51 protein-coding genes (1 of these 51 running past the window's edge) are annotated in these 57,671 nt (G+C 53.8%); 33 read left to right on the top strand and 18 right to left on the bottom strand.

The features are described from left to right. Together AC3WK5_RS22885 and AC3WK5_RS22880 are read right to left on the bottom strand one after the other, a co-directional pair. Positions 1-1,057, bottom strand: partial view of a DUF1501 domain-containing protein gene (locus tag AC3WK5_RS22885; protein ID WP_103318819.1) — the 5' portion only. Its footprint begins 140 nt before the window's first position; only the first 1,057 of its 1,197 coding nucleotides appear in the window; its start codon is at positions 1,055-1,057; its stop codon lies off the left edge, out of view. Between the two features lie 21 nt (positions 1,058-1,078). Beyond that, positions 1,079-2,614 carry a DUF1800 domain-containing protein gene (locus AC3WK5_RS22880; protein ID WP_103318821.1) on the bottom strand — a complete coding sequence of 512 codons (1,536 nt, stop codon included), beginning with the start codon at positions 2,612-2,614 and terminating at the stop codon, positions 1,079-1,081. A 306-nt stretch (positions 2,615-2,920) separates the two neighbouring features. Here AC3WK5_RS22880 and AC3WK5_RS22875 point away from each other — a divergent pair, with 306 nt between their 5' ends. Both AC3WK5_RS22875 and tam read left to right on the top strand, forming a co-directional pair. Beyond that, a complete protein-coding gene (locus AC3WK5_RS22875; protein ID WP_019692252.1) occupies positions 2,921-3,250 on the top strand; it encodes a YXWGXW repeat-containing protein in 330 nt (109 codons plus the stop codon). Between the two features lie 352 nt (positions 3,251-3,602). After that, positions 3,603-4,373, top strand: coding sequence for a trans-aconitate 2-methyltransferase (gene tam / locus AC3WK5_RS22870; protein ID WP_103318824.1), 771 nt, complete (start codon positions 3,603-3,605; stop codon positions 4,371-4,373). 35 nt (positions 4,374-4,408) lie between these two features. Here the strand turns inward: tam and AC3WK5_RS22865 are convergent, their stop codons facing one another. From AC3WK5_RS22865 to AC3WK5_RS22855, 3 genes are all read right to left on the bottom strand, one after another. Then, positions 4,409-4,816, bottom strand: coding sequence for a type II toxin-antitoxin system HicB family antitoxin (locus AC3WK5_RS22865; protein ID WP_071551463.1), 408 nt, complete (start codon positions 4,814-4,816; stop codon positions 4,409-4,411). 31 nt (positions 4,817-4,847) lie between these two features. After that, the gene (locus AC3WK5_RS22860) at positions 4,848-5,030 is read right to left on the bottom strand and encodes a type II toxin-antitoxin system HicA family toxin (protein ID WP_095082823.1); all 183 of its coding nucleotides are present in this window, start codon (positions 5,028-5,030) and stop codon (positions 4,848-4,850) included. A 324-nt stretch (positions 5,031-5,354) separates the two neighbouring features. Continuing rightward, entirely contained in the window at positions 5,355-5,693 is a 339-nt protein-coding gene (locus AC3WK5_RS22855) for a hypothetical protein (protein WP_103318827.1), read from the bottom strand. A 448-nt stretch (positions 5,694-6,141) separates the two neighbouring features. On the opposite strand from AC3WK5_RS22855, the gene AC3WK5_RS22850 reads away from it, so the two are divergent. The 5 genes from AC3WK5_RS22850 to AC3WK5_RS22830 are packed head-to-tail and all read left to right on the top strand — an operon-like array spanning position 6,142 to position 11,183. Then, positions 6,142-7,599, top strand: coding sequence for a c-type cytochrome (locus tag AC3WK5_RS22850; protein WP_103318830.1), 1,458 nt, complete (start codon positions 6,142-6,144; stop codon positions 7,597-7,599). A 48-nt stretch (positions 7,600-7,647) separates the two neighbouring features. Next, positions 7,648-9,423: a cytochrome c oxidase subunit I gene (gene ctaD / locus AC3WK5_RS22845; protein ID WP_103318832.1), complete on the top strand. Its 1,776-nt coding sequence runs from the start codon at positions 7,648-7,650 to the stop codon at positions 9,421-9,423. Continuing rightward, a complete protein-coding gene (locus AC3WK5_RS22840) occupies positions 9,420-10,112 on the top strand; it encodes a cytochrome c oxidase subunit 3 (protein ID WP_103318834.1) in 693 nt (230 codons plus the stop codon). Before ctaD ends, AC3WK5_RS22840 begins: the two co-directional genes overlap by 4 nt. A 6-nt stretch (positions 10,113-10,118) precedes the next feature. Further along, complete coding sequence (locus tag AC3WK5_RS22835; protein ID WP_103318836.1) at positions 10,119-10,832, top strand: heme-copper oxidase subunit III family protein; 714 nt, start codon at positions 10,119-10,121, stop codon at positions 10,830-10,832. Between the two features lie 33 nt (positions 10,833-10,865). Beyond that, positions 10,866-11,183, top strand: coding sequence for a cytochrome C oxidase subunit IV family protein (locus AC3WK5_RS22830; RefSeq protein WP_054598259.1), 318 nt, complete (start codon positions 10,866-10,868; stop codon positions 11,181-11,183). 44 nt (positions 11,184-11,227) lie between these two features. Here the strand turns inward: AC3WK5_RS22830 and AC3WK5_RS22825 are convergent, their stop codons facing one another. Together AC3WK5_RS22825 and AC3WK5_RS22820 are read right to left on the bottom strand one after the other, a co-directional pair. Beyond that, complete coding sequence (locus AC3WK5_RS22825; RefSeq protein ID WP_103318838.1) at positions 11,228-11,788, bottom strand: hypothetical protein; 561 nt, start codon at positions 11,786-11,788, stop codon at positions 11,228-11,230. Between the two features lie 196 nt (positions 11,789-11,984). Continuing rightward, the gene (locus AC3WK5_RS22820) at positions 11,985-12,254 is read right to left on the bottom strand and encodes a hypothetical protein (RefSeq protein WP_054596089.1); all 270 of its coding nucleotides are present in this window, start codon (positions 12,252-12,254) and stop codon (positions 11,985-11,987) included. Positions 12,255-12,624: 370 nt separating this feature from the next. Here AC3WK5_RS22820 and AC3WK5_RS22815 point away from each other — a divergent pair, with 370 nt between their 5' ends. Next, a complete protein-coding gene (locus AC3WK5_RS22815; protein ID WP_371919153.1) occupies positions 12,625-13,482 on the top strand; it encodes a hypothetical protein in 858 nt (285 codons plus the stop codon). A gap of 61 nt (positions 13,483-13,543) precedes the next feature. On the opposite strand, the gene AC3WK5_RS22810 is transcribed toward AC3WK5_RS22815, so the two are convergent. Further along, a complete protein-coding gene (locus AC3WK5_RS22810; protein ID WP_177474931.1) occupies positions 13,544-14,380 on the bottom strand; it encodes a hypothetical protein in 837 nt (278 codons plus the stop codon). Positions 14,381-14,937: 557 nt separating this feature from the next. On the opposite strand from AC3WK5_RS22810, the gene AC3WK5_RS22805 reads away from it, so the two are divergent. The 9 genes from AC3WK5_RS22805 to AC3WK5_RS22765 all read left to right on the top strand — a co-directional run bounded on the left by AC3WK5_RS22805 (position 14,938) and on the right by AC3WK5_RS22765 (position 25,553). Further along, the gene (locus AC3WK5_RS22805; RefSeq protein WP_103318841.1) at positions 14,938-15,999 is read left to right on the top strand and encodes a glycosyltransferase family 2 protein; all 1,062 of its coding nucleotides are present in this window, start codon (positions 14,938-14,940) and stop codon (positions 15,997-15,999) included. Between the two features lie 53 nt (positions 16,000-16,052). Beyond that, positions 16,053-17,087: a hypothetical protein gene (locus tag AC3WK5_RS22800; protein WP_103318843.1), complete on the top strand. Its 1,035-nt coding sequence runs from the start codon at positions 16,053-16,055 to the stop codon at positions 17,085-17,087. Further along, a complete protein-coding gene (locus tag AC3WK5_RS22795) occupies positions 17,084-17,818 on the top strand; it encodes a diiron oxygenase (protein ID WP_103318845.1) in 735 nt (244 codons plus the stop codon). The genes AC3WK5_RS22800 and AC3WK5_RS22795 overlap by 4 nt, the downstream gene beginning before the upstream one ends. After that, complete coding sequence (locus AC3WK5_RS22790) at positions 17,815-18,909, top strand: glycosyltransferase family protein (RefSeq protein ID WP_103318848.1); 1,095 nt, start codon at positions 17,815-17,817, stop codon at positions 18,907-18,909. Before AC3WK5_RS22795 ends, AC3WK5_RS22790 begins: the two co-directional genes overlap by 4 nt. A gap of 51 nt (positions 18,910-18,960) precedes the next feature. Further along, complete coding sequence (locus tag AC3WK5_RS22785) at positions 18,961-19,584, top strand: phosphatase PAP2 family protein (RefSeq protein WP_103318850.1); 624 nt, start codon at positions 18,961-18,963, stop codon at positions 19,582-19,584. Further along, positions 19,571-20,536, top strand: coding sequence for a fatty acid desaturase family protein (locus AC3WK5_RS22780; protein WP_103318865.1), 966 nt, complete (start codon positions 19,571-19,573; stop codon positions 20,534-20,536). Before AC3WK5_RS22785 ends, AC3WK5_RS22780 begins: the two co-directional genes overlap by 14 nt. A 1,115-nt stretch (positions 20,537-21,651) precedes the next feature. Continuing rightward, positions 21,652-22,623, top strand: a complete 972-nt coding sequence (locus AC3WK5_RS22775; protein WP_103318852.1) for a hypothetical protein — start codon at positions 21,652-21,654, stop codon at positions 22,621-22,623. 47 nt (positions 22,624-22,670) lie between these two features. Next, positions 22,671-22,949 carry a hypothetical protein gene (locus AC3WK5_RS22770; protein WP_371919152.1) on the top strand — a complete coding sequence of 93 codons (279 nt, stop codon included), beginning with the start codon at positions 22,671-22,673 and terminating at the stop codon, positions 22,947-22,949. A 177-nt stretch (positions 22,950-23,126) separates the two neighbouring features. Then, complete coding sequence (locus AC3WK5_RS22765) at positions 23,127-25,553, top strand: DEAD/DEAH box helicase (protein ID WP_103318854.1); 2,427 nt, start codon at positions 23,127-23,129, stop codon at positions 25,551-25,553. Positions 25,554-26,092: 539 nt separating this feature from the next. Here the strand turns inward: AC3WK5_RS22765 and AC3WK5_RS22760 are convergent. The 4 genes from AC3WK5_RS22760 to AC3WK5_RS22745 form a co-directional block, all read right to left on the bottom strand. Further along, complete coding sequence (locus AC3WK5_RS22760; RefSeq protein WP_103318855.1) at positions 26,093-26,719, bottom strand: retron system putative HNH endonuclease; 627 nt, start codon at positions 26,717-26,719, stop codon at positions 26,093-26,095. Next, positions 26,716-28,236, bottom strand: coding sequence for an AAA family ATPase (locus AC3WK5_RS22755; protein ID WP_146039828.1), 1,521 nt, complete (start codon positions 28,234-28,236; stop codon positions 26,716-26,718). Before AC3WK5_RS22755 ends, AC3WK5_RS22760 begins: the two co-directional genes overlap by 4 nt. A 276-nt stretch (positions 28,237-28,512) precedes the next feature. Continuing rightward, a complete protein-coding gene (locus tag AC3WK5_RS22750; RefSeq protein ID WP_103318860.1) occupies positions 28,513-29,610 on the bottom strand; it encodes an ImmA/IrrE family metallo-endopeptidase in 1,098 nt (365 codons plus the stop codon). Next, positions 29,600-30,220, bottom strand: coding sequence for a hypothetical protein (locus tag AC3WK5_RS22745; RefSeq protein ID WP_103318862.1), 621 nt, complete (start codon positions 30,218-30,220; stop codon positions 29,600-29,602). The genes AC3WK5_RS22750 and AC3WK5_RS22745 overlap by 11 nt, the downstream gene beginning before the upstream one ends. 291 nt (positions 30,221-30,511) lie before the next feature. On the opposite strand from AC3WK5_RS22745, the gene AC3WK5_RS22740 reads away from it, so the two are divergent. Further along, positions 30,512-31,654, top strand: a complete 1,143-nt coding sequence (locus tag AC3WK5_RS22740; RefSeq protein WP_285378303.1) for a hypothetical protein — start codon at positions 30,512-30,514, stop codon at positions 31,652-31,654. A gap of 282 nt (positions 31,655-31,936) precedes the next feature. Further along, positions 31,937-33,028, top strand: coding sequence for a putative endonuclease domain-containing protein (locus AC3WK5_RS22735; RefSeq protein WP_103319303.1), 1,092 nt, complete (start codon positions 31,937-31,939; stop codon positions 33,026-33,028). A 191-nt stretch (positions 33,029-33,219) separates the two neighbouring features. On the opposite strand, the gene AC3WK5_RS22730 is transcribed toward AC3WK5_RS22735, so the two are convergent. The 5 genes from AC3WK5_RS22730 to AC3WK5_RS22710 form a co-directional block, all read right to left on the bottom strand. Further along, the gene (locus tag AC3WK5_RS22730) at positions 33,220-35,151 is read right to left on the bottom strand and encodes a hypothetical protein (RefSeq protein WP_103319305.1); all 1,932 of its coding nucleotides are present in this window, start codon (positions 35,149-35,151) and stop codon (positions 33,220-33,222) included. A gap of 113 nt (positions 35,152-35,264) precedes the next feature. Beyond that, positions 35,265-35,639, bottom strand: a complete 375-nt coding sequence (locus AC3WK5_RS22725; RefSeq protein WP_103319382.1) for a hypothetical protein — start codon at positions 35,637-35,639, stop codon at positions 35,265-35,267. Between the two features lie 40 nt (positions 35,640-35,679). Further along, positions 35,680-36,291 carry a hypothetical protein gene (locus tag AC3WK5_RS22720; RefSeq protein ID WP_103319384.1) on the bottom strand — a complete coding sequence of 204 codons (612 nt, stop codon included), beginning with the start codon at positions 36,289-36,291 and terminating at the stop codon, positions 35,680-35,682. Positions 36,292-36,310: 19 nt separating this feature from the next. Then, on the bottom strand, positions 36,311-39,682 hold the full coding sequence (locus tag AC3WK5_RS22715) for a site-specific integrase (RefSeq protein WP_103319386.1): 3,372 nt from the start codon (positions 39,680-39,682) through the stop codon (positions 36,311-36,313). Continuing rightward, on the bottom strand, positions 39,679-41,037 hold the full coding sequence (locus AC3WK5_RS22710) for a tyrosine-type recombinase/integrase (RefSeq protein WP_256585297.1): 1,359 nt from the start codon (positions 41,035-41,037) through the stop codon (positions 39,679-39,681). Before AC3WK5_RS22710 ends, AC3WK5_RS22715 begins: the two co-directional genes overlap by 4 nt. 624 nt (positions 41,038-41,661) lie before the next feature. Here AC3WK5_RS22710 and AC3WK5_RS22705 point away from each other — a divergent pair. From AC3WK5_RS22705 to AC3WK5_RS22695, 3 genes are read left to right on the top strand one after another with little or no spacing between them, the layout of a single operon-like run. Then, positions 41,662-42,708: a PD-(D/E)XK nuclease domain-containing protein gene (locus AC3WK5_RS22705; protein WP_103319312.1), complete on the top strand. Its 1,047-nt coding sequence runs from the start codon at positions 41,662-41,664 to the stop codon at positions 42,706-42,708. Between the two features lies 1 nt (position 42,709). Next, on the top strand, positions 42,710-43,882 hold the full coding sequence (locus AC3WK5_RS22700) for a hypothetical protein (protein ID WP_256585298.1): 1,173 nt from the start codon (positions 42,710-42,712) through the stop codon (positions 43,880-43,882). Then, positions 43,879-44,565 carry a hypothetical protein gene (locus AC3WK5_RS22695; protein ID WP_103319315.1) on the top strand — a complete coding sequence of 229 codons (687 nt, stop codon included), beginning with the start codon at positions 43,879-43,881 and terminating at the stop codon, positions 44,563-44,565. The genes AC3WK5_RS22700 and AC3WK5_RS22695 overlap by 4 nt, the downstream gene beginning before the upstream one ends. Before the next feature lie 379 nt (positions 44,566-44,944). On the opposite strand, the gene AC3WK5_RS22690 is transcribed toward AC3WK5_RS22695, so the two are convergent. Beyond that, on the bottom strand, positions 44,945-45,421 hold the full coding sequence (locus tag AC3WK5_RS22690) for a helix-turn-helix domain-containing protein (protein WP_256585299.1): 477 nt from the start codon (positions 45,419-45,421) through the stop codon (positions 44,945-44,947). Positions 45,422-45,560: 139 nt separating this feature from the next. Between AC3WK5_RS22690 and AC3WK5_RS22685 the strand changes: the two genes are divergently transcribed. From AC3WK5_RS22685 to AC3WK5_RS22635, 11 genes are all read left to right on the top strand, one after another. After that, positions 45,561-46,289 (top strand): metallophosphoesterase, encoded by a 729-nt coding sequence (locus AC3WK5_RS22685; protein WP_103319319.1) that lies wholly within the window; start codon positions 45,561-45,563, stop codon positions 46,287-46,289. Between the two features lie 24 nt (positions 46,290-46,313). Beyond that, a complete protein-coding gene (locus AC3WK5_RS22680; protein WP_256585300.1) occupies positions 46,314-46,649 on the top strand; it encodes a hypothetical protein in 336 nt (111 codons plus the stop codon). A gap of 53 nt (positions 46,650-46,702) precedes the next feature. Then, a complete protein-coding gene (locus tag AC3WK5_RS22675; RefSeq protein WP_103319323.1) occupies positions 46,703-46,990 on the top strand; it encodes a hypothetical protein in 288 nt (95 codons plus the stop codon). Positions 46,991-47,116: 126 nt separating this feature from the next. Then, a complete protein-coding gene (locus AC3WK5_RS22670; RefSeq protein WP_103319325.1) occupies positions 47,117-47,545 on the top strand; it encodes a DUF6957 family protein in 429 nt (142 codons plus the stop codon). Positions 47,546-47,765: 220 nt separating this feature from the next. Beyond that, positions 47,766-48,563, top strand: coding sequence for a HipA domain-containing protein (locus AC3WK5_RS22665; RefSeq protein WP_256585301.1), 798 nt, complete (start codon positions 47,766-47,768; stop codon positions 48,561-48,563). A 44-nt stretch (positions 48,564-48,607) separates the two neighbouring features. Continuing rightward, entirely contained in the window at positions 48,608-49,087 is a 480-nt protein-coding gene (locus AC3WK5_RS22660; RefSeq protein WP_256585302.1) for a HipA domain-containing protein, read from the top strand. Between the two features lie 236 nt (positions 49,088-49,323). After that, the gene (locus AC3WK5_RS22655; protein WP_103319327.1) at positions 49,324-50,586 is read left to right on the top strand and encodes a hypothetical protein; all 1,263 of its coding nucleotides are present in this window, start codon (positions 49,324-49,326) and stop codon (positions 50,584-50,586) included. Beyond that, on the top strand, positions 50,583-55,259 hold the full coding sequence (locus tag AC3WK5_RS22650; protein ID WP_103319330.1) for an AAA domain-containing protein: 4,677 nt from the start codon (positions 50,583-50,585) through the stop codon (positions 55,257-55,259). Before AC3WK5_RS22655 ends, AC3WK5_RS22650 begins: the two co-directional genes overlap by 4 nt. A gap of 125 nt (positions 55,260-55,384) precedes the next feature. Next, positions 55,385-56,200, top strand: coding sequence for a hypothetical protein (locus AC3WK5_RS22645; protein WP_146039834.1), 816 nt, complete (start codon positions 55,385-55,387; stop codon positions 56,198-56,200). After that, entirely contained in the window at positions 56,191-56,976 is a 786-nt protein-coding gene (locus AC3WK5_RS22640; RefSeq protein ID WP_146039835.1) for a hypothetical protein, read from the top strand. Before AC3WK5_RS22645 ends, AC3WK5_RS22640 begins: the two co-directional genes overlap by 10 nt. A 30-nt stretch (positions 56,977-57,006) precedes the next feature. After that, positions 57,007-57,354: a hypothetical protein gene (locus AC3WK5_RS22635; RefSeq protein WP_103319336.1), complete on the top strand. Its 348-nt coding sequence runs from the start codon at positions 57,007-57,009 to the stop codon at positions 57,352-57,354. Positions 57,355-57,671: the final 317 nt, after the last annotated feature.

Here is a 57,671-nt window from a genome sequence, read left to right as displayed (position 1 = left end):
GCAGGCTTTGTGGGTTGACCGCCACCTGTTCACCCACGATGCGTCCACCGCGAACGTTGCCGCCGAGTACCCAGTACACCGTGCCATGCCCGTGGTCGGTGCCCCTGGCGCCGTTTTCACGAAAGGTGCGACCGAACTCCGAGACCACCACCACGGTGGTGTTGTGCCATTCATCCCCCAGCGCCTGGGCATAGGCGACCAGACCTTCACCGAGGTTCGCCAGGTTGTTGGCCAGTTGGCCGCTGGTGCTGCCTTGATTGACGTGGGTATCCCAGCCGCCGACATCGACGAAACCCAGTCGGTACTGGTCGCGCATCAGTGTTGCCATGCGCCGGGTCTGGGCCGCAAAGTTCTGCGCATTCGGCGCGCCACGATTGGCCTTGACCATCTCTTCTTGCAGATCCCTTGACACCTGCTGGCGCAGTTCAAGGCCACCGGCTGCGGAGGCGGCATAAGGTGTGTTTTGGTACATCGACGAAAGAATCGCCGACTGCCGAGCATCGAAGGCTGGTTTCGAGGTACCGCGCAACGAGATGTTAGGGATGGCGTTGCCGCCCTGAAAACTCAGGGGCAAAGCATCGGTGAACGCGATGGGCGCACTGTTCGGCACCTGACGCGACAAGCGTGCAAGAAAGCCCGAGTCGTAATGGTTACGCTGTTGGCTCGGTTCGCCAGACTCGATGTTGTCCTGGGTTTCGAAGTGACTGCGGGACACGTCATCGGTCCCGGCGAACGGCACGAAGGCGATCTGCTTGCGTTGCCACAACGGGTAGATCGAATCACGTAAAACCGGGTTCAGGCCCCAATGGCTGTCCAGTGCAATGGCGCTGTTGGGGTTATGCGAGTCTGGTCGGGCAATGGCGAGAGTCGGACGCGAGTCGTAGTAAAAGTCGCTGGAGTAGGGCACCAGCAGGTTGTTGCAGTCGTAGCCGCCGCGCAGGAATACGATCAGAAAGCGCGGTGCCGAAACGGGGGCGGCGAACAGCTTTGCACTAAACGACAAGGACGGCAGCGACGCGGCTGCTACAGCGGCAATCAGCAGTTCTCGACGATTCATGGCGACACCCCATTACGCAGCTTAACGGTTATTGAAGTCAGGTGAGGCAAGCAAAAAGGTGTTCCATTCCTGAGGCGACACGGCCTTGTTCAGCGCGCCAAGGGTCGCTGCTGAAAGGTGCGGAGAGATGGTTTCGTAGAACAACGGTGTGGTGATCATCGGAAACCCCGGACCGGGCAGGTTGCTGCCTTGTGGGGTAAACAATCGGTTATCCCCGCGCCCGATTGCCCGGGCGATTTCGAAGCGTTTGGACATCTGCCCCGAGCTCGACCAGCCGCTGGATTCCAAAGGCCAGCCGTCCGGTGTCACGTGACCGAATACTGGCTGCCCCAACTGATTGAGCCAATTGATCATCGGCCTCGCGTTGGCTAGCGGCTTACCGTCATAGGCCAGCCGCACCGCCGACACCACAAACTGCATCGGGTCCTTGAATTTGGTACCAGTGCTTTGCAGCAACTCCTTGGACTCGAACAACGTACGCATCACTTGGGCGATATCGCCGTCGCTGTCCTGGAAGGTCTTGGCCATCCGTTCCACCAGCGCGGGCGGCGGCTGATCGGCAACGAAGTATTTGGCCAGCTGTTGCGAGACAAAATGCGCACAGGCTTTCTGCCGGGTGATCAGCTCCACGGCCTGACGGATCTCGTCAAAGCCGCTGCCCCTGATCGGATGGCCAAGCAGTACCTTGTCGCTGAAGTCGTGACGGCGCGGATTGAATTCAAACAGCCCTTCGCGCACCACCAAGGTCTGTAACCGAGGAGCAAACTTCTGCGTGCGACCATCAAGCGGCATCAGCCCGGCGCCGGTCAGAATCAACGCCAGTTGCTGCACGTCTTGCTGGGTATAGCCGGAGCCGACGCCCAGAGTGTGTAACTCCATCAATTCGCGGGCGTAGTTCTCGTTGACCTTGCCCTTGGCATTTTGCGCGTTGTCCAGGTACTCAAGCATCGCCGGACTCTTGAGGGTGGCCATCACCAGATCCTTGAACTTACCCAGCGCGTGTGGGCGGATTGCGTGTTCTGCGTAGTCCGCCGTCAGCACCCGTATGCGACCTTTACCTTGAAACACGCTGAAGTGGTTGAGCCAGAAACCCACCAACTGCTCCTTGAGCTGATTGGGCCCATACACCGCACGCAACAGCACGGCTTCACGCGCTTGTTCTGCGAGTTCGTTGGCTTGTTGTTGCGCATCTTTTTTCGCGGCGTTTTTGGCGTCGCCTTCGGGCATGGCCTTGAGCTGTTCCTGCTGGCTCTTGAATGTCTGCAACAAGGACTCGGGTGGCGCGCTTAATACCGGATAGCTGTGCAACAGCGCGTTGATTGCCGGTGGCAGTGGGTCATTGATGCGGTCGGCCAATTGGGCTTGAAGCAGACCTTCACGGCCCATGCTGCGCAAGCGCGCCAGGTTGGCGGCATCCAGATCGAAGCCATCGCGGCGCAGCCAGGCAATGTCGCTCGGGTTGAGCGTTGCGGGGGGGCCGGCCAAGGCGAGTGAGGGAAACAACAGCAAACAGGTCGACAGACACAACGGGCGCAAAACGGCATGTGGCATGTGCATGTAGGAGGTTCCCGAGTATCAAGAGAGACGTCGACTGCAGCCAGTGTAGTTTCCACCCGTGAAGCTGACGCGATGCTGAATAACGTGCATCTAGAGCAGTTCAACAAAGTCGGCATTGCACTTGTTCTCGCAGGTTCTGCGATCTGTGGAAGGTCAACTTTTCTTTACACAGTTCCTGTGGGTGGGTTCAGGTATTAGACAGATATCTACTGGTACAAATATTCATACGCCAAGCAGGAGCGCGGCGGTAAAGGGGGCATGGTTGTACAGGGTTACTCTATTGGCCGATGAGCCTCAGGAGGCAGCATGTTGTTACGTTACGCGGCATTGGTAGCAGTGGTCATCGCGGCCTCCGGTTGCGTACAGGAGCGTGTGGTTCACGATCGGCGTCCACCACCACGCGAGTACGTCGAAGTCATCGCGCCACAGCCACCACCGGTCCAGGTGATCGAAGTGGAGCCCGCGGGCCGGCCAGGTTATGTCTGGTCGCGCGGTTACTGGCGCTGGGAAGGCGGGCGTTATGTCGCCGTTCGTGGGCACTGGGAACCGGAACGCCGGGGTTATCGTTACGTGCACCCGCATTGGGAACAGCGCAACGATGGCTGGCATTGGCAAGGCGGGGGCTGGGCTCACTAGATCCAGCGTTTCGCCGAATCAAAAAAGAGCGACCTTCGGGTCGCTTTTTTGTGCTGTCCGGACGCTGTCACGATCTCGAATTCATGACAATACGTAGCAGCTGCCGAAGGCTGCGTTCGAGTGCGAAGCGCTCGTAAAATCAGGCAACGCGTTCTTTCAGGTTAACCGTGGATTCAGGGTTTACGACTGCTGCGCAGCCGAACGCAGCCTCCGGCAGCTGCTACGAATCGCGTTCCCTCTCATCCAGCCGAGTCTTGACGAACTTGGCAGGGCCGTCGCTTACTGGCGCCCCACGAGCGAAACGCAGAGTCTAGCGCGTCGCTCATGTCCTGATTCGTTACAGGAGTACGCGATGAGCTGGTCTGCCAAACAGTATGTGGCTTTCGAAGATGAGCGCACGCGCCCGGCGCGCGATTTGCTGGCCGCTATCCCGAACACCGATGCGCGTTCGGTGATCGATATCGGCTGCGGCCCCGGCAACTCTACCGAATTGCTCGTGCAGCGCTTTGCCAGCGCCAAGGTGCGTGGCCTGGACAGCTCAGCCGACATGATCGACGCCGCCCGCAAACGCTTGCCGGACGTACGTTTCGACATTGCCGATATCGCCGCCTGGAGCGAGCCCGGCCCGTTCGATGTGATCTTCGCCAACGCGGTGTTCCAGTGGTTACCCGACCACGCCACGCTGTTGCCGTCGCTGGTGGCCAAGCTCGCACCGGGTGGCAGCCTGGCGATTCAAATGCCCGACAACCTCGATCAACCGTCGCATCGAATGATGCGTGAAGTCGCCAATAACGGGCCTTGGGCCCGCAAGCTTGCGGACGTCGCCGGGAAACGGACGACCCTGGACGATGCCAATACCTACTACCAAATGCTGTGTTCGTGCGCCTCGCGGGTCGATGTGTGGCGCACCACCTACCATCACCCGCTGGCGGGCGGCCCTGCGGCCGTGGTCGAGTGGTTCAAGGGCAGCGGTTTGCGGCCGTTTCTTGAACCACTCGACGAGGCGGAAAAAGCGCAGTACATCGAGCAATACCTGGCTGCGTTAGAGCCATTCTTCCCGGTACTGGCCGATGGTTCGGTGTTGCTGCCGTTCCCGCGTTTATTCATCGTAGCGACCCGCTAAAGGTCGTTGTTGCATCAGGGCTGAGGCCGTTGCCCTCAGCCCTGTTGCAACACTTTCAACGCCGCCGAGGCGAGGAAGCCGGAGCGGCTTTTCTCTTCCGGGTGATGCAGCACGTATTCGTCGATACGGGTCAGCAGATAGCCGGGCAGGGTGATGTTGAGTTTCTGCGCCTTGCCCAGGTACTTGGTGACATCGATGTCCACCAATGCCCAGGTAACGCCGGCGTACTGCGGATTGGCTGCATGCACGGTGACCTTGTTGGCGGGCGGAATCGCCGAGCCGTCTTCGGCGAGTATCTCGAAGTGGCCTTCGATGGCTTCGCGCGCCATGGCGATCGCATCGTCCAGGTCATCACCGGCCGAGAAACAGCCCGGTATATCCGGCACTTCCACGCCCCAGGCGTGTTCGTTATCGCCCATTGAAATCGCAATTGGGTAAAGCATGTACGTTGTCCTCCGGGTGCTGTTCGCCGACTCAATACAGCAGGGCCTGTTGCAGGATGCTGACGGCCGTTTTGGTCAGTAAATCCTTTTTTGGGTGTGGGACAGTGACCAGGCCGGGCTTCGTGGGATGCTTGAAGTGGTGGTGACTGCCCCTGACCCGTACCAGATACCAGCCGTCTGCGACGATTTGGGTTATCAAATATCGGCTATTCACATCACTTCCCTGTGCTGTGTAGGTGGTTACTATACCTACTGAAAATAAGTTATCAACACTATAACCACCGCTGGTGGCGACAGAATGGATGAGTGGTAGGGAACAGTGTAGGAACCACTGCAAAACGCGGTGTCCAGGAGCTGCGCTGGAGTGTTTCTGATTCCTTCAACGCCAGCTCAACGCGTGTTATTGCTGAATGGCGGGCATGAAAAACCGGTCACTGAGGACCGGTTTCTCTTGTCTCTGCATCTTCTGTTTAAAAGGTGAGTTTTCGGCACCGCGCTTCCCTCGCAGAGAAAACCGATGCCGAGAATCACGTAGTCGCTACTCAAGCAGCTGATCAATCAATACCGCATTGGTATAGATCAAGCTTCCATCGCTTGCTCGATGTCCGACCAGATGGAACTGACCACGTTCGTCGTGCAAATAGACGCGCATTTGGCAGTCGGACAAGGGGCCGTATCCCTCAGGCAGGATCAAATCCATTGAACTCATGTCGACATCGACCATGGCTTCACGCTCATGGGTCTTTTGCAGACGTTCTTCAGCTTCCTCCAGGCGCAGATGGAGGGGGGCATCGACGTCAAAATGGATCTCTCCCACCGGGGTGGATTTTTGGGCGCCGCTGATTTTGCACCAGCCTTCGATCGTCAAGGCACTCATGACGGAACCTCCGTTGTGGACTGCTGGACTCTGTAGCTCGGGCCACTTCTGGTCGATCTCTACCGTCCGTAATCAGAAATTAAGTATAGCTGGCAACCGGGCGTCGCTTGGGGGCGTGGGGCTCGATCCTGATTATTTTGACTGATCGGAAACAAGTCGCTATGCCCAATTGAGTACCGGGAGGCGTGATGCTGAATATCTTTAGCTATAGGTGGCGAATGGATTTAACTAATTAACTTGTTGTTGGAGTTGGAATGCTCGTGCGTCACGGTACTTCAGGAAAAGCGCTTGCTCCGTTCCTGCACTATACTTCTTGCTGACTTTACCGTCAGGAGCAGTGGTGCTTGTCTGCTCTGCTGGGACGTCAGATTAATATTAATTTGACGATGCTGTTAAGTGGCGATGCTTTTGCATAATCCACGCGTGACAGGAATAGGATGAAGAGAAAATGGCAATAGCAATTATCTTGATTCTAATCGTTGTTGCATCAGTGTTGTTCAACATCCTGGCGCCTTGGCATGCGACACCGGCCGCTTCCAACTGGGGGTCGATAGACACCACCCAGTTCATCACCCTGATCATCAGCGGAATATTTTTCATCGCCATCACGGTATTTATGGCGGTCGCCGTGATGCGTTATCGTCACAAGGACGGTGCCAAGGCGGCCTACCAGCCAGGCAATAAGAAATTGGAGTTATGGTTAATTATCGTTACCTCGGTCGGTATTGCCGCGATGTTGGCGCCAGGCCTGGTTGTTTATAGTGATTTCGTCCGGGTGCCGAAAAAAGCTTATGAACTTGAAGTGGTTGCCCAACAGTGGCAGTGGGCTTTTCGTTTTCCCGGTCGGGACGGAAAGTTGGGCAAGTCGGATATCAAGTTTGCTGATTCCATCAACCCTTTCGGTCTTGATCCCAAGGATCCTGCAGGGCAGGACGATATATTGATACTCAACAATGAAGTTCACCTTCCGCTCGATCAGCCGGTAAAAGTTTTACTGCGTTCCAAAGATGTGCTGCACGATTTCGATGTACCGCAAATGCGCGGCAAGATGGACATGGTGCCGGGGATGGTGTCGTACTTTTGGTTTACGCCAACTAAAACCGGGCAATATGAAATTATGTGCGCTGAATATTGTGGTGTAGGGCATTACAACATGCGCGGCCATATGATCGTGGACGAACAGGGCGCCTTCGATCAATGGTTGAGCAGCCAACCGACTTTTGCGCAGACATTAGCGGCAGCTGCCAAACCCAGTCGCGACAGCGTGCTGGAAAAAGGCCGGCTGTTGGTCGAGAAGTACGGCTGCAACGCCTGCCATAGCCAGGATGGCAGTGCCAGTCTCGGCCCGGGATGGAAAGGGTTGTACGGCCGCACTGAACAGCTTGCCGATGGCACCAGTGTGCAGGTCGATGAGGCTTACCTTAAATCGGCGATTCTCGATCCAAAGGCCCGGCGGGTGCAGGGCTACCCGCCGGTCATGGTGGCCTATACTCTCAATGAAGATGAACTGGGTGCTCTCGTTACCCTGATCAAATCACTGGGTACCGCGCGCCAAGGCGATGAGCTTTCTGCCGCGGGTGAAGACTTGGCGGCGCAGGGACAGCAGCTGGCCAAGTCGTTCGGCTGTCTGGCCTGCCACAGTGTCGATGGCAGCAAGGGCGTCGGCCCCAGCTGGCAGGGCCTGTATGGCAAGACAGAAACCCTTGAGGACGGTACGAGGATAAAGGTCGATGAGGACTATATAAAAGAATCGGTTCTCAAGCCTAACGCCAAAATCGTCAAGGGTTACGCACCCATCATGCCGACCTTTACGCCGAGTGATAAGGAGTTGAGCGCACTGATCGCTTTTATCAAATCCAAAGCGAATGCCGACGCTGACGCGAGCAAGGCGGAGCCAGGAAAGTAGCCGTAAGCAGCCAGCAATACACCGAAACTTCAGTTGGAGGATGACGTGATGGCCTATGCGGAGCAAGCCGAAACAGAAGCACTGCACGAGCCCAAGAGTTTCCTGACCAAATATATCTGGAGTCAGGACCACAAGGTCATCGCCATTCAGTATTCCTTGACGGCTATATTCGTGGGCATCATCGCCGTGGTGTTGTCCGACTTGATGCGCTTGCAGATAGGCTTCCCTGGTAGTTTGGGGTTCATGGACGCCAGTACTTACTATCAAGCGATGACCATGCACGGCATGATCATGGTCATTTATTTGCTGACGGCCTTGTTTCTCGGCGGCTTCGGCAACTATCTGATCCCGCTGATGGTGGGGGCCCGTGACATGGTCTTCCCCTACGTCAACATGCTGAGTTACTGGACCTACCTGCTCGCGGTACTGGTGTTGCTCGCCAGTTTCTTTGTTTCTGGCGGACCCACCGGTGCGGGCTGGACGCTCTATCCGCCACAGTCCATTACCAAGGGGACACCGGGGACCGAGTGGGGCATCGTACTGATGCTCGTCTCACTGGCGATTTTTATCGTCGCAACCACCATGGGCGGGTTGAACTACGTCACCACGGTGTTGCAGGCGCGCACGCACGGCATGACATTGTTTCGCATGCCGCTCTCCGTATGGGGAATCTTCATGGCCTCGATTATGGCCTTGCTGGCGTTCCCGGCGTTGTTTGTCAGTGCGATCATGACGCTGTTCGACAAGCTGTTGGGCACCAGTTTCTTTATGCCGGCGATCATCTCGCTGGGGCAGCAGCTCGATCACCAGGGTGGCAGCCCAATATTATTCCAGCACCTGTTCTGGTTCTTCGGCCACCCGGAAGTCTATATCGTTGCTCTCCCGGCGTTTGGTCTGGTCTCCGACTTGATCAGCACGCATGCGCGTAAAGGTATCTTCGGTTACCGAATGATGGTGTGGGCCATTATTGCGATTGGCGTACTCAGCTTTGTGGTCTGGGCACACCATATGTATGTCAGCGGAATGAACCCCTACTTTGGCTTTTTCTTCGCCACCACCACCTTGATCATCGCGGTGCCGACCGCACTGAAAGTCTACAACTGGATTCTGACCCTGTGGCGGGGCGACATTCATTTGACCGTACCGATGCTGTTTGCCCTGGCCTTTATCGTCACCTTTCTGGTCGGCGGTCTGACCGGGTTGTTTCTCGGTAATGTGATCGTGGACATTCCGCTCTCGGACACCTATTTCGTCGTGGCCCATTTTCATATGGTCATGGGGGTCGCACCGGTACTGGTGGTGTTCGGCGGCATTTATCATTGGTTCCCGAAAGTCACCGGGCGCATGACGAACGACACCCTCGGCAAGCTGCATTTCTGGATTACCTTTCTCGGCACCTACGCGATTTTCTTTCCCATGCACTACCTGGGGTTCCAGGGTATGCCACGCCGCTACTACGCCTATGACAACTACGCGTTCATTCCGCAGTCGGCGCAAGAACTGAATTCTTTCATTACGGTGGTCGCATTGATCGTCGGCGTTTCCCAACTGCTGTTCCTGTTCAACCTGGCCTGGAGCACTTTCAAAGGCAAGCCCGCAGGCAGTAACCCCTGGGGCGCAGCCAGTCTGGAATGGCAAACGCCGGACACCCCGCCGGTACACGGTAACTGGGGCGCGAAGCTGCCGGTCGTGTATCGCTGGGCCTACGACTACAGCATGCCGGGAATAGACCAGGATTTCGTTCCGCAAACGGTCTCCGACGAGGAGCTGGAGCAGATGCGGCAACTCAGTGCCGGAGCCAGGATTGCGGACGTTAAGACATGAACAGGCTGCTATTGAGAAACGCCGACGGTGCTGACCCCGGCGGTAGTTGGAGTGGTGGTCCTGAGGATATTCAGGCCGCCGAGGCTGCCAATAGAATCCAAAACGCAAGAGTCGGCCTGCGCTTGTTTCTGGCCGTGGTGAGCTCGTTATTCTTTCTCTTTCTGGTCGCCTTTATCGAGCGCTCGCAAATGGCCGACTGGCAACCCCTGACGGAGCCCTTGGCGCCCTTGGCCAACCTTTGGCAGCTATGGCTGAATACGGCTTTTCTGGTATTCAGCTGCATCGCCCTGCAGTGGTCGCGTATGGCCGCCCGACAGGGGCGGCTGGACGCAACGGTCATTGGCTTTGCAGTGGGGGGCGTATTTGCAGTTGCCTTTTTGACAGGACAACTCTGGGTCTGGCAGCAGTTTGTCGCCTGGGGCTATTTTGTCGCCAGTAATCCGGCCAACAGTTTCTTCTACCTGTTGACCGGCCTGCACGGGTTCCACCTGCTGGGCGGGCTGATCGCCTGGAGCAGAACCGTCGCTAAATTCCTGCATCACGTGCCGTTGCCGCAACTCAGCGCCAGCGTAGAGCTCTGTGCCATCTATTGGCATTACTTACTGGGTCTTTGGTTCGTGCTATTCGCGCTGCTGACCAGTACGCCGGCAACCTATGAAGCCATTGCCAGATTCTGCGGCCTGAGGTGAAAAGCCATGGCATCGCACCCGCTAGCCCCAGTCGAGTCCACTTCATCCAATCCACCCAGCTCGCCACCTGCAACGGGATGGCAGGGCATCGCCAACGACTGGGCCTCGGACAGAGAGGCTTTCAGGCAGGTGCCTTGGGGCAAGGCGATGATGTGGATATTCCTGCTCAGCGATACGTTCGTATTTACCTGCTTTTTGACCGGCTACATGTCGGTACGCATGACGATCACCAGCGCCTGGCCAAACCCCAGTGAAGTGTTCGCATTGACGATCGGCGGTAGAGAAATCCCGCTTATTCTGATTGCCATCATGACCTTTGTGCTGATCAGTAGCAGCGGCACCATGGCCATGGCGGTCAATTTCGCCTATCGCCATGATCGCGCGAAAACCGCTGCCCTGATGCTGGCGACCGCAGCCTTCGGGGTGACCTTCGTCAGCATGCAGGCATTTGAATGGAGCAAGCTCATCGCAGAAGGGGTGCGTCCCTGGGGGAACCCCATGGGGGCGGCGCAATTTGGTGCCAGCTTTTTCATGATTACCGGTTTCCACGGGCTGCATGTGTCAGTCGGCGTCATCTACCTCAGCATTGTGGCGATGAAAGTATTGCGCGGAGATTATGAGCGCTCCGGAAACTATCAGATCGTCGAGATAGCCGGGCTTTACTGGCACTTCGTGGACTTGGTGTGGGTGTTTATTTTTGCTTTCTTCTATTTATGGTAGGTCGTGAACAGGTTCTGAAGAGGAGCACTGATGATGGCGCATACCCAGGGTCAGCAACATCCAATCAGCTTGTACCTTAAAATCTGGGGGCTGTTATTCGTCCTCAGCACGTTGTCGTATCTCGTCGACTATTTTCACTTCCAGGGCTACCTCCGGTGGTTCCTGATCATCACGCTCATGTTGTTGAAGGCAGGTCTGATTGTCTCCGTCTTCATGCACATGGCCTGGGAACGGTTGGCCATGGTCTACGCCATATTGGTGCCACCGTTGTGTTTACTGGTGCTCGTCGGACTGATGGCCACCGAGGCTGATTATGTGTTCCTCAGCCGGGTGATTTTCTTCGGCCAATAAGCGACGTCCGGATGGCACTTCCGGACTCCCTCAAGCCTGCGGGGCTAACCCGATATCACTCGTTTGAACTGATGCCATTTGTGCTGCCAGGCGACTGTCCAGTGGGGGGCTGCCGTACCCATGCCGGCGATCTTCAGCCTTGGATGATGTTCGATTACCCGGTCCAGTACCGATTCCTGATCCGGCTCAACATCCACGAAGAAGATATGTTTACCCTCGTCGACCACCTGTTTAAAACTGCGGAAGTGAGTGTTTGGCACCTGGATACCAAAAAAACCGCCTTCCCAGATGCTGAAGCCCAATATAACAATCGCCAGGAAGATAAAAGGCATCCAGCCTGCGGCGGATTGGGTCCAGCCCAGCCAATAGGCGCCGCCAAGGACCAGCGCAGCAAGTGGCACACCGACCACTGCACCAATCTCGCCAGAGTGAACAGTATCTTGTTTCATCAGCGAGTTAACTTCGTGGAGGTGATGTTCTTCAACATCAGCCACTTCTTCACTGAGCACATGAATTTGTTCGGTATTGATGCCGTTGGCTTCCAGTTCATTTTCAACGGTTTCAAGATCGTCGAGATTGTCACTGATGTAATAGTGCCGATTCATACCACACCTCCCATCTCGTGCTTGCTGTAGACCTCCTCTGTCCTGCAGCCGTTAACTGAGATTTGCAGTCGGTATCTGTAGCCGTGGGGGACGTTGCAGACTTCATGCAATTTGAAAGAAGTATAGCATTCGCTAGCATGCGTGATTTTCGGTGTCAAGACCTGGAGGGGCGCCGAAACAGCGCCCCCTTGTGACGTCAGGACGGTTCTGCATCCATACGTCGCGCAATCACATCCAGCACATCGCAACCGTCGCGCAAAGGTATGCAGCAGAGCAATGCGAAGTCGCTGAGAATGACCGAGTCAGTGGTGATGTCACCCCGCATCGCGAGGTTTTCAAGAATCTGCGTCACGGCTCGGATTCTGTAACTGGCCGTGCTGAGCAGTGAATGCAGCGGTTGAGTGGTGTTGACGAACAGGGAGGGTAGGTCGTCGGCGTTGCTGGTTAAAGCCATATATTCATTCATGAGTAGAGTTCCATTGAGTTAAGAGGTCTACCACTCATTCGTCGCCAAACGAAAAGGGTGGCAGCTGTACGCAGGTTGGCGAACCGGACAATGGACAACCCGGCAGACCCGAAGATCTCCCGCGCACAGCTACCAAAAAGCAGGCAGCTAAGTGCTTTGAAGCGCTCCGAAAACTGATCGGAGGCTTTTGTACATTGGCATCGAGTCGCCAAACCCGAAGCGCCATTTTGGCGCCGGCTCGACTATAGGCCTCGTTGCAAATGCACAGCAATGCGCAAGTGTACGGACAATTCCCAGTGTCGTGTGGGACATTGCCTTTTCGGAAATTGGCTTCTTTGTGCCACCAGTAAATGGGTGGTCGACGCTGAATTTGGCTGACGCGCCCGCCAGCGCCGGGATCTGCGACGGCTTCCGGCCGCGCTACGCGGTCGATATCGAGGTACTGGGACCAGACGGCGAGCCCGACCCCGCGTTGCCACTGCCCACCGGTGGCGAGGAAATGGGTATGTATGCCTTTCCGGAGGAGGGCACTCAGGTCGTGGTGTGCTTTGCCTATGGTCTGCCGAACAAGCCCTGCATCCAGACGATCCTGCCTCACGGCTTGAGCATGCCCAAGGTGCCGAAAGGCGATCAGGTCTGGCAACACAGCGAGGCCGCCCAGCAACGTGTCGACGCCGATGGCAACTGGCTGCGCCAGACCGACGGCAAGATCACAGGCAAGGCGATTGAGCGCGAGGTTGAAGCGCTGGAGAACCGCGAGCCGTTCCAGAACCACACCCAGACAATTGACGATCACTCAACCGAGTCAGTGGGCGGGATCAAGAAAATCAAAGCCCTGGGTGCGCTCAAGCTGTTGTCGGGCGGATCGGCGAGCCTGGCGGCCGTGGATGATCTGTACCAGGCCACCGGCCGCGATTTGAACCTGGTGGTGGGACAGAAGCACAACGCCACGGTGGGTGGTGACATGCAGGAACGGATTCAGGGGCTGCGTAAGAGCGTGGCCAAAGTCAGTCAGCGGCTGGAGGCGCCGAAGACCTGGATCGAATCGAGCGGGGTAAACGTGTTGCAGGTGCTATGTGATTTGCTCGATCTGGTGGAGCAGATGAACAATCAGTTGGCTGGGCATACACACGGGCCAACGCCGCCGCCCGACAATGCTGGCGCGTTCACGGCTGCGGCAGGGTCAGCCAAACAGCTGGCCGGGAAGATGAAAACCATCACTGGATAGCAAACGCCCGCCTATTGGCGGGCATTGAGCTCAAGCAGTTGAGCCAAGTTCTGAGTGTTTTTTACTGGCGTACTGGGCAGCTTGTTGATGCATCCTGAAGTGCCCGGTTGTAGTCAACATAGGTAGCGGGATCATACGGCAGCGGCGTCACGGTGAAGACGGATTTCCCATCGTATCCAATCCACTGCTCAACCCTCAGCGCCCAAGACCGATTGGCATATCTAGCAACCAAATCGAACGTGTGCGAGCGCACATTGCTTTCGTCATCCAAGCCCGAATAAAGATAACGAAGGCCACGATACCAGTCACGAACGCCTGTAATCGCACGCAGAGCCTCCCGCGTTTGACGCTCCTCAAACGTGCCCCAGGTATTTTTGTAATCAGATCGACGAACAAAGGCACCGACCTTAATCCCCAGGTGATTAGCCAACAGCTGAGCCAGACTTTCATTGGTCTGTGGAAAAAACTGAATCACTTCCTCAATCCGGTAATCCGGCTTATTACCCATACCCGTTCGGCAGGCGTAACTGTCGATCCGCGCGGAGCTTGAGAAAGCCAAAGGCGAAATCCGCTCGTAATTCAACACATCGAGAGCCATCGAATCCCCCTCCGAAAGTTGATACCCGAAGGCCACACTTTGCGGTACGCCATGGCTGAAGACGGCCAGATGCTCGATAGGTGACTGGCTCCGATCTTTCCCGGTGTTGAGGTAATTAATCAGTCCCCCGGCATCCGTCACGGTAACTAAACCACTGCTGTATTCCTGCGCAGACTTTCGTGCTGCACTGAGCATGCTCTCGGTATAAAACGGTGTGAAGATCACCAGTGTCCGTTTCATATTCGGTTTGTCTCGTTTGAACTCAGCCAACTGGCGCACGGCTTGGGCAATGAACATCATCTTATTGGCAGGAGATTCGTCATGCTAACTACCGGCAACGGCGATCAATTCGGGTGTCTTCGGTTCAGAAGGTTCCGGCGGGTAATCGGTGTAGTGCCGTGTCCAGGCAATGGGCAAACGTGTGTGTCGCCCAAGCGAGCAGAGGGAATCATTCATCGTCCTTGGTGAAATAAAAAAACTTCAGCAATCCTTTACTTAGAACGAAGAAGAATAGCCATTTCGGGAGCATGGGCAAAGGCCGGCTTTGAGCCATGTCTTTGCTTAGTGGGCAGCGATGGTTAAGCTTGGCCTGGTGTAGCATTCTCGCGCAACGAATCAGCATCCGCCGTGTGGGCCAAGCACCAATTCAACTGACTACGGAAACCCGCTGTCGATGAGCGGGGCGGGCACGGGAGCATGGGCCGGCGAAGTCCGTGTTTGCATCGTCTCAAGAGTAATGCTGTGATTGCGCCCGCGACACCCCGAGCTGCTTGTCACACTGGGCAAACAAGGCCGGCGAGCAACTTTGCCTTTTTCAGAGAAGCATTGAAATGGATAGTGAAGAAACGACAACCAGGATGTCTGTGCTGCCTCCCAACGACGACATGCTCAAGCGCTTGGACGGTATAGTCGCCAATACGGCGCTGGTGTTGGAGACTAACAATCTGCGCGGTGGCAAGGATGCTGTGGAGGCCCTGAGCAGCCTCAAGCGTCTGATCACCCGGCTTGCCCGGCAAAGTGTGTCACCCCAGTCTTTTGCCCAGTGGGTCATCACCCACGATGGCCTTGATCTGCAGGCGCGCCAAGCGCTGTGTGTACTGGCCGGGCGGGCATTGGATTTCGTCGAAATCGATGCCCTCACCGGTTACTACGATGCCAAGAATGTCGGCTTCGACGGTGTCGACCAGGCGCGCTGCCAGTACGTGGTCTTTGCCGATGCCGATTGCATTCCCTGTGCCCATTGGCTGGAGCAATTGCTCGCACCCTTTGCACAGTCCGACGCGCCGCTGGCGGTCGCGGGGCGCACCAGTTATGCGCCGAGCGTCACCGGCACTGCGCTGACCGCCATCGACTTCATGTACTTCCCCAGCCCCCTGCGCCAAGGCGCCACGCGTAACTTTTATGCGAACAACGTGGCCTTTCGCTGTGACACCTTCGAGCAGTACCGCTACGAGCCGCTCGATGGCGTCTACCGCGCCCATTGCCAGGTCATGGGCCTACGCCTGCAAGCCGCGGGCGTGGCGGTTGTCTATGCGTCAGGCGCGCATACCGAGCATCGGCTGCCCGACAGCCATGGCGAAGTGGTCAAGCTGCGCTGGCTCAGGGGCGGCGACAGTGTCGACCTTACGCCGTATCTGGTACGCGCCTATATGCCGGGCTGGCTGCAATGGCTCGGGCGCAGCGGTCCTATCGGGCCTTTGTGCGTGATGGTCGGGCGATTGGGCTACAGCCTGCGCGCCCTCAACCATCAAGACCTGCCGCCTCTGCGCGGGGTACGGCGCCTTGCCGCGGCGGCAATCGTGATCGCTATATCGTTGCTCGACACCGCTGGCGCGGTGGTCCATGGCTTGGGTATCAATGCCGGTCGCGCGAGCGCCCGTCACAGTGAGGCGCTGTCTTATCACCGCAACCTGGATTGATCCGCGTAGCGCCGTATCTTCGCACGCAGGCAGCGTGCCCACAGGAAGTCCTCATGAAAACATGCTCGCTTACCTCATTCGGCTACTCCGTGGTGTGCCTGGCATTGCTGGCGCTGAGCGGTCAGGCCAATGCCGCGCTCTCCGAGTTCAGCGGTCGCGGGGTGTATCACTTTGCTTCGAACAGTGGTTGTGCTGCAGCCGCCACCAGTAGCATTGATCGCAACTGCAACCGCATCGCCCTGGATGTGGCGGACGCCCATGCCAGCGTCGACCCCCAATCCCACGCCATCGTGATTGGCGCCGCTGCCAGTCACGACAGCAAAACCGTGATTGGCGACGTCCTGCTGCACGGCAGTGGCATCGCCGCTGATGGCCAGCGTGTGCCCCTGAGCCTGCATGTGCTGCTGCGGCGCTCGGGCAAGGTGTGGAAGTCCGACACCTACGTGCACTCGCCGGTGCGCGGCAAGTTCGGTGACATCGTCCTTGACCCTTATCAGATCAGCGTCCGCGAAGGCGCCAGCGAACGTTTGCTGTTCACCGCCGAGCAGGCGCGAGATGTATTGGCGCAGCCGTCAATCGCCGCGCGGGTGGCCAGCTATTTCGTGGTGGTGCGCCCCAGCGATGCGCACAACCCGGCCGCCGACGACATCACTATCGCCCTTGGCGTCGGGCGTGTGTCGAAATCACTGATGCGCGCCAGCTTTACCTCGGAGCAACTGGGCAGTGCCGAGCTGGATCAGTTACCGGAAAAGGGGACCTGGAGCCTTAACCTGCAGGCCCTGAGCAGCCAGATCCCGGTGTGGGTGGTACAGCGCCAACTGTTTGTGTTTGGTCTTGAAGACAGCCCGCTGCTCAAGGACGTGCGCCAGCGCGGTTTGAACAAGCGCGACACCCTGGAGCTGGGCGCCGTGAACGGTAAGGGTTACCTGCGTTACAACGGTCGTGAAGAAAGCTTCCCCGCGGCCTACGCGTCTGGCTCCGCCTTTATGCGCGACAGCTTTATCGGCATGATCTTGGCCTGGCGCCACAGCCCGCAAGCGACGACGGCATCCGCGGCTACCGACACTGCCCTGCAGCCCGCGCAATGAGTGTGGGCGAACCTGCCACAACCGAGACGGGCTTCAGTTGCCTAAGCATGCCTAAGGCCCAGGGCCTGGGTGCGTTGCAAGCGCGCCTGGTGGATAGCATCAAGCGCGCCGCGCTGCTACGTCTGCACCGCAGCCCGCGTGCGGAACGGTTGTTGTTGCGCATGTACCTGGCCGGCGAAGACGCGACCGAACGCACGCTGCTGGAAGAGCTGCTACCGCAGTCGCCGCCCTGGCTCGAACGTCAGGTCGAACAGCACTTGGCCGATGAGCGTCGACACGTGACGCTGTTTGCCGAAGCCTTGCGCGTTCTTGGCGATGACGGCGCAACCCGCCTGGAGCCGGACTGGCTCAGCCGGCGCAAGATCTTGCGCTGGCAACGCCTGGCGCATCGCTACGCGGCACATTTCGAGCATGGCCTGCTGGTGCCGGCCTACGCCACCGGACTCTGTGCCGAGCAGATGGCCGAGCGAGTATTGAGTCGCCACTGCACGGTCATAGGTACCGAGCACAGGCTGTACCCGCTTTTGTCACGGGTTCTGGCCGACGAGAAAGCCCACGTACGGTTGTGCGAGAGCACGCTGCGGCGCATCGTGGCCCCCCATGAACTGGCACACCTGGCCCTGTTGCTGAAAGACATTCGCACCGTCGACTCCAGTTTTGGCGTTACCGGCGCGCTGGCGATGTACGTCGCCGGTTGGATGCTTGGCGGCGTGGGCGGCGCTACCCGATGAGCTCACGCATTCTTTATCTGGCTACCGCCGATGCCCGCGGCCACTTGATGCGCGCGCAGTTACTGGTGCATGCCCTGCGAGAGGCGGGGTCGCAGGTCGAAGTGCTGACCACTTCGGAGCAGGGGCAGCGCTTTCTGCAACACTTCGGCATCGAGGCCGAACTTCTCTCCCAGCACTATGCGGTGCAGTTTGACAGCGAGCAGAACATGCTGCGTCAGGCCACCAATCGCAATGTCGCGCATTACCTGTTTCGCCCTGGCCGGATGCTGCGGGATATCATCCGCCTGGGGCGCAGACTGCGCAGCGCGGATTTGGTGATCAACGACTCCTTCCACCCGGCGTTGCTGTACATGGGCATGCTGCCGGGATGGCGGCGCAAGATCGTGCACGTGTACGGGGCGAGCCTCAAGGTGGCACTGCTCAACAATTTCGAAGGCATGTGGCCACGCTGGTTCGGACGGCTGTTCGGCTGGATTGTCGGCCGCCAGATAGACGCGGCGCGGGCCCGCATCGAGCATGATTTTGCCTATGAAGTCGACGACGCCAAGGCGCCGATGCTGTATCGCTTGCCGACCCCGGTGGCATTGGCCGCCGAGTTGCCAGGACAGGCCGCCGCTGGCGCTGCGGTGTACCTCAATCCACACTTCAGCGAGCCCAGCCTGGCCGATGCCTTGAGTGCGGGCCTGGGCGATGCTGGCCTGGGTGCGCACCTGGTGGGTGAGGGCTACGGGGGGGGCAGTGACTGGCTCGGGGTCGACCCGCTCTGGGCCAGTCGCGCGGCGCAGGCGCAACTGATAGTGTCTGCACCGGGCATGGCCGCATTGTCCATCGCCCGGGTCTATCAGCGACCGATTATCCTGGTCCTCAGCGACCAGCCCGAACAGGCCACCAATGCTGCGCGCGCCGCTCAGTTGCAGTTGCTGCACCGTGTGGTGACCTGGCGCGGCGACGCCGGTGACTTTCAGCGACAGGTGGCCCAGGCGGCGGTGCAACTGACCGCAGCTGCCGCGCCTGAGCCTACAGGTGCGCCAGGCAGGGAGCGCGCCCAGGCGCGGATCGACGCCTGGGTCAGCTGCTTGCTCAACCTGTGAATGTGCCGCTGTGGGCCGTCATACACTCATGCATCCCGTAAGCGAGCAGCCATGGGCAACCCCTTGCAGAGCCTGACCCCGAGTCCCAATTATCGACAGGCGCTAGTTGCGCTCCTTGGGCTGCTGCTGGGCCTGAGCATTTTCTGTGGTCTGCAGCGGGTGATTACGCCGCGTTACAGTTGGGTCACGCCGCTGGATGAAGTGATCCCGTTCATTGCGCAATCGTGGTGGGCGTATGTGCTGTTCTTTCCCTTTGTGCTGCTGGCGGCGGCCTACGTCAGCGCCAACGCTTTCAGGGCCTTCAAGAACGCCACCGGGATTGCCTTTGGTGTCGCCATCCTGTGCTTCTGGCTGTTCCCCGAATACGTGCCCAGGCCCGATATCGGCTCGATCGACAACGCCTTTTTGCACCAGCGACTGAGCCGGCTGTGGCAGCTGGACCTGGCGTCCAATGGCTGCCCCAGCCTGCATGTGGCGGTGACCTGCCTAGCCTGCCGTGCGCTCTGGTCTCGTCACTATAAATGGCTGACCGGGATCACGGGCCTGCTTATCTGCCTGTCGACCTTGACCCTCAAACAGCACACGCTGATCGATGTCGCAGGCGGTGTGCTGCTGGCCCTGGCATGCGCCCTGGCCACCCAACGACAAGGAAGCAATGCCCGTGTCCCAGCCTAAATCCCATGCCGGAGACAATCGGGCGCTGAATGCCTTTGTCCCCGCCGCTAAGCTGTTCGTACTCAAACCCTGGATCAGCTTGCTGGCGCTGCTGGCCGACTGGGGCTTGATCGCCGCGTCGTTTGCCTTTGTCGCGCTCTGGCCGCACCCCGTCACCTACCTGCTGGCGGCGCTGATCATTGCCCGCAGCCAGTTGGCGCTGGCGGTGATCATGCATGAGAGCGCCCATGGCGTGCTGCTGCGCCGGCAGAAACTGAACGACTTGATCGGGCAATTGTTTGCCGCGGGCCCGTTGTTTCTTTCCCTGCAAACCTACCGTGCCGGTCACCTGAAGCATCATCGACAACCGATGCAGCATGACGACCCGGTGGTCGCGGTCTTTGGCTTGGGGGATTACCCGCTGCCTCGGGGCAGGCTGGCCACGCGGCTACTGGCTGATTTGTCTGGGGTGGGCTACGTCATCAGTGCCTTCAAGTTTGCCCGGGGCGACTACCGCGCGATCATGCCCAAGGTCGATAAATCCACTGGGCATGCGCTTTGGGAAGTATTTTCAATGCTGACCAGCAACGGCTTACTGTTCGCCCTGCTGAGCGGGTGCGGCCACCCCTGGCTCTACCCCGGCTTGTGGTTGCTGCCGGCCATTACCTTGCTGCCCTTGATGGGGCGCGTCCGAGCGATAATGGAGCACGCCGGCCTACCGGCCAACGATGACCAGAGCCAGAACGCCCGCAGCATCGTGCGCCCGAACTGGCAGACCTTTGTGTTCGGTCCCCATTCCATCCACTACCACATCGAGCATCACCTCTATGTGCGCATGCCTTTCTACCATTTGCGCAGCGCTCATCAGCAACTGGCGGCGCGGCAGCTGCTGACTGTCGAGAATCTCTATCAAAGCTACATCGAGGTGCTGCGGGATGTCAGCTATCCAACACTGAAATCGCCAGCACGCTGACTCTTCCTGGTCGTATCAAGACGCCGAGCGACCGAGACGGTGGATCATGAGATTGGGACAGCAAATGAGCTTAAGTGCTTTTTTCGTTGACTTGGGACGTATGGGATCAATTGGTAACCGAAAACGGGGAATTGCACGGGGGAGGGGGAGGGTGTCAGGCTGGCGCATCCACACAAATGGGGTAACTGTCACCGAAACTGTGACCAGTCCCGCTTGACGCTACCTCGATACCGCTGGAGGCCTTGAAAATAGTGGAGCGGGTGAAGGGAATCGAACTCTTATTGGGCATTTCCGGGCTAAAGCGTGTATTCGTGTAGTGATCTCCCTCCCTAACGACCCGGTTCTACAGGCGAATAGCTCCCTTTTCGATTGTGCACCATGGTGCACCTTGATATCCAATGCCCCCACAGACCGATAAACAACGCACCTGTCGTTCAATCCTGAGGCTTTCAAAGCAGCGCATGGCAAGGTAGCCCGGTTGCGAGTCCAGCGGAGTTCGGAGAGTACGATGCGATTATCTTCGGCACCCCGACCGGCTTCGGCAACATGCGTGGCCAGATTCGCAGTTTCCTGGATCAGTCTGGCGGACTTTGGGCGAAAGGTGCATTAGTCGGCAAGGTGGCCAGCGTGTTCACTTCCACCGATACCGGTGTTGGCAAGGAGGTGACAGTCGCTTCGACTTCGATGACCTTCACATCACACCATGATCAATGTGCCGATCGGCTACAGCAATAGCGGGCTGTTGGACATCCTGAAAGTGGATTGTGGAACTCCTTACGGAGGCAGTATACAAATGGCCAGCAGCGTTGAGTCATCGTTCCCTCATTGAATGAGCGGATCCCTGTACGGCGGGCACATTCTTCCAGCAAAAGCATGCTTTACCCCCATTAGCATTTACTTTGGCGTCATGCATAGACTGGTCAAGGGCCAGCGGGTGCGGCCCCCCGGCGCATCTCTTACTAAGCTAAGCAGAGTATCCATAGTTTGAGGAAATGGTGCATTCTGGGTGGCAATCTCGATGTATAGGGTTTGTGACCTGAATGTGATTAGCTGCCGTTGAAGTGATACTGCTAATCGCTAAAATACTAGCCTAAATCTTGCCAAAAGGATGAGCCATGGAAGATGAGAAGAGCACTGTGTTCAAGGTGAACGTTGGTGTCGGGCTTATGGGTATGACCTCTGTCAGCACATCGGTAGGTGAAAACTCCCAGAAAACATTGATAGAGCGTCATGGCTCTATGGTTAGCAATCTGATCCCGTCCGTGATCGTTATTTGTGAAGATGATTTGGCCAAGACTATTCTCGGGATGGCGGCCCGGGAGGCAAAGGGGTCGTACAAAATCATCACAGCCGGTGCATGGGATAATATGCCAACGCTCATGTATGGGATTTATGTCTATCGCGAGCAGCTAAAGGCGTCTGGGGATAATAGGTTCCTTGAGGTTGTGTGCGTGACTGATGGCGATATTCATAACGACAAGCTTAACAAAGTGCTCGGAAAGGTACATAGCGGCATAAATGTCCCCGAAGATATGGAAAAAGCATTGGCTTTGGCTAAGGGCAGTCTACATGGTTTTCACTTACAGGATTTGAAGCCTATTGGCGGTCTTCCTGAATATCATCATCAGTTGTGGTTTAATGAAATCTCTGAAGAATTTATTAACAACTACCACCGAGAGAAAGTTCAAATGCTTGAGTCTGCTCTGGAACGGGCAGAAGAGAGGCACAGACCTAGCGTTGAGATAGAATTGATTTGCCTTAAGAATGACATGGCCGAGGTTAATCGGATAGCAAATGCCTCAAGGTCAATACCCTTTTATACTATGAAAGATGACGAAGGTAGAGTTGATTGTCACGCGTTCTATAATGTGCTGAGGAAAAATCTATCTGATGGGGATACCTTGATGAAGTACTCTTTGCATCACTTGGAATTTTCAGTCTTGTCCATCATCAGGCAATACAACCCTAAACGTTGGCAGGCCTATATTGCCCCTGTCAAAGATGCGATGGAGAAGGCGTTCGCCCATAACGTTAAGATGTTCACCCCTGATCGATTCAATCTCACTGAAATCGGCGGAGGAGAGTAAATACTCTTCTATTCGATCTGGCTATTAGCATTGCCCTGTCCTTCTCGTTGCAGCGGTATCTGGGAGAGATCAACACCCCGGTACCTGCCTTTCTCGCGTTCGACCAGATCAGTCGACCTTGCTACCCGCAGCGTGAGGTCGATGATTCGACCGTTGGAAGAACGAAGCCGGCACATCGAGTTCCTGTTCGAGGAGAGGGCAGCCCTATAGGCTTTCGGGTGTTGCTGATCGTGCTCGCTTTCTTCTGTGCCGACCCTGTGGACGTCGCGTTCACTTGCATGAGGTGGAACAAGCTGTCAGAGGAGGCTCTGATTCCTCACAATTAATCGTTGATGATGAGATCCAATCGGACGAACATGGGCGGCTCAAACTCAAACTCAAACTCAAGCTCAAGCTCAAGCTCAACGGCGACTGCGAGGTAAACAAGGATGGTGGACTTCAACAAACTCAGATCGCAGTCTCAGCGACCTGCACCTATAGATCCCCTGGAAATCTTCAGGCGCATGCCAAAGCCTCAAGGCATCAATGATCTTTACACCAGTCAAGCTGAGGTGCTGGAGGCATGGTTCAAGCGCAAGGACGAGCGTGACACGGTGGTCAAGCTCCATACCGGGGGAGGAAAGACCCTGGTTGGTCTGTTGATTGCTCAGTCGACCTTGAATGACCTGAAAGAGCCTGTGCTGTATCTGGCTCCGACCACGCAGTTAGTCAAGCAGACCCTGGAAAAGGCAAAATCGCTGGGGATTCTCGCTGTCCCATATACCCGAGGGCAGCCGCTGCACGACGACTTTGTGAACGGCAAAGCGGTGATGGTCGCGTCCTACAAAGCCTTGTTCAACGGCCATAGCAAGTTTGGGGTTCGCGGGGTGCGGATGCCCATTAAAGTGGGCGCAGTAATCCTCGATGACGCCCACGTAGCATTTTCTGTTGTGCGCGAGTCGTTCACTCTTGAGATCTCCTCTGAGGATGACCAGGAAACGTATACCGCGCTGTGCACCTTATTCCGCAGCGCCTTTCGAGAAATTGATCGACTAGGAACCTTTGACGATACCGTTTCGGGCCTGAACAACGGCGTTGTGGAAGTACCGTATTGGGCCTGGAACGAGCAGCTGGATACCGTAAGGGGAATGTTGCGTGGCAACGGCGGGGACGTTCCGTTTGCTTGGCCATTGCTGCGGGACAATCTGCACCTGTGCCATGCGCTGATCAGTAGCAAAGCATTCACCGTTACGACTGTCCTGCCCCAGGTGAACAATTTCCCCACATTCGCTGATGCTCCCCGGCGAATCTATATGTCGGCTACCATCGCTGACGATAGCGAAATTGTCCGTACATTCGACGCCGATCCTCAGCATGTGAACAATGCGCTGGCCTCCAGATCTCTCGCGGGGATCAGTGAGCGGATGATCCTGATCCCAAGCCTGATGCAGTTCGATTTCGATGCACAAAACGTCGCTAAATCAATTCTCAAGCAAGTCGCAGGGGTGAACCTTGGGGCCGTGGTGTTGGTGCATGCCAATTATGCCGCGCAGGCGTGGAATGACACTGCGCAATTCGCCGAAGGCTCAGACCAAGTCGAAAATGCAATTGAGGCATTGCAATCGCGCAGAACCAGTGGGCCAGTCGTATTTGCCAACCGTTACGATGGGATCGATTTACCAGGCGACTCATGCAGAATCCTGGTGATGGAAGGGCTTCCCTCCGGAACGTCTGATTATGAGCTTTTGCGTGCTGCCACCCTGTACGGTGGAGCTACCATCAGTCGCATGCTAGCGCAGCGCATAGAGCAGGGTATCGGGCGCGGAGCACGCGGAGCTGGTGACCATTGCGTAGTGCTGCTTCTAGGCTCTGATTTAGCAGGTTGGATTGCCAAGGACGCGAACTTCAAGCTGCTCACGAGCGCGACTCGGGCCCAGCTCGAAATGGGGTCGACGGTCAGCAAGGAAGTCAGTGACGTCAACGATTTGGAAAATACAATCGCGCTCAGTATCAACCGGAACACTGAATGGGTTGAGTATCATGCCGCCACGCTCGCGGAAAACGTGGGGCCGGAAGCCCCAGACCCGAAGCGGTTTGATACGGCCTCGACGGAGCGCAAAGCCTTCAACCTCTGGGCGGATGGCTTTTATGACAAGGCCATCGCTCGCTTGGATCAGGTAGCAGGTGCTCAGGACGCAGTTGATGACCAAACACGCGGTTGGCTATACCAATTGGCAGGCCGTATAGCGAACAATTGGGGACAAGCCGAGCGCAGTGACGAACTCCAACGATCGGCCTTTTCCGCCAACCGTAACCTTTTGCGTCCGCGCACCTCATCACCCTACCGACCTCTGCCGACTCCCGGTGCGCAGGGCGCAGCTATTGCATCTCAACTGCGTGGATATCGCATCAGACGTGGCCTGCTTCAACGCTTCGAACAGGTGGTGTCCAGGTTGAACAGCAACGCTTCTGCCAACCAGTTCGAGCAAGCGCTTGCAGACCTAGGTGGCTTGATAGGTCTTTCTACAGAGCGCCATGACGTCGGTGGGGAAGGGCCTGATGTTCTTTGGCTTCTACCCAACAAGGCTGCTCTAATCCTGGAAGCAAAAAGTCGCAAGCAGGACAAAAACCCTTTAACCAAGGAGGAGCATGGCCAGCTCCTAGTCGCAGAGCAGTGGTTCGTTCAAAACTACCCCGGATATTCAAGTCTCCGTGTGGTCGTACACCCCACTAACAAGGCAACTGCAGCAGCGTCAGCGCACGAGAGCTATGCCCTCACGCTTGATCGACTGAATCAACTGGTTGCAGATTCCCGGGTATTGCTGAGAGAGCTCTGTGAGTCTCAATTGACCGACATTGAGCTTGAAGGGCAGTGCCAGCATTTAATCGAGCACTCGCAGATACGTGTAGACAGATTGGCCAACTACTTGGTGCCGTTCGTGGAGGAGTAGTGAATATCCACGCAAAGCACGCCTGGAATCGGTGTTCGGCGAGCGCAGGTTGCGTCAGCCGGGCATCATTACGCTGACGATAGTTCAGCGTCGTGTGTCATCGTCCGTTACGTTTTTGATCTCATCACATGCGAGAAAGAGCGCTGGGTCGACGATTGCGCGCGGGGCCGCTGATGGTTTCATCGGGGTGGCATTAACGATATCCTGAGTATCCTCCAGCCTCCTGCGCGTCGATTACTGGGGGCTGTTAAGGTCGGATGCAGCGAGTTCACTGTGATCCAATACACGACATAAGACAGGACTGCGTTCTTGCTCGTTATCTTGGCTGCGGCCTAACTGAGTCTCCGAGGTGGAATTAGCAAGGTTCCCAGCTCCTCAAACTGGTCACGTCCAGCGGGCAGAGCTTGATAAACGGGGAATCGAATGTCGCGTCGGCGTAGATATGCAGCAACCAAAAAGGCGCATAGGGCACCTTTTTGCATTTGGTAACTGGGGGGAGGACACTTAATAGTGTCACTCAATCCTCGCCAAGGGAGCTTCTAGTCATTCATCTTCAACAGCCGCGTCTCAATGGCGGCTCTTGCGTTTTCCAGCAGCGCACGATGGTGGCCATACAAGTCTGCCGCGTCCTCGTCATGAAGATAGTCTTTAGCTCGCTGTTTGGAACGCTCCGTGCTGGAGAGCTCAAATACATCGATGGTCTTCTTGCCTTTAGTCGAGCCGTTACGCTCTTGGATTAAAACCTTAACATCCTCCGATGTATAGGTGATGTGGTCGTCGGGGGCATCAAAATAAGGATGTACGAATGAGAATTCTGACCGTCGATAGCTGCTTCCTTTGACCAGTATTGGGTCGAAAGTTTTCTTAAGGTCGGTGTTGCACGTATAGCATGATAAAACTAAATTGGTTGGCCAAAACATCCACTCTGTATACGATTCTTTCGGGGCTATATGATCCCTGTGAGGACGCTTTTCGAACAGCCTACAGCCACAGTAAGCGCAGCGCCTCTCCTGTTCAATAAGCATGAGTCTCGTCATTTCTTTTTTGAAGTTTTTAGTCGCCTGCTTTCCATGGGCCCATGGATCTTTGGCCTTGGTTGTAAGCGCATAACGCTTTAATTCTTTGACCAGCTTCCACCCATATGAGGGAACTGTGAACTTTTTCAATCCAGACGCTCCATGTAAGCTTGGACTTCCTTAACTACTAGCGCCAGAGGCTCAATGTCATTGTAGTTAATGCGAGAGATCTTGGTCATGAAACCGTTGAGAAAATCTTTGTCTTTTCCCCCGTCTTGGATGTGCTTAAGCACGGCGCTCAGTTCTCTTGTCAGGTGGTAATTTGACGCAGACGGGATTTGCAATACGTTATACAAGACGGATTCGGAGCCCCAACCCTCGAATACGCCATCTTGAACCTCAACGACTATCTGATCCGACTTGCGCCCCAGCGTGACAATACTGGCAAGTCCATGCGCTACGCTTGACAGCATATGAGGCGAATGGGTGGCGATGATGACGTGGCTCCCAGGGGCTCCTGCTAAAGACTTTTGTAACAATTCCACGTAACGCTGTTGCCAAACTACATTGAGGCTCACCTCAGGCTCATCAATCACTACTAGGCTGCCAGGGGTCGCGTAGGCAATGACTTTCGCGCCAACTGACAGCAAATTTTGCTGCCCTGAACTTAACTCCTCAAAGCCCAACCACGATCTGGCCTCAAACAAAAGGCTAGGCCACACGGAAATACCAGCGCGACTCGCAGCTAAAAAACCAATCACAAGCCTACTCAGATTAGATTTGTCCTGATCTTGAAGTGTGGCCAGTCTCAATATGGCTCTCTCGACTTTAGAGTAGAGTTGAGTTTGAAGATGATTTTCCAGTAGAGTGAACAGCTCCTCAATATGGCCTGTCATAGCTGACAGCTCCTCACCGCTGATCATGTCAGCCCTTCTAGAGCCCAAGCGACGATCTAGCCGCTCTTTTATATATTCGACCTTTTTCCTGATTTTGAGGAACTTTCGTATTTCCTGAAGCTTACGTCTGTTGAACCCAAATGCGATTTCTCTGCCATTGCCAAAGACCATATCAATCCATGACCCAAATGCTTCTAGACGTGTGCTATCGGCAAGCATTCGTATCACCGACTCAGCCACCGCTCTATCGGTCGATCCTGTCGTGGTCAGATTGCTCGCTTGTCTGACTCCTAGATAATGATAGAATTGATCTTCGTTGATGCTATCTTGACGATAAGGGAACTTATCGATCACCAGATTAGAAATGGCTAGGATTCTTGATGGAAGATGTGGTGTAGAAAGGTTTCTTTCTTTAGAGTGTTGGGGGGACGTCTCATCTGAGACACCATTTGCTCTCGCCACTATTTCAATACACGGCAGATTGTGTAAGCCTGATAGTTGGCGATAATATTTGTCTTCAATTGAGTTTTGTGAATATAGCTCATTAAAAGCATCCACTAGGCTGGCCAGCATACGGCTTTTACCAGTGCCATTTGCTCCAACGATAAAGGTGATATGTGTCTTCTTTAAGTTGGCTTTTTCACCAATAAACCTAACATATCCGTCAGAGCCGTCTCCGAAGTCAAAACGAGCACTTTCGAGCAAATATGATGGTGGTTTCACTTGCAGACATCCTTGTGTATAAATGGTGAAAAATACTACCTGTTTCACGACCTAGCGCTACTGCTGGGCCTGCCAGTCAAGTTTGCTTTGGGGCGTAGCATTCGAAACATGATGCATGGGTTACGGGCTTAAAAGTAAACGATATTGCATGTCGATATTATTTTCTTATGACGTCAGGCTAAATCTATGGCTTGCCGGTTAGGTCGATAAGCTGCACCTGCATTTTTCAGGGTTTTGGTTGGATTGTTCTACCGTCGTCAGAGGAAGGATATGTGCCTGCAGTCGTTCGAAATTGAGCTCCATACCCGCCTCCTAGTTGATCCTTTAGACCAGCCTCAAAGGTGACTCAGGTGGTATGAGCATGAAGCGGCTTTCAACCATCTCGCGGGTAAGCCCACAAGCCTTGAGAGCCTTTCTCCAGCTCGCGTGATCCAGTAAATCCAGCGCGCGCTGCACCAGCCGAGGTGACTCCATCTCGATCTGATCATCGAGATCTTCCCGCCGTGTGAAGCCTTTACGATTCAGGTAGGTGAAGCCTGACTTGGCCTGCTCTTGGCTGATGAGATCCAGAGCCTGAGCCCGATAGATCAGAGCCTTGAAACTAACCTTCCACCTCAGCTTGAGCTCACCCAATGCTGGCCAGTTGAGATACCGGCCTCGCATTGCCGGGAATTCTCCTGCAAAGCTTGCCCTGGGCATCAACAGGGCACTTGCGAATTGGTTGGCCTGATCTTCCGTGTGCCGGCAGCCCGTTTCCACACCTTGGTGCATCACTAGGTGACCGAGCTCATGGGCGATGTCGAAACGTTGCCTGCATGGGTTCTGTTTCGCGGTATTGCGAACAATCAGTGGGCGCTTGTTGTGAAGGGAGAAGGCGTCGATGCGATCATCCGCTTCAGCGATATTGACGACCAGCACTCCAATTTTCTCGACCAGTCTGGTGACGTTCGAGAGAGGGCCAAGCCCCAGCGATTGCTCTCTACGAAAACGCTCAGCAATCTGTTCGATGGTATCGACACTTGTTACTGGTTCATCATGTGTCCGAAAGCTGATGTCCGGAAATTCGACTTCTTTGTCGAGCTCATCGATCAGCAGTTCGAAAAGCTCAACCTGAGCTGCAATCGATTTCTTCACTGTTACCGTTGAGGCGCGCACGCTTCGGAAATGGCATTGCTCAAGTTCAACGGAGCTGCGTCTGGGGGCAAAGAAAAACTCCTGAGTGACGCCCAGCGCCGTGCTCAGCATTTCCAGCTGCACGGCGGAGGGAAGTCCATTCACCTCCAGTTTGTGAGCATACTGCCGGGTAACTCCAAGCAGGTCACCGATGTCTGCAAGCGACCAGCCGGACGCGCAGCGCGCAAGGCGCAGCTTGTCCGGAGAGAATTCGTCGCCTAATGCCAGTTGCTGTGTTCTATCGTCCATCTACGCTGCCAGGTTCGTCGGGTTTTTTCGTGTCGGCGTCTTTGTTTCTGCGAACCACCAAAGGTTCCTCGATCTCGACTTGAGCAGGGAGATCGCTGGTTCTGACCGGCACGCTGGCCTTGTACTCATGTGTCCAGTGGCAAAGGATATTCTTGTTGATATCAAAGCCCACGATCGTGGCTTTGAATTTGGGGAATTCCAGGTCGTTGTTCCCATCGACAAACAGTCTCCAGGTGGAGACCTCGGGGCTGGCCTCGAAGAGGCTCAGCTGATGCAGCTCGATCAGATTAGCCTTAAGCCGATGCAGCTTCTTAGGAGCATCAGGATCGTCGGTGACGATCTGAAGCAACACACCGTTGATGCTGATCGTGAAGTCCATGGTGCCGTTTCGCAGCTCAAGCCATGGCAAGGTCAGATCCGCACCCAGCGCTTTACAGAGCCCTTGCAGACGCCCGTAGAGCAGGGTCGCTCGGGTGTATGCGGTGTCGTTTGGTGTCGATGCATCAGCCAGCGCCTGATACGCAACTGAGATCACTTCCTGGCAGATCAGATCCAGGTATTCGGGGAGCAACTCGGGCGCGAAATGACTTGGGTGCTGGGTTTCGTGCATCGATACGACCTCGAAAACTGTGCAGATTAGGGATACTGTCAACCGGCATTTTTGTGCAGAAATCTTGGTTTGTCAACTGGCTGGTCTGGAAACTCTCCGCCCGAAAAAGCGTTTCACCCAAGGTGTATTACTGAGCCGAAGCGACTTTCGATCGATCTCGTCATCGCGGTCTCTGCGATGGCTGGACGCTTAAAGCGCAAGGTGCTACGGCCTCGTATCAACCTTTTTGTTCTGATGGCCGGAGGCCACTGGTAGGATTGCCGCCACTTATCAAAACATGGAGTTAGAGCGGTGGCGGAGAGCGACGGCAAGTGGTGGATCTGGGGGGGGGGGGGGGCATGGTTGACGATTGGCCTTGGCGTAGTCGGTTTTGGGGCTGTGCTGTTTACGCTCTATGGCATCAACCTCGGGCCGATTTCTCATGAACACGCAGCGTGGTCAAGCTTCGGGTCACTGTTAAGTGGGTTCTTCATGGTGGCCTCAACGGGAGCTACAGTGGCCACGCTTCTCTTCCTGGCTCATCAGAACAAACAGATCCAGAAGACAAATACCGAGCAGCAATGGGTTACCAAAGCTCAGCTCGCAGCTGTGAATTTTGAGCAATACGTCAATCATCGTCGTTTCTTCATGGAGCGATTGAAGGAACTGCAGTCGAAGTTTGGCAATACGTTTGTTTTTGAAAATAGCGATTCCCTTTATAATAAGGTCTTTCCGAGGAATAGTCCGACCAATTTGGAGTTCGAAGCCGAGGTCGTCACCGATACAGTTTCACGAAATTACCTAGGTACATTGAATTATTATCTCTCCGAACTGAATAATTTTACCAAAAGTCCCGACTGGGAAAACGATGGTGGGCGTCGGCTTATGGGGAAGCTTGTTAACCTCAGTGAGGCCTTGAATCTCCGTATGGAAAATGAGGTGTCGGAAGGTGATTTGGAGTTCGGAGGTAAAAGGACGGCCATCAATATCTATGCAGCTGACGAATTTGTATCGATTGCCAAGGCTATTTATGATTCGTTTATGTTTTATACCGGTAATAAAGATTTTGAAGGCTTTGATATGCCGATGGGGCGATCAGCAAACGATTCACTCATCAAGTATTTTCTAAGTAATAAAAACTATCCAGATGTAGTTAGGGTTCTCAAGCCTCTTCCAGGATTGGAGATACTAGAAGATACTTATCTCAATCTCTACATAATCGATCAAAAGCATTTTGCCTACCTACAGCCTACCTATACTGCTTTGATGGAAATATTCAGTAGTCGAGCAAATGTTGTGAAGCTTCGGAATAAAGTGTTTTTCGTGGAATTGATTGAAACTGGCTGCAGTAATGCAGCGGATGCAATGAGCGAGGCTCGGAAGGATGATCCTGATTACGACATGCTCAAAAAAATCTATGACGACTTTGCGATTTTGAAGTGCTTGATGCGTTGATTTGGCTGATGGGCCAGTAGGGGAGGGGTAAGCTCGCCCTCTCAATCCTAATTTTTCGAGCATTTATTAATTGAAATGCAACAAAGCTGGTCTGTGCTGGTTTGTATGTGGTGAAAAACTGTAAACATATCATTGTCTTAGATTGTTTGGTAGTATGTCTAAGTCTGATGTGTTTTCAATTTTTTTATTTACTCTAAGTGGCTTTGCATGTGAAGGAAGACTGCGAACTTTGTAAAGTTCCTAACACCATGCCAGCTTGCTTAGTCGGAATTCGGAGGCCACATGCCTAATATTAAAGGTGATATTCAAAATCGGCCAAAAGAGTTGTGGACATTAGCCAACTACAGTCATTTGCCCGATGAGTCGTTTCAAATCGACTTGGCTAGCGCTGCCGGAGAGTTTCTGGCTAATGATATCTTCGATCTGGATGGCGTGCAGCCTCTTGAGTCAGCAGTTTTAAAATTGTCAACCGAATTTTTCGAAGGAGTGCCCGTTGTCGGTGTAAATCCATCGAAAGATGCCATTGAATATTATAGAGAGCGTGGTGACACATTCCAGATGGTCAATGTGGTCGTCTGCTGCCATTCATTCGAAAGACGTGATGGGAAACTTTTTGCATTGCCTTATCATGTTTCCCTGCGTCCAGCTATGAAAAATGGCTCACCTCAAACGGTAGGTGTTGGCTGGATCGCAAATTTTGATTTAGAGAAGGTTTTGGATGGCAGGCCCCACTACATGGGGTTCAACCCGTTCTCAGATGCTTTCGGTCTCTATGCGCTGGGGCCAGTTCCCGTCAATGAAGCTATATGCTCAGATGTCATCGGGTTTGTTTACAATACCTATTTCGTTGCCTCCAAACACGCTCCAAGAGATGCATCAGATCCTGGTCTGTGCACGGAGTTACTTGGCGAGACTCAAGGCGTTCTTGGAGACTATCGAAAGTACAGGTGCAAGAATTACTTCAAGAAATTTACGGACTCCAAACCCCTGAAAATTTGGGGCTGCGATTCGCCCATTGAGCTTTTCCTCTTGCAGGCCATGAGTCAAATTGGCCTGCATCCAAAAATCCAAATGCTCATTTACCCTGATGGGACAATCTTCCCTTCTTTGCAGTCGATGTGGGAAGGCGGTGTTCGCACCGCGAGGCTGTCGAAGATCATTACTGAGGCTGACTTCTTCTTCGAAAAGGAGAAGGTTGCAGTATTTTGCGATTCCAAAGCTCATCACACGTCTGCAGACGAGATAGCGAAAGACCAGGCCATCGACCAGAAGCTTGCAGCGGTTGGGATACGCTCATATAGAGTGGCCGGTACGGACATCGCAGACTCGCCATTCCGCTGTGCTGCACTGCTCAAAGAGTTCTTGAGTGCGTAATTCTCTGAGGCGTCCCTCAATCACGCCCGTCGAGTGACGGGTTTTTGAGAGGCAGGTAGGGCTCAGCTGAACGATAGGCTGTCCTTGTAGGTGAATGTTACTCATGTGATTCAGCAAGCTATGGAGAGTGCTCAGTATAAATGACGCGCACAGCGCTACGCGACTAAACGCCATGCAGGCAGCTCCGAATTTTATTCAACTAGTGGCACAATTCGTTGTAGAGTTCCAGGATTTCCATGTTTGGGCGAGCCCTCAATCTCGTATACGCAATGTTCAATCACCCGTACCCCTTGAGCTTGTAAATTCCTAACTAGCGCTGAGCCTGCGCCTGATTCGCTCAAACAAAATTTTGCGGAGGTGAATACCAATACCGGAGGAAGTGCGACCCCGACTGCCTCATTAGGACTCAGTGCAAACCCTGCATTCCATGAGCGTCTAGAAAACTCTTCAGCCTTGATCGTTCGGTAGGTCAGCGACTGTGACACAAAAAGTTCGTTTTGTTTGACGTTCACAATGCGCATCAGGGCATCATCTTCACATCTAAGTCCCCGTGGTGAGAGACGGATCAGGTCACCTTTTTTCGGCACCTTCGTATCTGCCGGGACAGAGCTGTACCGTCGATTCAGATGTAATGAGATCTTTGGGCAGTCACAGATCACAGCAATGCGCTGAAGATCTTCCATCTCAATCCGCGTCTCCATCTCGCCGATTTGCTGCAAGCACCGCTGGATCGGTAGAGCCCCTTGTTGGGGGACTTGGATATCGATCGTCGAAAAATAGCGTGACATTTGTTCGATGGCGGCATTGGTTGGCAAGGTGGTATCGATCAACGCAATCAGACTCATCACATTCCCCAAGCTCGATATCAACTGGAAGATTTCGAACAGTGGCAACTGATTGAATTGGTGCACTACTATTGCCTGCGTATGAGCACCATCGGTGATTTCATAAAAAGGGGTATGGGGGCGGTCTAGTTTATTTTCATAGGCTGCACATCTAGCCTTAGCGACAGTCAACGAGGTTGGCACAACGTTCGACAAAAGTTCGTATACAGCACAATATTGCTGGGTGAACTCCATGGCCGCCCTTATATCGTCATGACGAACAAATAGCACTCGCGAGTTTATGGCTAGGGCAACTTCGTCGATCATGTCATAAGTAAACATGTCAGGTGTGAAGGCGCTCAGGCGATTGAACGCGTGATCGATCTCTCGCCGGCTATAACTTGGGTGAAACGGCTGGCAGATTTTGGTGAGATGATCGCGCACTGCACTCTGCAGGTGGTAGTTGGAGGCGAGCTGAACCCATCCCTCAGTCGAGACAATCCAGCCGTGGGTTTCACAGAGGTGAATGGTCTTGATCACGTCCTCGGAGACCCTGCTGACGTCGCCAATGACAGTACCCTCCCCAGCAAGAGCATCACTCACCTCCACAAGGGTATTGCCCGCCAATGACTGCCTTTCCAGGTAGCGCAGCAGCGCCATGGCCGGCTTTAATTCAGGAACCGAATTGAAGCCCGGATGCCGCGCGAGTAAGCATTCACCAGTCTCAAGAAACGGCAATGCTAGAAGGGGGGTGGACAGGAGGTGAAGGTCTGCGTCTTCAGGCAGATACTTCACCATCTTCTCGGCAGAGATCTGACAGAATCCTTGTGCCATGACGCTGGTAACTGACGCTTGAAAGGCCAGGTATTCCTCCCACACGAACTGCAACTGTGCGGCCTGGGCCTCGCCGAGATGTTTCCCGAGCATGTATCGGCTGCGGTGGTCGAGGAGCTGTCGTACAGGGCATTGCTCTTGCGAGGCGGCGTCCTCCAGCAGCTTTCCGAGACTGGACGGAGGCGCATACCGGGGGAGGGCGTTGTGAGTGCCAACGAAGTTCGCCAACGCCTTGCATTCGAGAAAACCGACATCATCGGCGGGTACCAGAGAGGTAACGATCAGCCCCCTCCCACGCTTCGTGATGGAGGCTTGATAGGTCATCCCAGGGAATACCGATTTCGATGTCAGTGGCTGATCGAGTCTCGCTTTGAAGGAGACTCCGGTAGCCAGCGAGAGGAGATGGATTTGCTGGTCGCCACTCAAGGTGAGGGTGGCTTTGCGGACGAAATAGTACTTGGCCATTGGTTGTGCACGATTGAATAAAAGGGTGACGAGTGACCATCAAAAGAACCCACCAGCAGAAGAGCCCACTGGCAAAAGAACTCATCAGCCAAAAATCGAATCAATGAACCTCTTCAGAACGTGAGGATCTTCCCAGATCGAACAATCTCTTCTCTGAACCTGGCACGCAGCAGGGCTCGCTCAGTGTCCCGTAATTGGGTTCTAAGCAGTTGAATCTCGGTTCTCAAGCTGGCCAGCGATTGGTCGTATGGCGTTTGGGCTTTGGTTGTATTGGGCCGAGAGCGCACATGTTCCAGCAGCAGATCGGCGATCTGCGACAGCTCCTGCCCACCTCGTCCCGGATAGAACACCTGCCTCGTCAGGCCCACGGTGCCCGCAAGCCACGAGAGGTTTATCTTGCTGCCTCGCATGGGAATCGCTTGTCCTGATTCGATGATCTCCAATGCCACAAGGCGTAGCTTTTTCGCCGACTCCAACTCGGGCGCCATGGAGCGAAGCACCTGAAGCACCTGAAGCGGCGAGGCGTCATTAAATTCGATCACAGGCGTTCTTCCATGTGACGTATGGGTTGGTGAGCTTCGAGTCGGCAACGGGTTTAGGGATACCGCTGATATCCGAGAGGTCAGTCAGTGTGTTGTCGATGATCCGAATAGCCCGTTTATGTTCGAGAATCTTGTCCACCAACTGACAGGTCAGTTCAAACTGACGCTGGTACTCAGGGGCCTTCCCGGCCTTGGGAGCCGTACCTTGAGGCCGTACCGCCATCGATGGCCTTTTCGAGAGATCGTCCACGATGTTCCGGAGTCTGACGTTCTCCCGTTCCAGCTCCGAGTTTCGGATCATGATCGGATGCAACGGGTCGATTTCCACGCTATAGGGAGTCGACGGTGTAGTTTCGTCGCCCACCAGTGTTGGAAAGCTGTCGAGGCACTTCCGGTAAGACTTATCTTTCCTTAAGAGCAAGGAGCGGTGGATGTTGCAAATCCCAGCTACCTCATCTGCAAGATGACTGATTTTTTCAAAACGCTTGCCACTCAGTAGAAGCACTTGGAGTGCAGCAGTGATACGACTGATAGTTGCCTTGAGCTGTACGGCGCCTCGGCCTTCCTTTGGCTTGGCTGTCTGGATTTTCTTTTTCATGGTTGGGTGACCCTCGCGCTCATGCTCGGATCCCTTCATGGCTTAGCAGAAGTGCAGAAGGCTTACTCAATGCATACGCGGAGATTTCTTCAAAAGAAATCCCTGTTCCTCCCATGATGGACAAGATCTGCCCAATGTAAATTTCCCTTTCCTCCAATGGTTGATTGACGACGTGCATGAACTCTGGATTGCGAGTCAGCTCATCCAGAATCAAAGGGTAATGCTCTGAGGCGAAGCCAGGGAATTGAGAGGCATCAATCAGCATTGAAATGACACGTTGTTTGGGGTCAGTCATATCCACGCTGTAGTGGACAGTGGTTGACAGATCTCGGTGACGAGCGATGTACCCGTTTGAGAATTTCTCTTCCCGCCAGTTCTTCTCCAAAATCTGTATAGATTGCCGGTACCCAGCGAGCTCTAACATACAAAGAGAAAGTTCTTCATGTATCACCCCAATTTCGGAAGATTCCGGGTGAAGCTTGTGGGTTCTCTGAAGCTTGAGCTTCAGCTGTTCGGCGCGATTAGCAAGGTCTCTGACTTTAGCGTTCAAGCCAGGGAGATGGTCAACTCCAAATACGGCGTACGGACAGATGCCACAAGTTCGAGGCATTCGGGTGAAGTCCATGAGTTTTTTAGGGCAATCACCATCTAATGCACATATGCAGCAGTCCATAAACTTCATGCGCTGTTCTTTGGTGCTCGCGATCAAGTCGATACCTGTCTCGTCCGTGTCCATTATTTCTGGGATCACGGAGATTAGATGCTGGTCGCGAATGACCGCTTCTTTGTTCTGCCCCCATCCTTTGACCAGTGCAGACGTCTGTGAAGAGGGGCTAGGAGTTCTGTTCGTCAAGGCTGCAAAGGCATGTTGTGACACATTCCTATTGGCTGCATCAATGAGCGCCACCGTTTCCTGTGAAGTCGGAACCACGTAGTGTGCAGTTGTGTATTCTTGGGCGTGACCGACTTGGATCCCTATGATGGCATAATCCAGAAACGCGTATACTCTGCGATGCGTAATCCATGTGGCACGCAGAGCATGCGGTGTATGGACTGCTGACCATTCTCCCTTAATATCGCATTCGACGAATTCATGCCGACGTTCAGCGGGAGCAAAGCTGTTATAGACTTCTTGGAATCCTCTCAGAATCAACGTCCATTTGACGCTGTATGACGTGTCGGAAAAGGGAGCACCGTTTTCATTCCATGGACTACGAAATAGTGGGTGGATGGCTTTGTATTTGCTTTTGTTTTTAGGGTCGTTTTGGTAGTTAACGCTATTGTATTTCTTCCGATATTTTTTGGTTTGAAAGTGCCGCTCCTGGATAAGGACGTCCATCACCTTGTAGGGTAAGGTAACGGGGCGGCTGTTACCACTTTTGTCAGTATTTACAAACAGAATGCAGCTGCCAATACTGCCTCTCAAGGTACTGTCGTAGTACTTATCAAAATTGCGGACATCCAACCACTGACAGTTCTGAAGTCGTAACCCTGAAAAAAGAGCCACCGTTAACATTCTAAGTTGGGAGAGCCAAGGTACGCAAACGTACTCGCTGTTCGATTGATATTTGTCATTCCGCCAAGAATAAATATTGATGATTTTTTTCAGAGGTATTTCAATAGACTCCGAGGTATCGCTTGGATTCCACAATTTTATAGTGTAGGAAATTCCGCATCTTTCCAGGTCGATCCAAGTGCCATTTCTCAATTCCGTGATGTGGTCATGGCTATACATGCCACTGAGGCACCTGTTCTGGAGTTCAACTCCGATTGCGTCGAGTGCCAGCATGTAAGCCTCGACCATTAACATGGAATCGATGGGCAGTGGAATTTTGTCGCTTTTCCCTGCTGAGCCGCTGCCCTGGTAATCCAGTCTCGGATTTACGGGATTTTTGTACAGACTGTCAATAAGTACCCCGCCGTCTGGCATGATCTCAGCCCCGTGGAGGATGCCGACCTCGAAAAAGCGCCATACAACATTGATAAACGTTGATTTAGTCTTTTGGCTTCTTTTTAGGTCGTAAAACTGCAGCAGCGTGAGTGGAAGCAAGACTTCTGAATTGTCTGCGGGATTCGTAAATGTTGTTAGTTTGGCGGTGCGAGCCCAAAATATAGAACGATGGAAGTTCTCTATGAGTTCAGGGAACTCAACAGGGCTGTCAGGGTTTTTACTAAACCAGGCTGGAAGATAAGTCCCCAGATAGTCCATGAGGATGTGCACGTACCCGACCTCTTGTCGGCGCGCCGCGATATTTAATTTTTCTTCGATATAGGCTAGATGTAGTTCACATAATTTCGCCCAGCGAGATAGTTTTTTATCTGGATGAGGGTTGGTTTTAGCGGTGTAATAAGTGTCAATCCACTCAAAGTTATCTCTAGAACGGCGTTTGCGTCCCGGTAAAATTGCGTATTCTTCGGGTGAAAGTACGTCAAGAGCCTCCCTTATATTGGCTTCTGCTTGGCGAGTCTTATTTTCAATCTTCTTGCGAGCTTCGGTTTTTCGGCCATCGATTCCGGTGTGATATCGAATTCGATTGCGTTCAAGAATGGAGCTTCTCGATGGTTTTCCGGACAACGCTCCCCAGTACTGGACGAATTTTTTGTAGGTTTTTCTGTGTTCTTCGCTCGATACCTCAACCGCAGTCATGCTCAAATGAGCGTGATACCCCTCAAGTGCCCGAGCCTGCTCGGGGCTCACAATCTGAGGATGAAGTTTGGCGAAACAGTGAATCCACGCCAAGTACGAAAAGTCGTTGGTTTTGTTTCCGTTGTTAGCGGCTCGTATGGCGCGTTGCTTGTCAACAACCGCTGGGGCGGCCTCCCAGAGTTCGGTGAAGTCTACGTCCTTGGGTTTATGCCAGTTGACGCGGTACTGAAATGCTCGGCTACTGCGATGAAGAAACGACGTCTTAATCTGAGATACGTTATAAATAAATGTCTCAGATTCAGACTTCAATTCAGGATACTTCGCCCAAACTCCAGCAATAGTAAAATTGTGTGGAAGTGTGACTTTTCCCTTGATCCACAAAAGTACAAACATCGCCCGAATGGGGGTGCGAACTCCGCTGACGTCTTTCAAATGGGGCGCTGCCTCGCCCGTGAGTTCTGTGTATAAGGACACAGCATGCTCGGTCTGGTCATCGGATGTGATGCACAGGTTATAGAGCTTCATAAGCTCAGTTTTCGCCAGTGGACGGTCTTTCCGGCGCCTCAGAAAGATGGGGACGGCCAGTCGATGTCTGGCCTGCCCATCCGTCATTAGCTCGGGATTGGCCTTACCGGGTTTCGTCTCTATAGCCAGGGCTTTCTGCCCCAGCTCTTGCAGAATGGCCACTGCGCTATCAAGGACGTCATCGCTGTGTAGGGTCGGCAGGTCGCTGGTGTTGATCACGCTTCCGAGCCCTTTTGCAGCCATTTCTCGCCCAGGCGGGCATATGCCTGCCCACGGTAGTAATCGATGTTCTCGCGAACACCACGGTTGTAGATGAGTTCGTTCGAAGCATCTACTTCTACGAGGGTGTGGATACCTAAATCCGAGGCATAGATCTGCGTGCTTTTAAGATCGGCGTGCCCCATCAACAACTGAATCTCAGGCAGATCGAGTCCAGGTTTAGGTCGGCCCGGCACCACTACGTAGTTGCGAGACCAAATGCCGAAAAAATGGCGGAAGTCGTGGGACGAGTATTTGCCTTGGGGGGCTTCGAAACCCAGCTTCTGCTGAGTGGCCTGGATACGTCGGTTGACCGCTCTGTTGACACTGCTGGCATTGAGCTCGCAGAGGGGCATGCCGTAGGTATCCTCATCAAGCGAGAGCAGCAGCCATGGGCTGTCGGAATGCGGTCGGACGGCCATATACTCAGCCAGCTTTTGCCAGAAGATGGATTTGAATGGCTCGAACATCGTAATAGCAGCGGTTTTGCGTCCTTTGAATCCGAAGCTTTCCTTGTTCGTGGTATCACGCAGTCCTTTAGGGTCTTGAACGCGGACGATTCTGTTTGTGACATCAATGTCCTCCAGACGAATCCCTATCGTTTCGGAGAGCCTGAGACTTCCGAGCCCCAGACTCCAGATCAGGCCGTCCAAGGGGGAAGGGGCGTGCTCAAGCATCGGGAGAACATGGTCTTCGGCAATGTGCTTGGCCTCCCGTGTTCTGTTGACTTTAGGAGCACGCAGGCCGCCTCCAGTCATTTTGGCGGCAGGAGAGAGCCGGGGTTTTACCTGCAGTGTATGCGCATGGATTTGAGCCATCTCTTGAGGGCTGCGCACCCTGGGATTAAGTTCCGGCAGCGCTGTCACTTGTACTAGGGGGGCGAGGTTGGTCAGGACGCTGATCATCTCCGCCTGCTCGAATGCGATTTCACTACAGACGGTCAGCATGAGATTGGCTCCCGCAATGTACCGACCGGCAGATTTTGCGGAAATCGTCTTACGTCCGCTGCGAATGAATGCCTCGCGAACGATTGCGTCCTTGGCGTTAGCACCATCGATGAGATAGGACGAAAAGAGGTGCATAGTTTTTGAGGTTGTAGCTGGGTCAAGTCGACCTGACAGCGCGCCAGTTTCATAGAGGAATTCGGTGAAGAAACGCCCACCCATTTCCATTGCGATTGCCGAGTTTCGCTTGTAGGTGATGCCTATTTCGCTCCACAGGTGGTCGGTGAACTCGTTGTAGAAGTTCAGTGGAGCACCAGTAGCCGTTTCGTAGAGCCTCGGTGGCTCAGATTTGATGAGCGTGAGGCTCTTCATCGACTTGATGCTGCTCCCAGGAGTCGGCTGCAACTGGGGAGCTTTAGGACGGTGTTCCGACCTGTTCTGTGTCGATGCAATCACCGATTTACGCATATATTGACAAACCTCCCGGTTGGTGGTGTAATGTTGAGAGCGGAATAGTATTGACTGTAAAGTAAAATTTGAAATGGCAAAAAATGCTAAAAAAAGCGTTTTTTATGCTATTTATTTTCTTTTGCTTTCAAACACGTGTGTCGTTACCTCGCCCAGCTACTCTCCCCGCATCCACGCTCCCTTGATCTATGGCCCTAGCCGACAGGTCGTTCGTCGAATCCCTGTCGTGATTTTTGTTGACCGGTTACTGTCCCAAGAGCTTCCGAAAATGAGAGAGCGCCGTGCTTTTTCGGAGGGAGATGGCCTTGGTGTCTGCCTTCACTCCCATAGCTCTGCTCACAATTGAGGCGATGAGCCCGCAGGCCTACGTCAATTTGGAATCCGATCCGCCCGATGGTCGCGCGAGGAGTTTTGCGGTACTTTGCAATGGCAGGAAGCCATATTTTCAGCAGGACGCGTCTCAATGACCCTAGGCTCAATGCCTAACGGGTACGTCTCCTGCGCATTATTTTTGTGACAGGAACGACCATGTCAGGCGGCGAAACCGAAAAAATTGCGAGGCTCGCAGAGCTCGTCTCCAACGATATCTTCAGCTTCTTTAGGTGGAAGAAAGAAGGGCCAAGCAACCTTAACTTCGCCTGTGTGAAGAAAGAGACTCACGCGCCTATGAAGACCAAGACGGAGCATACGCATCCGGCTGATGTGGTCTTCAAGTACGCGGATCCCTATCTCAACAAGAGCATCTATCTTCATACCGACTTAAAGAGCTATGCGGTCGGTTCTATTAAACTGGCCGAAATCAAGAAGGCCCTGAAATCTCTGGGAAAGACTATCGACTGCGCTCGTGTGTCGCCCGAGTGGCAGACTCGTTATCACCTTGCAAAGCGCGAGAAGTTTGAAATTCGTGGAATGCTGTTTGTCTACAATCATGACGATGAGTACGACAAGAATTTCTACGATCATTTCAACGACTACAAAGGTGAGAATTTACATATTAAAGATGGTCAGCAGGTTCACATTATCGAACCGTCGTTGATCAATTACCTTAATACGCTGCAGGTCGATATAAATACCCTAAGGGCTGCGGGTACGTTCCCCAAAGATAACTATACCTTCTATTATCCTGACCTCATTCTCCATAAGGCAAATGGGGAATACTGGGCGCGAGCCGCTACTGCAGAACTTATTGCTTCGCCTTATATGATTATTCATCACAAAGAAGTCAGGACTTTTTGTGAGAAAGCAAACGCTGTGGCTGAAACTTACAGCGAGGGCTACCTGATTTACTATCGTCGAGATGGCAGTAGCGAGATTGAGTTCAGATATCTTTTTGATGCGCTCTCCAGATTTCAGATCCTCAATGCCAACAAGGAATTAAAGATTCGGATTAGGGTTGCCAACCGCCACCATCACAGCAGCATTATCAGTAATTTCAATGCCGCCATTAACAGTTATGTGGCCGAATGGGGCGAAGATGAGAACCGGAAGCGAAAGTTGCAGGCCATCGAGCTGGATATCGTGAGCCACGCGATACCGAATTACAAACCAGAAGCCATCGGATGGGAGAGAGACTGACATGAGAATGGGTAGTTTGTACTTTGCTTCCGATAAAGCAATCTTTGATGCGCTCACACAGCGGAGCCTGACGAGTGCCGAGCTTAGGAAGGTTTTCCTTTCCAGGGGGATCGTGATTTCTAATGAGTCGGATAAGAAAGCTCTAGCCAGCCGGTTCAGCGCGTTGTTCCATGACTACTACGACTACCGAAATCTTTCCCTTCTGGTCGGTGGGCGCGATGGCCGTGAAAAAACTACCAACGTTACTGTCACGACTGAGGTTTCCAAAGACCAACTGACGGACGCTCTGACCTCTGTGAAGGAGTGGTTGATCAATGACCTGCACGAGCAGGCCGAGGTTTCCGTTCAGGGGGATCAGCTCAAGCTCACCGTCAAGTATCAGAAGCTTGATTTCAGCCAGGCCGAATTCCGTCAGGTGGTTGAGAAAATGGCTGAGGTGACTCTTGAGAGGCAGGGCGGCGGTTGGAAGATCACCGGCCCCATGAACGATAAGTTCAAGGACATCACCGAGCAGCTCTACTCTCAGATTGAAATTTTCACTGACAAGGAAGTGGGTACCCGCACCATCTCCTTGGAGGCGATTCCCGATGCAGGCATCAGAACCAACTTCCTTCGAAGTCTGATTCACAATCTCAAGGACATGGAGGTGTTTGATGTGGTCGATGTCTCCACCTTCAACCCAAATGATGGCGAAGATGATGACTTAGACCTGAGTGACGATGCCTTGGTGGTCGAGGACTCGATCGAAATGGAATCAGAGGATGATGCAGAGGATGACGGCGATCCCGAGGTAGAGCTGAGCAGGCCACAGCCCGAGGTCAAGACGCATAAAATCATTCGAATCGACAAGGCTTCCCTGAAAGGCAAGGGCGTTCTGGAGTCGAAGCAGCTGTTGGAGCTTGAAGGCCACGGTTTCTACCTGTGGAAGATTCGATGGAAGGCCCGTGAGAAGCTCGTAGGGTCTGAGATCGTTCTGTTTGAGGCTCAGTTTGGAAACCAGGCCAAGTGCTGCGATTTCTCGTACATCGTCAAAGGTGTCTACAACTACCACAACGGGAAACATGCCAATAACCTGGTACGTGCCAGCTCAGTTGTTGAGCAGAAGCTCAAGATCAGATTGGAGCAGGCGGCGCAAAAGACTTTGGATGATATCGAAAGGAGTCTGAAGAAATGAAGTCGAAGCGGCTGAAGCTCTGGGTTTTGACCGCTCACGTAGACTTTCTTAGCCTCGTGCGCGGGCTGCAACAACAGCCGTTCAATGGTCAAAACCGGGTCGGGCTCGAACCCATTGAAATCCTGGATGGCAAGGCAACCATTCGATATCACGAGCAACGCGATATCACCCAGTCATTCATGAACCCCTTGGGTGAGACAATCGAGTCAAGCTACTCGACCTACATCAGTTTCGACATGGTGTTTGAATCGCTTGGATCGGATCGGTACTCGATCTGCATGAGTTCGCCGCCCAAGGATTTGAAACCGTTCGTGGGGCTCATCCGTGCTGCTACCGGAACGAGCTTCGCGCTGGAGATCGTGAAGCCGGACATCTCTGTCGTCTATGAACAGCTCAAGGGTGATAAGCGTTTTACGAGAGTGATGGCCAAGCGGATCGTCTCAGGAGCGGTGACATTCGATATCGAAAGTAGCTACCGGGTCGATATTGCTTCCACCGGGAATGCCATGACGAAATTGTTGGAGATCACTGGTGGGCGCACCGCTCCGATCGACAAGATAAAAATCGTCTACCAGTACAACTCCAGGCCCGTTCAGATTGAACTGTCTCGGTCAGGCTCTGTTGCGGTGTCGTTGGATGATGAGGAGCATCTGCACCTCCTGACCAGTCTATTGATTCAGTAGCCAGGTCTTGGGTTGGGCTGTGGTGAGGTATCGAGCGAAGGTTGGAAGCGGATCTATCTTCCGATCCAACCTAGCTCATTCCCTCATGATTCTGGTGTAAATCGCAAAAAGCTACTTGCCACCATTACTCTCAGATCGCCAGTATCGATTCACGGTGGTGCGTGCAAGCCACTGGATTGCAGCGGCCTCAGCTGGCGTTTTGCTTTGAGCTTTGAGTGCCAGGAAGGCGTCCTGGTTGTGAGTTTTTACCGGCTGGCCTGAAGCTCGCTGAAGGAGCTTGCCATCCTCTAACTGGCTTTGGATCAGCTCGGCGTCGCCTAACTCGACGGCACATCATCAAGTGCTGCACACCCGAGACGTCATGGGTGCAGCACGAGGCCTACCAATGTCTCGCTACCGTTTGTTTCGAAATGGCTAGCGCCCGAGCAACCTCGGCCTTGGATAGCCCTTCAGCCTTTAAAAGTTGCACATCTTCACGGCGTTTAGCAGCAGCTGCGACCCTGGAATGACTGTCTTCCGGTTTGGCAACGAATCCGCCAAGGGCAGAAACCTCTTTAGATACACGCTTCAGGAGCTCGGTAGGGCTCACGACCTCCTCGGCACCGTATGCCAGAGCAAGAATGGACAGAGGATGAACGCCTAACTGCCGAGCGATTTCATCTAGCTTTTCGACCGTAACGCCACGCTCTGAGCGCTCTATGCGACTCAGGTGTGAAGCGGTTACGCCTTCTTCCAGATCGGTCAGCAGCACCTGATGTTGCCGGCGAACGTGTCTCAACGCAGCGGCGACTGATTGCCTGAGCATTTGGGGCCATTCTCTAAAATACGACTGTATGCCCGGTTTGCTCAGTTCCACTCAATGTCGTATAGTCAAACAAGGAACTATTTAGGCTGGCCCTATGCTCGTACGGACATCGAGCATCTTGAGCTAAGGGCTACCAATATATCGCTTAATCGTCGAACAGGGCTGCCAGCAAGCTCTACGGGGCAGCGTCATGAAAATGTTGATCTATTCAGATTTGCACATCGAATTCGCACCGTTCACGCCCCAAGCAACAGACGCAGACATTGTCGTTCTGGCTGGCGACATCGACACCCAGGCGCGAGGTGTGAAATGGGCCAACGAAACGTTCAGCCAGCCAGTCATTTATTGCGCAGGGAATCACGAGTTCTACAAAGGCCACATCGATCACACGTTGCGCAAAATGCGAGACGCAGCAGCTCCCCATGTGCATGTACTGGAGAACCAGACCTGGATTTGCAACCAAACGCGGTTTTTGGTCACAACGGCTTGGACGGATTTTTCGTCCACCGGAGACGTCGTGGCAGCGACGATGATGTGCGGTCAATGGATGAATGATTTCAGGGCGATCAGAGCTGAGGAGCGCTTCCGCCGGCTGCGGCCAGCAGACGTGATTGAGCGAAACCGTATTGCTTTCGACTTCCTGCTGCATGAGCTCGCCCAGCCGTTTAACGGTAAAACAGTGGTTATTACACATCATTGCCCAGTCCCAGAGGTGGCCGGGGAAAAGCATGACGGCCATCTGAGCGCGGCCTATTCCAACAGATGGCATGCGCTTTTGGAAAAAGCAGACATTTGGATTTTTGGACATACCCATCACTCCATCGATATTGAGTTGGGCGGATGCCGGCTCATCTCAAATCCGCGTGGATATCCTGGCGAGAACACAGGTTTCATTTCGGGTTTCACCATTGAAATCTGATCGCTGATGGCGGGGGTAAACAAGGTGTACTGGATCAAAACCTTCGGAGCAGGGCTGTCCGACTTCAGGCTGCACAGATTGCCTGCAGTCGTAGAACGAGCACGAGCTGCGATCGATGATCCAAACGTTGTCGGTTATCTGCTGTGTGCGCTGGAGCGCCCTCCACGGATGACCGGCTTGCTGTTTTGTGACCATACGCGAAGTTTCCCGGAAGGGTTACCCATTCATACGCCAGCCATCGCTGATCGATACCGGCTCGAAGGCTACGAGGTCGTCATCACGATCGACGGCGGTATGTACGTTGTCGCTCATTGGCTTCATGAAAACGGTGCTTTGGATCGATTCGATAGAGTTCATTGACATCGTCTTCGGGTCGTTTGTGACTATAAAAACCGAGGTCAAGGGTAGTAAGAATGGCTGTTCCGAGAAGTATTGTGGATGCACAAAAAGTTGATTTTGGCGTCCAGGTCACAGGGTACCTGTGCTGCGCTGAATTTAAGCCGCCGTGCATGGTTGGAATTGTGTTTACAGACAAGCGAGGTCGCTTTGCGGATGGGGGAAAGATCCGTACCTCCAAGATCGAAAAGGTCTTTCAGCTTAAGGGTTATCTGCTGTGCGAGACATACAGCGGTAGTCGATATGTGATTTGTCATTGGTGGCATGAAAATGGCGCCGTGCCCGAGATCAACATGATCCACTAACGAAGCGCAGGCTTTTCGATCAGCAGTCAAAGCTGCCCAACATTCACGATGCACGGCTTGCAGAAGCTGACATCAGGATGGCTTTCGTGCAGCTTTAGAAATATTTGAAAAAAACTAGGCAGCGGTGTGCAAACTGAATTGATTGAAGATGTGCTGTATGGCCCAGCCCAGATGCTTGGTGGCTCTCGGCTTGAGGATGATGAGCTTATTAAGCTGGCGCGCGAGGAGTTCGAGGGGCAGCCATTTTGCATTGTTCGAAACTGGATGCTCATCGATCTGATGCTCTCCGACGAGCAGGAAAATGAAATAAGAAAACAGGATCTGCAGCCCTCAGTTCTGTACGCCAATCACGCTGTATTCGACAGTGAAGAACGAATTGCGACCGGCAACGGATTCATTACTGGCTATCAAAAAGACTTCCACGGATGTTTTTTTGAAAGCAAAGACAAGCTGTACATCCTGGCCGGCCGTGGCGCGAGAAAGTACGTGAGTGCGCCTGCTGTTGAAGCGCTACGTGCTTTTAAAAATGCTGACGTTAATGAACGAGTGGCGTGAGCAGCACTGCATGAAAATTTGCCAGGGCCCGCTTCGTAGGCTTTCGGGAGTTTGGGAAAATGCTTTGTATAAGTGCAATGCCTTGCTCGTCCTTGGATTGAATCAGAGGCGCTGATCGAGCACCTATTTCCCGCTGCCTGGGGGTATCGACACCCCCTAGAAACTCTGCGGACTCATCTTGATCAAGACACAGTGAGGCTTCGGTTATTTGCCGATACGTATGGAATCCATCACGCTTCAAATTCACGCGGATGGCCGTTGGCGCGATGCACTGGTGGTCAGCTTCGATTCACCTAGAGGTAGTCTGCGAAGTCGGTGCAACATCAACTATGTGCCCGAATACCTTGCGGATCAGCTCATTCAACTGGGTACGGTGAAGGCGCCGGCCGTCAGTGCGAATCTCCCACTGGAGTGGGATATTCGGCGAGAGCTTGCCCCAGCTTTTCTGCACGATATCATCCCGGCCGGTGCTGCACGTCGGTACATTTTGTCGAGAATGGTAGTGCCGCCAAGGATGTCGATTGATCTCTTTCTGTTGCAGCAACTCACTGCTGCTCCCATTGGGCACATGCGCATAAAAAGCGCGACCGAAACGCTGTATCCCACAAGCGAAGTGACTGATGGGACTACGCGAACTGAGGTTGTTCAGGAAGGTATGGGCTTTCTCGACCAGGCCAGGGAATCGGGATGGCCAATAATCGGCGCGCTCGGGGCCGGGGGCGTAGCTCAAAAAATGCTGCTTGTTGAGGATGCTTTAGGGCAGTTTTATCCCAACGGAGCGCTAGACGACGCAGATGTGTGTCGACATTGGTTCGTTAAGTTCCCGCGTAACAACGCAACCAAGTTAGATCGAGACATCCTGCATTCCGAATACTGCTTTTACCGCGCGCTGGGCCAGTTGGGGATCGACACGATCTCCGCCGAGGGGCTGGCATACGAAGCGGCGAAGGTGCCCAGTATTTGGATGCAAAGATTCGATCGCAAAGTCTCTTCGGGGGGATTGAGCGTATCGCAGTAGAGTCAATGTACTCGCTATGTGGTGTCACCGATTCGGTTATTCGTATGGATCATATCGATGTCGTGGATCGGCTAGCGAAAACATGGATTGCCGCAGACCAAGAATCTGAAATACCCGACATGATTAGCGAATACCTGCGGCGGGATTTGATAAATCTGATTGTCGGGAACACCGACAACCATTGCGGAAACCTCTCGATCCTTCGGAGTAAAGAGCGAGTGAGCTTTGCACCCGTTTACGATCTTGCTCCCATGGTGCTGGATATTGAAGGCATTGTACGAAGCACCCGTTGGCCAACAGCAATGGAACAGTTAGGTTCGGTCGATTGGGCGGCTGTTTGTGCTCACTTCGCGCATAGGGCAGACCCGGAATGGCTGTTCGATCGCTTACGGGCGGATGCTCGGTTGCTACTGGCGTTGCCGGATTTGCTTCAGGATCTAGGACTGCCCCAGGAAGCTTGGCGCTCGCCGATGATTCCGTTGAGTCGGATGGAAGATACGTTTCGTAGTTGGAAGTTGATGTGATTGTTCCACTTCCAAGTAGCCATCACTAGCTTGGAAAGGTGTTTCAGGGACACGCCCGCGCAACTCATCAATCGACATCGAATAGGCACCTGGAGCGAAGTTTTGAGTCTGATTTTTTTCAACGACAGGCGGTCTAAACTGCGCTTTTGAGATAGTATCGTCGGCCGCCAGGTAAGCCCGGACGTAGCGGCTGTGCCTCGAAGCTTGAGCAATGATCAACAGGTTGGAGTGATTCGATGAGCGAGGATCTGGATTCCTCACCCGTTGCAGTGCGTGTAGTTATCAAGGAGTGGATAGATGGGCAGTATGGAAAATATGCGCGTGCCAAAGTTTTGTCCTCCGATCCACCATCGCCCGAAGCAATTTACGCCCCGAAAAAACTGAAAGTCTGGCCTCAGCTGGGGGTTCCATTTGATTGCAAAATCCAAGTGACCAAAAGCGTTTGGCGGGTAGTTGAACTCTCTGAGAATGCCAAGCCCGTCGAGGTTAAGCTTACTGGCGTCGTTGAATTCTGTTCTGGCGTAGCCTCCAAGCGATCATGGCGGATCAGGCTTGTGCCTGAAGCCCATGGAGCAGGCTACGCAACTCTGGATGTGAAGACTCTCAGGGCTGCGAAATTTGCTCATGTGGAGCGTGGTCAAGAGCTGACATTTCTGGCACTGCCAAGTGAAACCGACTGGGTAATCACCAAGCTTCTGACACCTGAGTTGTCGACGGTAATAACCGATCCGGAGACCGAGTTCGTCGCCTATGCACTGCGAGATTGGAGCTCAGATGACACTTCCACGACTGTGCAGTTCGCAATCAAGTTACCCTTTTCGGGAGTCTGGCCTCTGGTGCATGTTTTCTGCACGCTTCTTGAGAAACAATCGATATTGTCCCTTGTGAGTAACAATTTGGATGACTCAGATTCATTGCGTCACGCGCACGAATACGTTGCGCACGCGCAAGACGTCTTACGGGAAGGATCACCCCCGGAGATCGGCAATTTGAGGCTCGGATGCTTGGAGGTCACGCTGGTCTGGAATGCTCGGGGCTACTGGAATATCAAAAGACTTGTGGCTCCCTTATCGATGCGTGAACCGAGCCCCAAAGAGACAATCGACTGGGTTGAAGGCACGGTTGTTTCGGCTGAGCAGCCAAAAAAGAGTCTATCCGTTGACGGGGATGAAGAGCAGTCTCCTGATTCGTCTCTCGTCGAAGAAGATTCGGTTAGAACAGACACGTCAAATGCTGAGTTCGCTTCAGCGGTTATGGCTCCAAGTGAGGGCCCTGGAAAAGAACCGCAAAAAAAGAAAACTCAAAGACTAAAAATCACTGTTGCGATTAAAGATCGACGGATAGGACGCGGGAATGTGGACGGGTATCTCAAGCCTGACGAGATTATTAACGGAAGATTGACTAAGGGTACAAAGGTTGCAGTTCGACTGACTGGCAATCCTCCGCATTGGTATGTTGGACGTCTGCATCGTTCGCTACCCCAACGAGGTGAGGTATGAGAGGGAGGCTAAGTGAGTTTCTGAAGAGCCTCGCCTCTCTATTCTCTACGATCCAGATAAATAACGCTCCGGCACCCATAAATCTCATACCGGCTGCCGAACCCGTAATCACACCTACGAAAGTCAGCATTCTGACCAGTAAGCCGCGCTCGCCTGTTCTACCTCCTGAAGATGTTGCGGCCTATTGGAAAAATGGTTTGGATTATGTCAACTTTCGGTCATTCGGTGAGAAGTCAAAGGATGCGGTTGCGCACAAACTGGTCTTGTCTTTACTCGACGTTACCCAAGTCGCAACTCAGATAGAAGAGGCGCAGGACGCAGCAGCCGGCGAAGATGTGAATGTTGTATTACTGCTGTGCCAAGTGAGCAAGAGTGACCGAAGCCTCGTCAATCGTCATCCACTTCTCGCTGTACCCGCAGTTCTCATAGAACAGAAATTTCTAGCCCCTCGCACTTCGGCTGCGCCTGTCCTGAATCCAGCTTATCTATTCCCCGACCAAAAAGCAGACACGTTTGCGATTGGGGATGCTCATTTGGGCAATGAGCGAATGTTTATCGCACTGTCACAGCTCTCAACGGACAAGTCTCTCCAACTGGATTGGGTGACCTGGTGGTCGACAGCATTGAACGTAGTGCGCGATCTGTTGAAGATCGACAAAGACGATTCGCCACTCCATAAACTGTCAGAACTCGCCAACGGGATCACGCCACCCAAGGCTCGACACAGCTCCAAAGAAGCAGATTGGGTTCTCAAGGCTGCCGTGTTTCCAGCACAGGGATCCGCGTCGAAAGCCATGGTGGACGCGTATTCAAGCTTCCTTGATCCCCAAGAGCGTCCCAAGGTAGCTTTATTTGAGCGGATTTGTGGTGGTGAACATGCACTTCAAGCCGCCGAAATGCCGCCGTTCATAGCCGACCTGATTACCGGCCACATTGACGAGTACGACGAGTCGAAAGGAAACCGTCCGTTGTTCCCGCTGGACGATTCTCAACGCAGAGCTGCTGGGGCTGTAGCAAACCTTCAAGAAGGTGAAGTTCAGGCGATCAACGGGCCGCCCGGTAGCGGGAAAACCTCGATGCTGCGTGCTGTAGTTGCTAGCCGGTGGGTCAGTGCGGCCTTAAACCAGGAAGCGTGTCCGATTATCGTCGCGTGTGGTGCGACCAACCAATCGGTTACGAATGTTATTGAAGCATTCGGCAAAGCACCTCACCCCGACGAGTCATTGTTTCATGCAAAGCGGTGGATTGAAGGTGTACCTAGCTACGGTGCATATTTCCCCTCTAAAAGCGTCTTGGGCGCCGCAGATAAACAAGCAGAGCTTGCTCGGTTTATCTGTATCCAAAGCGATCACGGCTCAACTGGGATGCTTTGGGTCTATCGGGATCGGCCAGGTGTTCTGGCACCCAATAGCGCTCTGGAGTTTGAGGAAATCTATCTTGCGCATGCTCGAAGAGCTTTTCCCGGATTTACCATGTTTGACATGGAGAGCGCCGTAAAGGTTGTTCATCAAAAGCTGCAAGATATTGTCAAACGTAGGGACGAATTTTTAGCAGCATTAGCGCAGGGTAATCCGCAGTGGCAGCCGCTGCTCGAAAGCGCTCGCCCAAACACTGCGACAGTTTGGCCTTCAGAGCGTCACGGTCAGTTGGACGAATTGATCAACAAGCTCAAAAAGAATCATAAGGACGCTGACGCTGCAAGAGGGGCAATCGACCTGACGTTTAGCTGCGATGCCTTTCATTGGGCAGCGAGGTATTGGGAAGGGCGCTTCCTACTTTCACAGCGCGAGCGACTGTTCTCCCGCCATCCTGCCAATGTTGAAGAGTCATTGCGTAGGTTGTGCATGTTGACTCCCTGCCTGGTCTCTACCCTGCATAACGTGTCGTCACTAGGAAAAATACAGCCACTGTTTGAAGGAGACCGTGCGATTCAGCATGCGCTTTCCCTGTTTGACCTGCTTGTGATTGATGAGGCAGGGCAGGCCTCCCCGGAACTTGCAGGCCCAGCGCTGCTAATGGCCAAAAGAGCTGCGGTGGTCGGGGATCTGAAACAACTAGAGCCTATATGGAACCATAACGCATTAAGCGAAATTGCCGTTGCGTCAGTTGCCCGGGTGTTTGACCGTATTAACGATCTGAAGCAAGCACGTCTGTCGATCGCTGACGGTAGCGTTCTGGCTGCTGCTCGAATGGTGTCCAAGTGGCGTGAAGAAAAGGATCTAGGTATCACCCTGAGGTACCACTACCGCTGCAAGCCCAGCATCATTGGCTACTGCAATGCATTGAGCTACGACAACACCTTGTTGCCCAGAACCAAAGAAGGCACTCCCGGGCACGAGCCTGCAATGTCCTGGGTGTCTATTGAAAATAAACCTGTTCGAAGGGGTGGATCGCTCTGCAACTCGGAGGAAGCCGAACACATCACGAGCTGGATCGCTGAGCGTTGGCCTGTTTGGCAGACAGAACCAGGCACACGGGGTAAACCGCTGAAGGACATTGTCGCGCTGATTACGGCTTACCGTCCGCAAGCGAACCTTTTGCGGTCTGAGCTCGAAAAGGTGTTTGGCCAACTACGAGGGACAGGCGGTATCGATTGGCCAACAGAAAAAGACATTGAAAAGGTGACCGTCGGTACTGTGCACCAGCTCCAAGGCGCGGAGCGGCCCATCGTCTGCTTTAGCCTAGTTGAAGGCCCAGACGAAGCCGCTGGCAGTTTCATGGATCGAGACGCATCGTTGTTGAACGTGGCGGTGTCGCGAGCGAAGTCCTCTTTCATCGTGTTTGGTCACCCCCAACGGCTATTCCCCGCCGTTGGTGCAAACGAAGCCGGACTTGCGCCTATCCATTTCCTTGGGGCTTATCTGCGCAAAACCCCTCAGGCGCGACTGCTTTATCCGAGACGATTGGTGGTGATTGAGGCTGGTGGTAAGCAACAGACCCTCTCTCAAATCCTAGGTAAGAGCTGTGCAGTAATTGCGACTCACGGAGCCCTACAGTATTTGCCGATTAAAGGCGGAATAGATGTCCCTGCGGGGCTCATTCCCTTACCTCTAAATGAAGAGAGCGCCGGTGCATTCCTGCGGGAAGTGAACAAACTCATCGACGCGGTAGAAGACATCGTTATTGCCACTGACGACGACCGGATGGGGGAGCTCATCGCGTGGCAGGTGGAGCAGTTGCTCAAGGATCGTGCCGAGCACAAGAGTTTTCTACGCATTCGATTGGGCGCAATTAATGCCCCCGCGATAAGGGCTGCCTTCGGCTCTCCGGGCGCGCTTGATAAGCGCAAAGTGGCAGCAGAGTCTGTTCGGGAGATCACGGATTTACTGGTGACACAACGTTTTTGTCGCGACGAAGTGCGGCGGCGCAAAGTTGATATGCATGAGCTTGACTCCTTGGTTGCTTGTGGGGCGTGTGCACCTGCTCATGGAGGTGAACCTAGATTCAAGCTGGTGGGGCGCGTTCAGGCCTCGATCCTGCGGTTAATCCTCAATCACGCACGTCGCGCAGCATCGTTGCAGTCGTTTAGTAGAGTGCGTGTTACTGCAAATGTGAGTGGGCAAAAACTGAACGGGTACCTCTTCCACATTGGCGAGCAGCGCGATCTTACCCAGACACACGTTGTTCAACAGATCATCGCCAAAGTAAAAGCGGCGAAACTGGAGCTTCTGGGCTTACCGGAAATTATCAGGGAGAAAGTGCAGGTTCCTGTCGCAGGAACATTCTCTATTTTGGCCGAGGCTTGGCAAAGATTTGGACACCTTCCTTGGGTGAGCATGGTGGCTCTGCAATCGTTGTATGACGGTTCATGGAGCAAATCAGGCGGTGAGGATACCTTTGAACCTGTAGAGCCGATCATTCCCACTCTCGCGAGGAATGGACATCCGCCCGTTACACCTCTGGATCGCGCAGCCCCCCCGACGGTACTTAAAGGCACGTTCAGTGACCCTGTATGCCACGACATCTACACACTCATATGGGAGCGATTTAGCTTCGCAGAGTCCGTCGGTGACGTAGGTCTGCCGATGACGCGGATTCGAGTCGACTACAAGTTTTCCGGGGGGCAGCGGTTGGGCGTCCGTTTTGAAGGCGCCGGTAGTGAAGGGATGACGCCAGAGCAACTTCGACTTCTTGAACAGTCTGTGTCCGAGAACGGTGCTTCCTTTTTGCAATACAACTTTTCAGAGATTCCGCAAGCGGCTCTGATTTTCGAAAGCGAGTCTGCGGGACGCTGGATCATGTCTATGGATCAGTTGTTGCTTGAGATGGAGCGGATGAATATCGGCCGCCCATCGACCTGTGCTTCTGCACTTCAAGCGCTTGTCAAAAAACGCTTACTGGAGCCGCCGGTGGATAAAGGGCAACTCCGGTTGACTGCATCAGGATTGAAGACAGCATTAGCGTTGGAGTCATCGGAAAGTGAGCTGTCCTCCCCTCAATTCTGTACTCAGCTTGCGCAGCTCCTGGATGGCGTTGAACGCGGCGAGTTACAGGTGCACGACGCTTTCGGCGAGCTGCTGCCTCTGTTGATACCTGATGAAACGGATCGCTCGACAGTGCAGGGAAATATCTGGAATTCGTTGGAAAGCCTGGAGGCGTTTCAGCGCAATCGCTCCCCAAGCAGGAAAGGTGGAGGATTGATTACCTCTCCGTCTGTGGCTGATCAAGCATGAGTGGCGGCTTAACGTCTTACCCTCGCACAGGGGGAGGAGGAGGTTCGAGTGGGCCTCAGATTGAAGGTTTGATCAAAGCTTTGTTGATCCCCGGAGGCCATTCCCTGCAGGTAGAGGGCGATCGCTTGATTCAACTTCTACAGCAAGCAGTGGGCACCATGTCCCCTCAGAGTCTAATCATCTATGGGCGGCGTGCGCGTGATGCGCTGTTTGTAGCTCGTCTCAACAAGTCGTTGGCTTTTGCTAGACACTTGCAAGCTATGGAGCTCTGTGCGCAAGCTTGGAAAAGCCTGCATTCTTTGGACAACACCGCGCTAAAAGGCCGATCGGATGCTGCTCAGCAAAGATTGAAGCTGCACTTCGCTCAAGGCGGAACGCTTCCTGAACTGCGCGCAATCAAGGAAGAGATGGGGCTGATTGCGTGGCTGTATGAAACTTCTGCCCTGTTGGGAGAGGATTTGGCCGCAGGCGTTGTATCCCAGGCGACCACGTACCCCGCAAGCCGCTATGTGGGGGCTAGAGACTCTTCTGGAGTCCTTGCTTATTTGGAGTGTGCAGGCGCTTACAATGTAAATGTGATGGTGCGTGTGACGATACCGGGTGCATCCCAGCCCCTGTTGATGGTGGGGGAGGCTAAGGGTGGAAAAAGTGGTTTCGGTGTGGTCAAAACGTCCAGTTTCATTCATGCGATGGGCCATTTAAGCCCGACGGTTAGTCAGAATGAGATCATGTACGCGCCATCGCGTGCGCTGTATATGCAAAAAGCCGTAAAGAAATGGAAAAAAGGCACTCCACCAGACCACGTTGTTGCCAGGCAGCAAGCGGGATTATTGATTTTGGATGCCTATCGGTCGCTGAGCCTTTGTTATGTCACCGCCAGAGGGGATGCGACAGTCAATAGCCCAATCCGGACGTCAAGAGTGAATGCTGAATGCAAATAAATATGGGAAAGCCTTTCAAACATCAAGCGCTAGCCAAGGAAATGGCGAGTGAGGCTCTGAAGGACAATCAGGCCGCGTTCGAGCAAATGGAGAATAACTGGAGTATTGCGCGCGCCAGTAAAGACATAACCATAGCGTTAGCCGCGCGTGGGGGGGTGTTTGAGTCGCTGGCCGCTGCGGCTATTCTTGGAAAGTCGTCCGACTTGGAAAAGGGCGCAAGGTTTGTCATCAAATGGGGCTGCGAGCTTGCGCAGTTTTTCCGTCCTGCGCCCGAGCTCTTGCTGGTTGAACTCAGCTTGGCGATCGGCTTAGGCGATCACAACGCTCGTCGACAGCTAGCGCAAGCCATTCTCAAGCACGCACCATCTGATGATTTCTACAGTTTGGAACGCGCCCAAGCACAGACCCTAGCTGCTCTGGTCGATCTAGATTATGACGTTGCCACGCGTCATGCTAATCGGCTGCTTGAGGCATCCCAAAGTGGGGAGTTCAACAAGGCAGAGAGTTTGTTGGCTGCATCTTGGGCAAAGGTTTTCCGTAATTTGGCCCTTCAGAATTTTCAGGGTTGTTTTGAGGCGCTCGTAATCAGCCACGCAGAATTTTCGCGGCAGGTTGATCAAGACTTGGGGCGGCTGCAGCGAGGCAGAGAAACAGACGTTATGGTTTTCGACATGGTTGATTGGTCAGCGAATGCTGTCGATCGTCTGCTGCGCGATTTCGGGTACAAACTCGATGCTCGCCAAAAGTTTGATTCGGCCCAAGGGCCGGATTTCTAGCGACTGTATCTAAGGCAGAGTAGGTGGGTCATGGGAGCTATCGTTGAATTTTATTCCTCGCAGCGGCGCGAGGACATCGCTAAGTCGTTTGGGCGCGGTTCACCTACTTTGGTGGGCAGTATTTCTATCAACTCTCACATGATAGAAGCCATGTTGGCAGCCCTTTCTGGCACCGATCTAAAAGGTCTGGTGGGTGATGGTAGTGATGCTGCTCGTTCACTATTTGTTCCGCTATCTGATTTGACTAAGCTCAAAGCGCAAATAGCAGCTCTGTCACAGCACGCCGACGAGCTTCTGAGCGAGATATTTGAGGCGATCGAAGACGCGATTGATGAGGCTGTCTGGGCCAAGCGGGGGCTGCTCATAGTCTTGAATTAGGTGAGCTGAACTCCCATTTTCGACCAGTAGGATCTCTCCATTTTCCAATGGCTGAAAAATATATTTTTTTCTGCCCTTGAAAAATTTTTTGTGCGACGGATCTCTATATTTGAGGGCAACAAAAAATCAGCAATCTCGGCGCCCCACCTCCCGTCGATCCTGCTGAGGAAGCGGTGCTGGTATTTTGCTTTTGTGGTGCTTCTGCTTTTGTCCTTTTTCCTACGATTTATCCTGCTGACGCTGACGCTGACGCTGACGCTGACGCTGACGCTGACGCTGACGCTGACGCTGACGCTGACGCTGACGCTGACGCTGAC

It is taken from the genome of Pseudomonas sp. FW306-02-D09B, from assembly GCF_058782685.1.
The sequence above is the reverse complement of the archived record's forward strand: the minus strand, read 5'-3'. Positions and strand labels throughout refer to the sequence as shown.

Bases quoted from the DNA above. Each gene is read 5' to 3' on its own strand.
- AC3WK5_RS22880 (WP_103318821.1), bottom strand. From the start codon at position 2,614: ATGCACATGCCACATGCCGTTTTGCGCCCGTTGTGTCTGTCGACCTGT.
- AC3WK5_RS22875 (WP_019692252.1), top strand. From the start codon at position 2,921: ATGTTGTTACGTTACGCGGCATTGGTAGCAGTGGTCATCGCGGCCTCC.
- tam (WP_103318824.1), top strand. From the start codon at position 3,603: ATGAGCTGGTCTGCCAAACAGTATGTGGCTTTCGAAGATGAGCGCACG.
- AC3WK5_RS22865 (WP_071551463.1), bottom strand. From the start codon at position 4,816: ATGCTTTACCCAATTGCGATTTCAATGGGCGATAACGAACACGCCTGG.
- AC3WK5_RS22855 (WP_103318827.1), bottom strand. From the start codon at position 5,693: ATGAGTGCCTTGACGATCGAAGGCTGGTGCAAAATCAGCGGCGCCCAA.
- AC3WK5_RS22850 (WP_103318830.1), top strand. From the start codon at position 6,142: ATGGCAATAGCAATTATCTTGATTCTAATCGTTGTTGCATCAGTGTTG.
- ctaD (WP_103318832.1), top strand. From the start codon at position 7,648: ATGGCCTATGCGGAGCAAGCCGAAACAGAAGCACTGCACGAGCCCAAG.
- AC3WK5_RS22840 (WP_103318834.1), top strand. From the start codon at position 9,420: ATGAACAGGCTGCTATTGAGAAACGCCGACGGTGCTGACCCCGGCGGT.
- AC3WK5_RS22835 (WP_103318836.1), top strand. From the start codon at position 10,119: ATGGCATCGCACCCGCTAGCCCCAGTCGAGTCCACTTCATCCAATCCA.
- AC3WK5_RS22830 (WP_054598259.1), top strand. From the start codon at position 10,866: ATGGCGCATACCCAGGGTCAGCAACATCCAATCAGCTTGTACCTTAAA.
- AC3WK5_RS22825 (WP_103318838.1), bottom strand. From the start codon at position 11,788: ATGAATCGGCACTATTACATCAGTGACAATCTCGACGATCTTGAAACC.
- AC3WK5_RS22820 (WP_054596089.1), bottom strand. From the start codon at position 12,254: ATGAATGAATATATGGCTTTAACCAGCAACGCCGACGACCTACCCTCC.
- AC3WK5_RS22810 (WP_177474931.1), bottom strand. From the start codon at position 14,380: ATGATGTTCATTGCCCAAGCCGTGCGCCAGTTGGCTGAGTTCAAACGA.
- AC3WK5_RS22805 (WP_103318841.1), top strand. From the start codon at position 14,938: ATGTCTGTGCTGCCTCCCAACGACGACATGCTCAAGCGCTTGGACGGT.
- AC3WK5_RS22800 (WP_103318843.1), top strand. From the start codon at position 16,053: ATGAAAACATGCTCGCTTACCTCATTCGGCTACTCCGTGGTGTGCCTG.
- AC3WK5_RS22795 (WP_103318845.1), top strand. From the start codon at position 17,084: ATGAGTGTGGGCGAACCTGCCACAACCGAGACGGGCTTCAGTTGCCTA.
- AC3WK5_RS22790 (WP_103318848.1), top strand. From the start codon at position 17,815: ATGAGCTCACGCATTCTTTATCTGGCTACCGCCGATGCCCGCGGCCAC.
- AC3WK5_RS22785 (WP_103318850.1), top strand. From the start codon at position 18,961: ATGGGCAACCCCTTGCAGAGCCTGACCCCGAGTCCCAATTATCGACAG.
- AC3WK5_RS22775 (WP_103318852.1), top strand. From the start codon at position 21,652: ATGGAAGATGAGAAGAGCACTGTGTTCAAGGTGAACGTTGGTGTCGGG.
- AC3WK5_RS22765 (WP_103318854.1), top strand. From the start codon at position 23,127: ATGCCAAAGCCTCAAGGCATCAATGATCTTTACACCAGTCAAGCTGAG.
- AC3WK5_RS22750 (WP_103318860.1), bottom strand. From the start codon at position 29,610: ATGGACGATAGAACACAGCAACTGGCATTAGGCGACGAATTCTCTCCG.
- AC3WK5_RS22745 (WP_103318862.1), bottom strand. From the start codon at position 30,220: ATGCACGAAACCCAGCACCCAAGTCATTTCGCGCCCGAGTTGCTCCCC.
- AC3WK5_RS22735 (WP_103319303.1), top strand. From the start codon at position 31,937: ATGCCTAATATTAAAGGTGATATTCAAAATCGGCCAAAAGAGTTGTGG.
- AC3WK5_RS22730 (WP_103319305.1), bottom strand. From the start codon at position 35,151: ATGGCCAAGTACTATTTCGTCCGCAAAGCCACCCTCACCTTGAGTGGC.
- AC3WK5_RS22725 (WP_103319382.1), bottom strand. From the start codon at position 35,639: ATGGCGCCCGAGTTGGAGTCGGCGAAAAAGCTACGCCTTGTGGCATTG.
- AC3WK5_RS22720 (WP_103319384.1), bottom strand. From the start codon at position 36,291: ATGAAAAAGAAAATCCAGACAGCCAAGCCAAAGGAAGGCCGAGGCGCC.
- AC3WK5_RS22710 (WP_256585297.1), bottom strand. From the start codon at position 41,037: ATGAAGAGCCTCACGCTCATCAAATCTGAGCCACCGAGGCTCTACGAA.
- AC3WK5_RS22705 (WP_103319312.1), top strand. From the start codon at position 41,662: ATGTCAGGCGGCGAAACCGAAAAAATTGCGAGGCTCGCAGAGCTCGTC.
- AC3WK5_RS22700 (WP_256585298.1), top strand. From the start codon at position 42,710: ATGAGAATGGGTAGTTTGTACTTTGCTTCCGATAAAGCAATCTTTGAT.
- AC3WK5_RS22695 (WP_103319315.1), top strand. From the start codon at position 43,879: ATGAAGTCGAAGCGGCTGAAGCTCTGGGTTTTGACCGCTCACGTAGAC.
- AC3WK5_RS22685 (WP_103319319.1), top strand. From the start codon at position 45,561: ATGAAAATGTTGATCTATTCAGATTTGCACATCGAATTCGCACCGTTC.
- AC3WK5_RS22675 (WP_103319323.1), top strand. From the start codon at position 46,703: ATGGCTGTTCCGAGAAGTATTGTGGATGCACAAAAAGTTGATTTTGGC.
- AC3WK5_RS22665 (WP_256585301.1), top strand. From the start codon at position 47,766: ATGGAATCCATCACGCTTCAAATTCACGCGGATGGCCGTTGGCGCGAT.
- AC3WK5_RS22660 (WP_256585302.1), top strand. From the start codon at position 48,608: ATGGATCATATCGATGTCGTGGATCGGCTAGCGAAAACATGGATTGCC.
- AC3WK5_RS22655 (WP_103319327.1), top strand. From the start codon at position 49,324: ATGAGCGAGGATCTGGATTCCTCACCCGTTGCAGTGCGTGTAGTTATC.
- AC3WK5_RS22650 (WP_103319330.1), top strand. From the start codon at position 50,583: ATGAGAGGGAGGCTAAGTGAGTTTCTGAAGAGCCTCGCCTCTCTATTC.
- AC3WK5_RS22640 (WP_146039835.1), top strand. From the start codon at position 56,191: ATGCAAATAAATATGGGAAAGCCTTTCAAACATCAAGCGCTAGCCAAG.
- AC3WK5_RS22635 (WP_103319336.1), top strand. From the start codon at position 57,007: ATGGGAGCTATCGTTGAATTTTATTCCTCGCAGCGGCGCGAGGACATC.